At 66.7% G+C, this 57,308-nt stretch carries 53 protein-coding genes and 2 pseudogenes (2 of these 55 running past the window's edge); 37 read left to right on the top strand and 18 right to left on the bottom strand.

Going from position 1 to position 57,308, the window contains the following annotated elements:
- Together P9A17_RS24310 and P9A17_RS24305 are read left to right on the top strand one after the other, a co-directional pair.
- Positions 1-379, top strand: the 3' portion of a protein-coding gene (locus tag P9A17_RS24310; protein WP_278041305.1) for an SRPBCC family protein. Its footprint begins 95 nt before the window's first position; only the last 379 of its 474 coding nucleotides appear in the window; its start codon lies beyond the left edge, outside the window; the stop codon is at positions 377-379.
- A 94-nt stretch (positions 380-473) separates the two neighbouring features.
- A complete protein-coding gene (locus P9A17_RS24305; RefSeq protein ID WP_278041304.1) occupies positions 474-623 on the top strand; it encodes a hypothetical protein in 150 nt (49 codons plus the stop codon).
- Positions 624-633: 10 nt separating this feature from the next.
- Here P9A17_RS24305 and P9A17_RS24300 read toward each other — a convergent pair whose 3' ends face one another.
- From P9A17_RS24300 to P9A17_RS24280, 5 genes are all read right to left on the bottom strand, one after another.
- Positions 634-2,550 (bottom strand): alpha/beta fold hydrolase, encoded by a 1,917-nt coding sequence (locus tag P9A17_RS24300; protein ID WP_278041303.1) that lies wholly within the window; start codon positions 2,548-2,550, stop codon positions 634-636.
- A gap of 118 nt (positions 2,551-2,668) precedes the next feature.
- A complete protein-coding gene (locus P9A17_RS24295; RefSeq protein ID WP_278041302.1) occupies positions 2,669-3,631 on the bottom strand; it encodes a Gfo/Idh/MocA family oxidoreductase in 963 nt (320 codons plus the stop codon).
- Positions 3,628-4,500 carry a sugar phosphate isomerase/epimerase gene (locus tag P9A17_RS24290; protein WP_278041301.1) on the bottom strand — a complete coding sequence of 291 codons (873 nt, stop codon included), beginning with the start codon at positions 4,498-4,500 and terminating at the stop codon, positions 3,628-3,630. Before P9A17_RS24290 ends, P9A17_RS24295 begins: the two co-directional genes overlap by 4 nt.
- Positions 4,500-5,513, bottom strand: coding sequence for a Gfo/Idh/MocA family oxidoreductase (locus tag P9A17_RS24285; protein ID WP_278041300.1), 1,014 nt, complete (start codon positions 5,511-5,513; stop codon positions 4,500-4,502). The genes P9A17_RS24290 and P9A17_RS24285 overlap by 1 nt, the downstream gene beginning before the upstream one ends.
- A complete protein-coding gene (locus P9A17_RS24280) occupies positions 5,510-6,676 on the bottom strand; it encodes a phytanoyl-CoA dioxygenase family protein (RefSeq protein WP_278041299.1) in 1,167 nt (388 codons plus the stop codon). The genes P9A17_RS24285 and P9A17_RS24280 overlap by 4 nt, the downstream gene beginning before the upstream one ends.
- 94 nt (positions 6,677-6,770) lie before the next feature.
- Here P9A17_RS24280 and P9A17_RS24275 point away from each other — a divergent pair, with 94 nt between their 5' ends.
- The 6 genes and pseudogenes from P9A17_RS24275 (at position 6,771) to P9A17_RS24250 (ending at position 13,900) form a co-directional block, all read left to right on the top strand.
- Positions 6,771-7,781 (top strand): LacI family DNA-binding transcriptional regulator, encoded by a 1,011-nt coding sequence (locus tag P9A17_RS24275; RefSeq protein WP_278041298.1) that lies wholly within the window; start codon positions 6,771-6,773, stop codon positions 7,779-7,781.
- Between the two features lie 334 nt (positions 7,782-8,115).
- Positions 8,116-10,077 (top strand): 2-oxoacid:acceptor oxidoreductase subunit alpha, encoded by a 1,962-nt coding sequence (locus tag P9A17_RS24270; RefSeq protein WP_278041454.1) that lies wholly within the window; start codon positions 8,116-8,118, stop codon positions 10,075-10,077.
- Positions 10,074-11,156 (top strand): 2-oxoacid:ferredoxin oxidoreductase subunit beta, encoded by a 1,083-nt coding sequence (locus tag P9A17_RS24265; protein WP_278041297.1) that lies wholly within the window; start codon positions 10,074-10,076, stop codon positions 11,154-11,156. The genes P9A17_RS24270 and P9A17_RS24265 overlap by 4 nt, the downstream gene beginning before the upstream one ends.
- 34 nt (positions 11,157-11,190) lie before the next feature.
- The gene (gene mobA, locus P9A17_RS24260) at positions 11,191-11,793 is read left to right on the top strand and encodes a molybdenum cofactor guanylyltransferase (RefSeq protein ID WP_278041296.1); all 603 of its coding nucleotides are present in this window, start codon (positions 11,191-11,193) and stop codon (positions 11,791-11,793) included.
- A gap of 1,129 nt (positions 11,794-12,922) precedes the next feature.
- Positions 12,923-13,147, top strand: a pseudogene (locus P9A17_RS24255) (transglycosylase family protein); the annotation flags it as partial.
- 243 nt (positions 13,148-13,390) lie between these two features.
- Complete coding sequence (locus tag P9A17_RS24250) at positions 13,391-13,900, top strand: transglycosylase family protein (protein WP_278041295.1); 510 nt, start codon at positions 13,391-13,393, stop codon at positions 13,898-13,900.
- A gap of 30 nt (positions 13,901-13,930) precedes the next feature.
- Here the strand turns inward: P9A17_RS24250 and P9A17_RS24245 are convergent, their stop codons facing one another.
- Entirely contained in the window at positions 13,931-15,097 is a 1,167-nt protein-coding gene (locus tag P9A17_RS24245) for an FAD-dependent oxidoreductase (RefSeq protein ID WP_278041294.1), read from the bottom strand.
- A 146-nt stretch (positions 15,098-15,243) separates the two neighbouring features.
- Between P9A17_RS24245 and P9A17_RS24240 the strand changes: the two genes are divergently transcribed.
- From P9A17_RS24240 to P9A17_RS24230, 3 genes are read left to right on the top strand one after another with little or no spacing between them, the layout of a single operon-like run.
- Complete coding sequence (locus P9A17_RS24240) at positions 15,244-15,786, top strand: dimethylamine monooxygenase subunit DmmA family protein (RefSeq protein WP_278041293.1); 543 nt, start codon at positions 15,244-15,246, stop codon at positions 15,784-15,786.
- Positions 15,783-16,742, top strand: a complete 960-nt coding sequence (locus P9A17_RS24235) for a PDR/VanB family oxidoreductase (RefSeq protein WP_278041292.1) — start codon at positions 15,783-15,785, stop codon at positions 16,740-16,742. Before P9A17_RS24240 ends, P9A17_RS24235 begins: the two co-directional genes overlap by 4 nt.
- Positions 16,739-17,716, top strand: coding sequence for a DUF3445 domain-containing protein (locus P9A17_RS24230; RefSeq protein WP_278041291.1), 978 nt, complete (start codon positions 16,739-16,741; stop codon positions 17,714-17,716). Before P9A17_RS24235 ends, P9A17_RS24230 begins: the two co-directional genes overlap by 4 nt.
- An 87-nt stretch (positions 17,717-17,803) precedes the next feature.
- Here P9A17_RS24230 and P9A17_RS24225 read toward each other — a convergent pair whose 3' ends face one another.
- Together P9A17_RS24225 and P9A17_RS24220 are read right to left on the bottom strand one after the other, a co-directional pair.
- Positions 17,804-18,022, bottom strand: a complete 219-nt coding sequence (locus tag P9A17_RS24225; RefSeq protein ID WP_278041290.1) for a hypothetical protein — start codon at positions 18,020-18,022, stop codon at positions 17,804-17,806.
- Positions 18,023-19,360: an ammonium transporter gene (locus P9A17_RS24220; RefSeq protein ID WP_278041289.1), complete on the bottom strand. Its 1,338-nt coding sequence runs from the start codon at positions 19,358-19,360 to the stop codon at positions 18,023-18,025.
- Positions 19,361-19,535: 175 nt separating this feature from the next.
- On the opposite strand from P9A17_RS24220, the gene P9A17_RS24215 reads away from it, so the two are divergent.
- The 11 genes from P9A17_RS24215 to proB all read left to right on the top strand — a co-directional run bounded on the left by P9A17_RS24215 (position 19,536) and on the right by proB (position 34,530).
- On the top strand, positions 19,536-21,536 hold the full coding sequence (locus P9A17_RS24215; RefSeq protein ID WP_278041288.1) for a prolyl oligopeptidase family serine peptidase: 2,001 nt from the start codon (positions 19,536-19,538) through the stop codon (positions 21,534-21,536).
- Positions 21,537-21,547: 11 nt separating this feature from the next.
- Positions 21,548-22,828 (top strand): saccharopine dehydrogenase NADP-binding domain-containing protein, encoded by a 1,281-nt coding sequence (locus tag P9A17_RS24210; protein ID WP_278041287.1) that lies wholly within the window; start codon positions 21,548-21,550, stop codon positions 22,826-22,828.
- An 82-nt stretch (positions 22,829-22,910) separates the two neighbouring features.
- On the top strand, positions 22,911-25,586 hold the full coding sequence (locus P9A17_RS24205; protein ID WP_278041286.1) for a valine--tRNA ligase: 2,676 nt from the start codon (positions 22,911-22,913) through the stop codon (positions 25,584-25,586).
- The gene (locus P9A17_RS24200; RefSeq protein ID WP_278041285.1) at positions 25,583-26,992 is read left to right on the top strand and encodes a folylpolyglutamate synthase/dihydrofolate synthase family protein; all 1,410 of its coding nucleotides are present in this window, start codon (positions 25,583-25,585) and stop codon (positions 26,990-26,992) included. The genes P9A17_RS24205 and P9A17_RS24200 overlap by 4 nt, the downstream gene beginning before the upstream one ends.
- A complete protein-coding gene (locus P9A17_RS24195; RefSeq protein WP_278041284.1) occupies positions 26,989-27,402 on the top strand; it encodes a DUF4233 domain-containing protein in 414 nt (137 codons plus the stop codon). Before P9A17_RS24200 ends, P9A17_RS24195 begins: the two co-directional genes overlap by 4 nt.
- A gap of 50 nt (positions 27,403-27,452) precedes the next feature.
- Positions 27,453-27,863, top strand: coding sequence for a nucleoside-diphosphate kinase (gene ndk / locus P9A17_RS24190; RefSeq protein WP_278041283.1), 411 nt, complete (start codon positions 27,453-27,455; stop codon positions 27,861-27,863).
- Between the two features lie 369 nt (positions 27,864-28,232).
- Positions 28,233-31,121: an Rne/Rng family ribonuclease gene (locus P9A17_RS24185; protein ID WP_278041453.1), complete on the top strand. Its 2,889-nt coding sequence runs from the start codon at positions 28,233-28,235 to the stop codon at positions 31,119-31,121.
- A gap of 155 nt (positions 31,122-31,276) precedes the next feature.
- The gene (gene rplU, locus P9A17_RS24180) at positions 31,277-31,600 is read left to right on the top strand and encodes a 50S ribosomal protein L21 (RefSeq protein WP_278041282.1); all 324 of its coding nucleotides are present in this window, start codon (positions 31,277-31,279) and stop codon (positions 31,598-31,600) included.
- Positions 31,601-31,617: 17 nt separating this feature from the next.
- On the top strand, positions 31,618-31,887 hold the full coding sequence (gene rpmA, locus P9A17_RS24175; RefSeq protein WP_278041281.1) for a 50S ribosomal protein L27: 270 nt from the start codon (positions 31,618-31,620) through the stop codon (positions 31,885-31,887).
- 88 nt (positions 31,888-31,975) lie between these two features.
- Positions 31,976-33,433 carry a GTPase ObgE gene (obgE, locus tag P9A17_RS24170; RefSeq protein ID WP_278041280.1) on the top strand — a complete coding sequence of 486 codons (1,458 nt, stop codon included), beginning with the start codon at positions 31,976-31,978 and terminating at the stop codon, positions 33,431-33,433.
- Positions 33,430-34,530: a glutamate 5-kinase gene (gene proB, locus P9A17_RS24165; protein WP_278041279.1), complete on the top strand. Its 1,101-nt coding sequence runs from the start codon at positions 33,430-33,432 to the stop codon at positions 34,528-34,530. The genes obgE and proB overlap by 4 nt, the downstream gene beginning before the upstream one ends.
- Positions 34,531-34,554: 24 nt before the next feature.
- On the opposite strand, the gene P9A17_RS24160 is transcribed toward proB, so the two are convergent.
- Together P9A17_RS24160 and P9A17_RS24155 are read right to left on the bottom strand one after the other, a co-directional pair.
- Positions 34,555-35,391, bottom strand: coding sequence for an NAD-dependent protein deacetylase (locus tag P9A17_RS24160; protein WP_278041278.1), 837 nt, complete (start codon positions 35,389-35,391; stop codon positions 34,555-34,557).
- 138 nt (positions 35,392-35,529) lie between these two features.
- Positions 35,530-35,946: pseudogene (locus P9A17_RS24155) on the bottom strand (Hsp20/alpha crystallin family protein); the annotation flags it as partial.
- 120 nt (positions 35,947-36,066) lie between these two features.
- Between P9A17_RS24155 and P9A17_RS24150 the strand changes: the two are divergent.
- On the top strand, positions 36,067-38,109 hold the full coding sequence (locus P9A17_RS24150) for an NAD(+) synthase (protein ID WP_278041276.1): 2,043 nt from the start codon (positions 36,067-36,069) through the stop codon (positions 38,107-38,109).
- Positions 38,110-38,130: 21 nt separating this feature from the next.
- On the opposite strand, the gene P9A17_RS24145 is transcribed toward P9A17_RS24150, so the two are convergent.
- Together P9A17_RS24145 and P9A17_RS24140 are read right to left on the bottom strand one after the other, a co-directional pair.
- Positions 38,131-38,964 (bottom strand): enoyl-CoA hydratase/isomerase family protein, encoded by an 834-nt coding sequence (locus tag P9A17_RS24145; protein WP_278041275.1) that lies wholly within the window; start codon positions 38,962-38,964, stop codon positions 38,131-38,133.
- Positions 38,965-38,984: 20 nt separating this feature from the next.
- Positions 38,985-39,836 (bottom strand): ribokinase, encoded by an 852-nt coding sequence (locus P9A17_RS24140; RefSeq protein ID WP_278041274.1) that lies wholly within the window; start codon positions 39,834-39,836, stop codon positions 38,985-38,987.
- Positions 39,837-39,918: 82 nt separating this feature from the next.
- Here P9A17_RS24140 and P9A17_RS24135 point away from each other — a divergent pair, with 82 nt between their 5' ends.
- From P9A17_RS24135 to P9A17_RS24105, 7 genes are all read left to right on the top strand, one after another.
- Positions 39,919-41,166: a glutamate-5-semialdehyde dehydrogenase gene (locus tag P9A17_RS24135; protein ID WP_278041273.1), complete on the top strand. Its 1,248-nt coding sequence runs from the start codon at positions 39,919-39,921 to the stop codon at positions 41,164-41,166.
- Positions 41,167-41,183: 17 nt separating this feature from the next.
- Entirely contained in the window at positions 41,184-42,059 is an 876-nt protein-coding gene (locus P9A17_RS24130; protein ID WP_278041272.1) for a MoxR family ATPase, read from the top strand.
- Positions 42,059-43,492 carry a VWA domain-containing protein gene (locus P9A17_RS24125; RefSeq protein WP_278041271.1) on the top strand — a complete coding sequence of 478 codons (1,434 nt, stop codon included), beginning with the start codon at positions 42,059-42,061 and terminating at the stop codon, positions 43,490-43,492. The genes P9A17_RS24130 and P9A17_RS24125 overlap by 1 nt, the downstream gene beginning before the upstream one ends.
- An 82-nt stretch (positions 43,493-43,574) precedes the next feature.
- A complete protein-coding gene (locus P9A17_RS24120) occupies positions 43,575-43,763 on the top strand; it encodes a hypothetical protein (protein ID WP_278041270.1) in 189 nt (62 codons plus the stop codon).
- A 7-nt stretch (positions 43,764-43,770) separates the two neighbouring features.
- The gene (locus tag P9A17_RS24115; protein WP_278041452.1) at positions 43,771-44,994 is read left to right on the top strand and encodes a cupin domain-containing protein; all 1,224 of its coding nucleotides are present in this window, start codon (positions 43,771-43,773) and stop codon (positions 44,992-44,994) included.
- Positions 44,991-45,875, top strand: a complete 885-nt coding sequence (locus P9A17_RS24110; protein WP_278041269.1) for a sucrase ferredoxin — start codon at positions 44,991-44,993, stop codon at positions 45,873-45,875. Before P9A17_RS24115 ends, P9A17_RS24110 begins: the two co-directional genes overlap by 4 nt.
- A 13-nt stretch (positions 45,876-45,888) precedes the next feature.
- Positions 45,889-46,413, top strand: coding sequence for a hemerythrin domain-containing protein (locus P9A17_RS24105; protein ID WP_278041268.1), 525 nt, complete (start codon positions 45,889-45,891; stop codon positions 46,411-46,413).
- An 8-nt stretch (positions 46,414-46,421) separates the two neighbouring features.
- Here the strand turns inward: P9A17_RS24105 and P9A17_RS24100 are convergent, their stop codons facing one another.
- Positions 46,422-46,637, bottom strand: coding sequence for a hypothetical protein (locus P9A17_RS24100; protein ID WP_278041267.1), 216 nt, complete (start codon positions 46,635-46,637; stop codon positions 46,422-46,424).
- 365 nt (positions 46,638-47,002) lie between these two features.
- On the opposite strand from P9A17_RS24100, the gene P9A17_RS24095 reads away from it, so the two are divergent.
- Entirely contained in the window at positions 47,003-47,368 is a 366-nt protein-coding gene (locus P9A17_RS24095) for a hypothetical protein (RefSeq protein ID WP_278041266.1), read from the top strand.
- 73 nt (positions 47,369-47,441) lie between these two features.
- Here the strand turns inward: P9A17_RS24095 and P9A17_RS24090 are convergent, their stop codons facing one another.
- The 4 genes from P9A17_RS24090 to P9A17_RS24075 are packed head-to-tail and all read right to left on the bottom strand — an operon-like array spanning position 47,442 to position 53,006.
- Complete coding sequence (locus P9A17_RS24090; RefSeq protein WP_278041265.1) at positions 47,442-48,692, bottom strand: FAD-dependent oxidoreductase; 1,251 nt, start codon at positions 48,690-48,692, stop codon at positions 47,442-47,444.
- Entirely contained in the window at positions 48,689-50,071 is a 1,383-nt protein-coding gene (locus P9A17_RS24085) for an FAD-dependent oxidoreductase (RefSeq protein WP_278041264.1), read from the bottom strand. The genes P9A17_RS24090 and P9A17_RS24085 overlap by 4 nt, the downstream gene beginning before the upstream one ends.
- A complete protein-coding gene (locus P9A17_RS24080) occupies positions 50,068-51,501 on the bottom strand; it encodes an FGGY family carbohydrate kinase (protein ID WP_278041451.1) in 1,434 nt (477 codons plus the stop codon). The genes P9A17_RS24085 and P9A17_RS24080 overlap by 4 nt, the downstream gene beginning before the upstream one ends.
- An 11-nt stretch (positions 51,502-51,512) precedes the next feature.
- Positions 51,513-53,006, bottom strand: a complete 1,494-nt coding sequence (locus P9A17_RS24075; protein WP_278041263.1) for an amino acid permease — start codon at positions 53,004-53,006, stop codon at positions 51,513-51,515.
- Between the two features lie 144 nt (positions 53,007-53,150).
- Here P9A17_RS24075 and P9A17_RS24070 point away from each other — a divergent pair, with 144 nt between their 5' ends.
- The 6 genes from P9A17_RS24070 to P9A17_RS24045 all read left to right on the top strand — a co-directional run bounded on the left by P9A17_RS24070 (position 53,151) and on the right by P9A17_RS24045 (position 57,222).
- Positions 53,151-53,879, top strand: coding sequence for a GntR family transcriptional regulator (locus P9A17_RS24070; RefSeq protein ID WP_278041262.1), 729 nt, complete (start codon positions 53,151-53,153; stop codon positions 53,877-53,879).
- 65 nt (positions 53,880-53,944) lie between these two features.
- Positions 53,945-54,583 carry a nicotinate-nucleotide adenylyltransferase gene (nadD, locus tag P9A17_RS24065; protein WP_278041261.1) on the top strand — a complete coding sequence of 213 codons (639 nt, stop codon included), beginning with the start codon at positions 53,945-53,947 and terminating at the stop codon, positions 54,581-54,583.
- Positions 54,580-54,966: a ribosome silencing factor gene (rsfS, locus tag P9A17_RS24060; protein WP_278041450.1), complete on the top strand. Its 387-nt coding sequence runs from the start codon at positions 54,580-54,582 to the stop codon at positions 54,964-54,966. Before nadD ends, rsfS begins: the two co-directional genes overlap by 4 nt.
- Positions 54,963-55,640, top strand: coding sequence for a glucosyl-3-phosphoglycerate phosphatase (gene gpgP, locus P9A17_RS24055; protein ID WP_278041260.1), 678 nt, complete (start codon positions 54,963-54,965; stop codon positions 55,638-55,640). The genes rsfS and gpgP overlap by 4 nt, the downstream gene beginning before the upstream one ends.
- Complete coding sequence (gene octT / locus P9A17_RS24050) at positions 55,630-56,376, top strand: diglucosylglycerate octanoyltransferase (RefSeq protein ID WP_278041259.1); 747 nt, start codon at positions 55,630-55,632, stop codon at positions 56,374-56,376. Before gpgP ends, octT begins: the two co-directional genes overlap by 11 nt.
- A gap of 9 nt (positions 56,377-56,385) precedes the next feature.
- Positions 56,386-57,222 carry a DegV family protein gene (locus P9A17_RS24045; RefSeq protein WP_278041258.1) on the top strand — a complete coding sequence of 279 codons (837 nt, stop codon included), beginning with the start codon at positions 56,386-56,388 and terminating at the stop codon, positions 57,220-57,222.
- Positions 57,223-57,235: 13 nt separating this feature from the next.
- On the opposite strand, the gene P9A17_RS24040 is transcribed toward P9A17_RS24045, so the two are convergent.
- Positions 57,236-57,308 carry the 3' portion of a dihydrodipicolinate reductase gene (locus tag P9A17_RS24040; RefSeq protein WP_278041257.1) on the bottom strand. It continues 983 nt past the right edge of the window, so the window shows 73 of its 1,056 coding nt (coding positions 984-1,056); its start codon lies off the right edge, out of view; the stop codon is at positions 57,236-57,238.

The raw sequence follows: 57,308 nt of genomic DNA, 5'->3' as shown, positions 1-57,308 counted from the left end.
GATCGCCGACCCCCACCGCCACCCCGAGATCGACGGATCGGGCACGGTTCGCGACATCGACGTGAAGGGTCCGCACCGGCTCAGCGCGGGAGACAAGTTCACCGTGGGGATGACGCAGTACGGCCTGCCCTACAAGATCACGTCGAAGGCCGTCACGGTGGAGGAGAACCGGGTCGTCGAGTGGGAACATCCGCTCGGCCACCGGTGGCGCTGGGAACTCGCCGAGGTCGGCCCCGGAGCGACGAAGGTGACCGAGACGTTCGACTACTCGACCGCGAAGGTCCCGTTCGTCATCGAACTCCTGGGCATGGACAAGAAGAACGCCGAAGGCATCGAATCGACCCTGACGGCCCTGGCCAATAAATACGACATGCATTAGTTCTGCGCCCGCTCACGAGACGTTCATGGTCTCGACATGGTGTCGGTAGCGCCGTCGACGGGCCTGTCAGGTGACCTCGCGGCACAATGGGGGCATGGACAGTGATCGCGAACCCCGGGTGCACGCGCCGGTCTGGCGTGACCCGCTGTCGGCGGGATGGCGGGCCCACCGCGGCCTGTTGCTGTTGCGCCTTCGTTGGCACGAGCGGCGCACCGAGGCCGCGGAACCGACGAGTCAGGGCTAGAGGGGCAGGATCAGACGGGCGCAGGTTCGGGCTGGTGTAGCACTCGGTCGATGTCGGCCCGCAGTTTCTCGTCGGGCCAGTATTCGCTGTGGCCCAGCAGATCGTCCGTCTCGCGTTCCGTGACGTTGCGATTCTCGGCCGACGGCAGCGCGGTCGCGATCGGATCGGTGACCCGCCAATAGTTGAACCACAAGTTGCCGGCGGAACGGGCAGCCACCGTCTCGAAGAACTCCTGGCCGAAATAGGTGGGGAAGAAAGCTGCGTAGAGCGACGACAGTGGTGATCCGCAGGTGTACAACGTGATACAGGACTGCGGCCCTTCGAGTTTGGACATGTACCACGAGCAGATCACCGATCCTTGGCTGTGCCCGACGAGTGCAACCTGTTGATCGCCGGCCTCTTTGAGCGCCTTCTCGATACCTTCGATGAGGATGTCCCGGTACGAAGCCCCTGCCAGCGGGACCGATTGCCGGGGCCAGAACCCGGCGATGTCGGCGATCATCTCAAAAATGCGTTTGATCCACTCACCCGCGCGCTCCGGTCGCCTGATGATGAGGAATCCGATGGCGATGACTCCGACGACCAGAACGACGTTGCGTGACAGGGAGATTCCGAAAACGGACATGTCGTCCAGATGCAGAGCCATTGCCGTCCAGGCCGCGGCCGTCATCGTCGTGGTGCCCACAACGACAAAGCTCAGGCACCCGGGCGCGTGACGCAGAATGCTGTGCCACCGCGACATCGATTTCAGTCCTGCGCCGGCAGGCGTTCTCGGCCTGCGCTTGTTCAGCAGGACGTTCACAGCCGTTGCGGCAATCAGGTTCACACCCAGGATCAGTAGAAGCACGGCGAAGAAGCCCAGCAACAGGTCGATGCGCAACGCCGAAGTGATGCCCTCAGGGTGAGGCAGCAGCGTGTGGGGGATCGGGCCTTCGACGCCGGTCACCCGGTCCCGAATGTCTTCGATGACGCCCATCATCTCTTCGGCGACGAGGCGTACCAGGGAACCGCCGGTGTGGAGCACGCCCGTTGCAACCATGAGCAACAACGCCGCGGCCGCCAAGGCGGACCCGTCTCTCGCTTCCCAGACGCTGCGCGAGGTAACCCGGATGTACACCGCGGCTACGGCAAGTGTCACCGCCAAGAGCGTGACGATGGTCGTGCTCACGCCGACGACGTATGCCATCGGATCGACCGTGTTCGCCGTGGCGGAGCTGCGTACTCCGCTGCCCGTCGCTTCGGTGTCGTACACCCACTGCGCAGGCCGTGCGCAGCAGACGGCGGCGACTGCTGCGAGCACAGCGAGATGTGCCGCCAAGCAGATCCCGCCACACTGCTCGACGAGGTTGTTGCCACATATGCGGTAGACGATCACGGCTCCCACCGCGACGGGCCCGCAGAGCGACAGCAACAGTCTGAAGACGATGAGATCTGCCGGACCTGCGATCGCGAGCCACACCGTCTCGACGATGACGGTGACCCACGCGGCGAGCGTTGCGGTCAGAATGATGCTGACGACCGAGATGCTCACGCGTAGCAGCAGCGCCGTCGGCTTGCGCCTCGGCGTCATGTATCCCGCGACGTTGACCAGAGTGAACGGAAACAGCAGATACCACCAGAAGGTGCGTGTCAGCTCGCGATTCGCACGGCTCCACGCAATCAGGAGAAGGTGATGAGAGGGCATCGGCGGGGGTTCGCAGATGACGACCTGACTCGTGCACCGGCTCTCGTAGCTCGGTCTGCCCAACGCGCTGTAGGTGGCGTGGTCGCCGACGCCGTGCATCCGAATCTCCGCGCCGGCCTGCGTGATCGCCTTTCGGTGGCGCTCGTTCGGAATGAACTTGATCGACGGCGACGATGCGGTAGCCGACGAATCGGACTTTGCGACGGCAGCGGTCCCGCTGGCCGACAATCCGAGCTTGCCCATGACGATGTCCCCCCGTCAGGGTGCGGTGACCCGCCGCACCGTTGAAGGGACCGTAGGACTGCCGAAGTGGTCACACCCGCGTAGTCGACTACCTGAATCTTCGCGAATGCCGCCAGGACTAGCGGGGAGCCATCCCCGCCGCCCGGTACACCTCGTCGATCAACGCCATGTTCGCCACCGCATCGGCTGTGCCCAGCGGAAGCGGTGTCCCGTCCTGGACGTGCGCGGCGAACGCCTCCAGCTGAAAGGTGTACGACGCACGGGTCCCGAAGTGTTCGACGGTCGTGCCGTCCGCGGTGCGTAGCGTCAGCCTGTCGTCGTCGGGCGGCTTGATGAAGTTGTGCACGAACACTTCTCCACGGGTGCCCAAAAGACGCAGGGTGAACGAGTACTCGTCGTCGACCATGGAGTTGGTGGTCAAGCCCGTCACCCCGGATGGGTAGACCAGTTCGGCGTCGAACCGCTCGTCCACCCCGGCGCTGCGTTCCACCGCCGTCGCCGTCACCACAACCGGGTCACCGAACTGGCGCATCACATGCAGCGCGTAGCAGCCGAGGTCCATCAAGGCGCCGCCTGCGAGTTCCAGCGACCATCGCGGATCGTCGGAATGCGGTTCGGGCATACCCATCCGGACCTCGATGCGGGTGAGATCACCGATCGTGCCGTCACCGGCCACTGCCAGCGCCCGGTGGTTGATCGGATGGAACAGGTAGTGGAATCCCTCCATCACCGTCACGCCCCCGGCGTCGGCTGCTGCGGCGACGCGCGCGGCCTCATCCCGGTTGCGGGCGAACGGCTTTTCCGTCAGCACCGGTTTCCCCGCCGCGACAGCGGCGAGATTCCACGGTGCATGCAACGAATTGGCCAACGGGTTGTAGACGACGTCCACTTCCGGGTCGGTCACCAGATCCTGATAGGACGCGACGACCCGTTCCACTCCGTACTTGTCCGCGAAGGACTGGGCGCGCAACGGATCACGGGCGGCGACGGCCACAAGGCGGTGCCCGAGTTCCTGGGCGGGTCCCACGATCGCCGACTCGGCGATGCGGGACGCACCCAGTACCCCGATGCGCAAGGTCATGAAGAGACGCTTGTTGCCGCGCCCTGTAGGAACGAGACACTGGCGAGCACATCGGCGAGCGGGCCGGCACCGTCGGGTTCCCCGTCGAGGATGTTATCTTGCTCCATCACGTACCAGCCGTCGAAACCGTTGTCCTCCAACGCCTTGACGATTCCCGCAATGTCGACATCGCCGGCGCCGAGCGGCACGTACATGCCCGCGGCGACCGCCTGGGTGTAGGTCAGCTCGCCGGACTGCACCTTGGCGGCGAGCCCCGCGTCGACGTCCTTGAGGTGGGCGTGCTTGATCCGCTCGGGCACCTCGCGCGTCAGCGCCAGCGGGTCCGTCCCGCCGATGAGCAGGTGACCGGTGTCGAGGCACAACGGGATTCGCGAGCCCGCCAGCACGCGGTCCACCTCGGCACGGTTCTCGACCATCGTGCCGACGTGCGGATGCAGCACGGCCGTCAACCCGCGCGCCGCGACGATATCGGCCAGCCGGTCGAGGTTGGAAAGGAGTGTGGCCCATTGGTTCTCGTCGAGCACGGGACGTTCGTCGTAGCCGTCGAGCCCGGTCGCGGCTGCCAACACCACGACACCCGCTCCTGCGGCGGCGAGCGACTCGAGCGGCCCGGCCAGATCGTCGGCCGGGTCGTAGTCGGCCTTGAACAGCACCAGCGGAACAAACCCGCCGACGCACTTGAGCCCGTAGCCGTCGAGCAGCTGCACCAACTCGACGGAGTCGGTGGGCAGGAAGCCCTGCGGACCCAGTTCTGTTGCGGTCAAACCCGCCTGGACCATCTCGGTCAGCACGCGCTCGGAGCTGAGCTGGTAACCCCAGCCGGGAACTTCACATACGCCCCACGAGATCGGAGCACCTGCGATCTTCATCAGTTGGCCTCTTTCTTGACGGACTCGATCGATACCGGGACACCGCGGCGCAGTGACTCGGTGGCGGCTTCGGCGATCCAGGCGACCTCGACCGCGTCGGCGACGGTAGCGCCCTGATTCGGGCCGCCCTCAACGACTTTGACGAACCCGGCGAGCTCGGCGCGGAATGCCTCGGTGAACCGGTCCATGAAGAAGTGGTGAGGCTGGCCGGTGGGGAAGTCATTTTCGGGGTCGGCGTTGTGCACGGGGGCGCCCTGATCCCAGCCGGCGACGACGGTGTCGTCGAATCCATGAACCTCCAAACGGCAGTCGTATCCGCGCCCGTTGTAGCGGGCCGCGGAGACCACGCCGAGCGCGCCGCCGTCGAAGCGCACGACGATCGCGGCGGTGTCGACGTCGCCGTACTCGGTGAACAGCGGATCGCCCTGCACGCTGCCCGTCGCGTACACGTCGACGACCTCTTGGCCTGTCACCCAGCGGATCACGTCGAAATCGTGCACCGCGCAGTCGCGGAAGATGCCACCCGAACCCTTGATGTAGTCCATCGGCGGGGGAGCGGGATCCATCGTCGTGCTCCGCACCGTGTGCAGCGCGCCCAGCGAGCCGCTGTCGACGGCCTGCTTGACCGCGGCGAAGGCCACATCGAAGCGGCGCTGGTAACCCACCTGCACCGGAACGCCTGAGCGGGCGATGATCTCGGCGACTCGCGCGCTTTCGGCAGCGGTCGACGCGATCGGCTTTTCGCAGAACGTGGGTAACCCCTTCTCAACCGCGAGCAGCGTCAGTTCCGCGTGCGCCGGTGTCGCCGCGGCGACAACCACGCCGTCGACACCGGAGGAGAGCAGCTTCTCGACCGATTCCACCGGGGTGGCGCCATATTTGGCGGCAACCTCCTTGACGACGTCGGGCCGTTCATCGGTGATCACGAGGTTGGAGACCTCTGCCAGGTTGGTCAAGGTGTCGGCGTGGAACGCGCCGATACGGCCGAGTCCGATCAGGCCGAGCGTGGTCATGGGTTTCTCCGTTCGTTCTGGTCGCGCAAGGCGATCTCGAGGTCTTCCTGGGTGAGGTTGGTAGCGAGCGCGTCGAGCACCGTGTCGACCTGGCTCGGTGGGGCCAGGCTGCCGAGCGGTTGGTCGCTGTCCAGGTTGGTGGGGAACGCGTAACCCTCGGCGGTAGCGACGACGGCGTTCTCGATGTCGCGCTGCGACCGGCCTGCGGCCTTCATGGCGCGCAGCGACGGGTAGACGGCGCGGACCATTGCGGTGCGATCCATGGCCTCCATGGCCCGGCCGAACGGCGAGCTGATCTGCATCAGGTTCGCGATCCGGCGGATGTCATCGGAAAAGTTCGTTCCCGCACCGTGATACAGCGCCGGGCTGAAGAACACCGCGTCGCCCTTATGCAACGGCAGCTGGACGTGCCGGGCCGCGAAGTAGTCGATGAACTCAGGGCGGTTGAACGCGATGTAACCGCCCGCGAAGCGCTGCGAGTGCGGCAGCAGCATCGTCGGGCCGCTCTCGACCGGCATGTCGCAGTGGGCGACGGCGCCCTGGAGCGTCAATGTCGGCGACGTGAGGTGGATGTGCGCGGGGTACTGCGCGAGGTGTTCCTCGGGTACGAAGCCGAGATGGTAGTCGCGGTGCGGGACCTGAGCCTTCCCGCCGGGGTTGACGACGTTGACCTGAGAGGTGACCTGGTAGCGCGGCCCGAGCCACGCCTGGCACACGATCGCGAGCGCGTCGTTGGCGTAGTAGTCGGCGAACACCTGCGGGTCGTGCAGCGCCAGCTTCTGTGCGGCATTCCAGATCCGGTCGTTCGCTCCGGGCTTGCCGAAGTGATCGCCGGCCGCGAGGCCTCCGGCGCGCTGGCTCTCGATGATCTCGAAGAACGCGTCGCTGGCGCGGTCCACGACCTCGTCGTCGAACGCCTCGGTGAACACCACGACGCCGGGGCCGTCCGCGAGAGCGCGGACCAGCTCGGCCTGGACGGCGCGCCTGTCGTCTGCGCGTGCCATGGCCGGTGCCGAGTACACGAGAACGTTGCTGCGGACATCGTCGGCGTAGGGGTAGTCGGCGAGGTCGGTGTCCCGCTCGACCTGGGAGCGGAAGTTGTCCAAGTCGAAGTCGGACTCACTGAGCCACGCCGATTGCGCGGTGTTGAGTGGTGCTGCCATGCGGTTTAGTCTTGCTGTGATCAGCGCCGCAATCAACGGCAGAAATCCATCAAAAACACCTCAGGATATGTGTGGACGACAGGGGGCTGTGCACGTGCCGCACCGGTACAAGGTCCGTGAGATCGCCCAGCAGTCGGGGCTCAGTGAAGCCACTGTCGACCGCGTCCTCAACAACCGGCCGGGGGTGCGGGAGAACACCATCGCCGAGGTCAACCAGGCGATCGCCGACCTGGACAAGCAGCGTGCACAGTTGCGGCTGAACGGCCGGCGCTACCTCGTCGATGTCGTCATGCAGACCCCGCAGCGATTCTCGGATGCGTTCCGCGCCGCCGTCGAAGCCGAGTTGCCCGCCTTCGCTCCTGCAATGGTGCGTGCTCGGTTCCACCTGTGGGAGTCGGGCTCCGTCGAGCAGATGGTGGAAGCCCTGGCACGCATCAAAGGCAGCCATGGTGTCGTTCTCAAGGCGCACGACGACCCCGCGGTGGCCGAGGCGATCGACCGTCTCGTCGAGTCCGGCGTCCCGGTCGTCACGTACGCGACGGACGTGCCGGCCAGTTCCCGCTGCGGGTACGTCGGCATCGACAACCACGGGGCGGGAGTCACTGCCGCGTATCTCGTCGAGCAGTGGCTGGCCGGCTCGCAGTCCTCCGTCCTCATCACGTTGAGTCGGACGGTGTTCCGCGGCGAAGGTGAGCGGGAGGTCGGATTCCGGACGGCGCTGCGAAACTCGGGACGGCCTGTCGTCGAGGTCAGCGGCAGTGACGGCATCGACGCGAGCAACGAGCGCCTCGTTCTCGAGGCACTCGTTGCCAACCCCGGCGTGGAGGCCGTGTACTCGGTGGGCGGCGGCAACGTCGCGACTGTTGCGGCCTTCGAGAAACTGGGACGCGCCTGCAAGGTCTTTATCGCCCACGACCTCGATGCCGACAACCGGAAACTGCTACGCGAAGGCAAGATCTCAGCGGTACTGCACAACGATCTGCGCGCGGATGCGCGATTGGCGCTGCGTTTGATTCTGCAGGAGCGGGGCGCTTTGCCTGGGGAGCCGGCCCGGCCGGTGCCGATCCAGGTCATCACGCCGTACAACGTGCCCGTGCACTACTGAAGAGGGCTGAAAGCCAATCATCAGTGCTAGCTGACTGCTACTGATTGGTAACTAATTCTAAGAATTGGCGTCTCCCGCGACATGTCTCGCTGACGTGACGAGAAACACACTTTTGTCTCACCCCGTATGTCGCCGACGCGCTGAACAGTGCGTTCTGTCGGCGTCCACCTTTACGCAACCTCGGCGCCGGGTATAGGACTACCTAAGAGGAATGCAATAATCGGTACTGACAGTGACACCAAACTTTGGTGAGCGACCACTGGCGGCGCGTCACCGTGACTGCGACTCGGTGGAAATTCGCCAGATGCAGGCCCCGACAGCACCCGGGGACAACATGGAAGGCAGGCGAGTGGGAGAGAACGGCAGTGTGGCCAGCCCAGTCTCAGGAGCGCCGCGGCAGAAGCTCGAGAAGGTCGTCATCCGATTCGCCGGTGACTCCGGCGACGGTATGCAGCTGACAGGCGACCGGTTCACCTCCGAAGCTGCGCTCTTCGGCAACGACCTTGCCACGCAACCGAATTACCCGGCCGAGATCCGCGCACCTCAGGGCACGCTGCCCGGTGTGTCGTCGTTCCAGATCCAGATCGCGGACTACGACATTCTCACCGCGGGCGACCGCCCCGACGTCCTCGTGGCGATGAACCCGGCCGCGCTCAAGGCCAACGTCTCCGACCTGCCGCGCGGCGGTCTGATCATCGCCAACTCCGATGAGTTCACGAAGCGCAACCTGGCCAAGGTCGGCTACGACGCCAACCCGCTGGAGAACGAGGAGCTGTCCGACTACGTCGTGCAGGCCGTCCCGATGACCACGCTGACTCTGGGCGCGGTCGAGGCGATCGGCGCGACGAAGAAAGACGGCCAGCGTGCGAAGAACATGTTCGCGCTCGGCCTGCTGTCCTGGATGTACGGCCGCGAGCTCGAGCACAGCGAGTCATTCATCCGCGAGAAGTTCGCGCGCAAGCCCGAAATTGCCGAAGCCAACGTGCTGGCGCTGAAGGCCGGCTGGAATTTCGGTGAGACCACCGAGGCGTTCGCGACCACCTACGAGGTGTCACCCGCGAAACTCAAGACCGGCGAGTACCGCCAGATCTCAGGCAACACCGCGCTGTCCTACGGCCTTGTGGCCGCGGGGCATCTTGGTGACCTCCAGATCGTGCTCGGTACGTACCCGATCACCCCGGCGTCCGACATCCTTCACGAGCTGTCGAAGTACAAGCACTTCAACGTCATGACATTCCAGGCCGAGGACGAAATCGCGGGCATCGGCGCCGCGATCGGCGCGTCCTACGGTGGCTCGCTGGGGATCACCAGCACGTCGGGGCCCGGCATCTCGCTGAAGTCGGAGGCCATCGGCCTGGCCGTGATGACCGAGCTGCCACTGATCATCGTCGATGTGCAGCGCGGCGGGCCGTCGACCGGCCTGCCCACCAAGACCGAGCAGGCGGACCTGCTGCAGGTGTTGTTCGGACGCAACGGCGAGTCTCCGGTGGCGGTGATTGCCCCGCGGTCGCCCTCCGACTGCTTCGACATCGCGGTGGAGGCTGCGCGCATCGCGATCAAGTACCACACGCCGGTCGTGATCCTGTCTGACGGCGCTATCGCCAACGGCTCCGAGCCGTGGGCGATCCCGGACATCTCTGACAGGTCCGCGTATCCGCCGATCGAGCACACCTTCGCCAAGGAAGGTGAGCCGTTCCAGCCCTACGCCCGCGATCCCGAGACGCTGGCCCGCCAGTTCGCGGTGCCGGGAACTCCGGGCCTCGCGCACCGCATCGGCGGTCTCGAGTCGGCCAACGGGTCGGGCAACATCTCCTACGAGCCGAAGAACCACGACCTGATGGTGCGGCTGCGGCAGGAGAAGATCGGCGGCATCTCGGTGCCCGATCTCGACGTCGACGACCCGACCGGTGACGCCGAGCTGCTCATGCTCGGCTGGGGCAGCAGCTACGGCCCGATCGGTGAGGCCTGCCGGCGCGCCCGACGCAACGGCATCAAGGTCGCGCACGCTCAGCTGCGCCACCTCAACCCGTTCCCGGCCAACCTCGGCGACGTGCTGAACAAGTACGCCAAGGTTGTCGTGCCCGAGATGAACCTCGGTCAGCTGGCGCTGCTACTGCGCGGCAAGTACCTGGTCGATGTGCAGTCGGTGACCAAGGTTGAGGGAATGGCGTTCCTCGCCGACGAGGTAGAGGGCATCATCGACTCGGCACTGGACGGCACCCTGGCCGAGAAGGAAATCGAGAAGGCCAAGTTCGCCCGGTTGGCGGCAGCGACGGTTGAGGGAGTGAGCGCATGACCGACCTGATTGGCAGTGACCTCGGTTTGACGGACGCCGGGCTGACGAAGACAAGCCTGGTTCCCAAGACCGACGAACCGCAGAAGGGCAAGGACTTCACCAGCGACCAGGAGGTCCGCTGGTGCCCAGGCTGCGGTGACTACGTCATCCTCAACACGATCCGCAACTTCCTGCCCGAGCTCGGTCTGCGCCGCGAGAACATCGCGTTCGTCAGCGGCATCGGCTGCTCCAGCCGGTTCCCGTACTACCTGGAGACCTACGGCTTCCACTCGATCCACGGTCGTGCTCCGACCATCGCGACCGGCCTGGCGCTGGCCCGCGAAGACCTGTCGGTCTGGGTGGTGACCGGTGACGGCGACGCATTGTCGATCGGTGGTAACCACCTGATCCACGCGCTGCGACGCAACATCAACATCACGATCCTGCTGTTCAACAACCGGATCTACGGCCTGACCAAGGGGCAGTACTCGCCGACGTCGGAGACCGGCAAGGTCACCAAGTCGACCCCGATGGGCTCGCTGGACTACCCGTTCAACCCGGTGTCACTGGCGCTGGGCGCTGAGGCGACGTTCGTGGGTCGCGCTCTGGACTCCGACCGCAAGGGCCTGTCCGAGGTGCTACGCGGCGCCGCCGCGCACCGGGGCGCCGCGTTGGTCGAGATCATGCAGGACTGCCCGATCTTCAACGACGGCTCGTTCGACGCGCTGCGCAAGGAAGGCGCCGAGGAACGGCTCATCAACGTCACCCACGGTGAGCCGATCACGTTCGGTGCCGACGGCGAGTACTGCGTCATCAAGTCGGGCTTCGGCCTCGAAGCCGCCAAGACCGCCGACGTGTCGAGCGACCAGATCGTGGTTCACGACGCGACGATCGACGATCCGGCATACGCCTTCGCGTTGTCCCGGTTGTCGGAGCAGAACCTCGACCACATGGTCATGGGCATCTTCCGGCAGGTCAGCAAGCCCACCTACGACGATGCGGCGCGCCAGCAGATCGCGGCCGCGCGTGACGCGCGGGCGCATGACACCGCGGCCCTGCAGTCCCTGCTGCGCGGTAAGGACACCTGGACGGTCGACTGAGTGACCTGCGGCACACTGCGCTAACGTCCATGAGGTGACGTCATCGCTGCCGTTGGCCGCTGTTGTCCTCGCCGGTGGGGCATCGAGGCGGATGGGCCGGGACAAGGCCACGCTGCCCGTCGATGGACCTGCCGGTTCCGTCACGATGGTCGAACGCGTCGTGTCCGTGGTCAGCGCTCGATGCTCGCCCGTGTTCGTCATCGCGGCTCCCGGTCAGGCGCTTCCCGATCTCGACGGCGTCGTGCTGCGCGATGAGGTCAGGGGAGTCGGGCCTCTGCTCGCCACCGGGAGAGGCCTGCGCGCCGCGGCCGAAGCGGGTCTTGAGAGAGCCTTCGTGTGCGCGGTCGACATGCCGGCGCTGACCACCGATGTCATCGACATTCTCGCCGAGCGCGCCGAGCCGCTCAGCGTGGATGTCGTGTTGCCCTGGGACGGTCGTGACCACTACCTGGCGGGCATCTACCGAACAGCACTGCACACCACGATCGACGCCCTGCTGGGTGCCGGCGAGCGGAGCATGCGCGCCCTGGTCGATGCCGTCGACACTCAGCGCATCGTGCTTCCTGAGCAGCCTGCGCTTGCCAACGTCAACACCGCCGCCGACCTCGAGGCCGTAACTCCGCCGAGATTGGCCTAGCAAATATTAGTTCGCTTATCACACTATTAGCGACCCCGGTGCTCGGATAACCATTCCCGAACCCCGGCGCGTTTGACCGTGATCGAGCGCGGGCAGCCGACCAATGGCTGGGTTCGTACCTATGCGGTTGGCAAACAGGATGCTTTTGAAAAGTACTGGCGGAAAACGGTTTTGGGGCTGGGGCGAGTTGAAAGCCACTGAGGTTGGCCTACTTTGGCCGCCGTTTGTCGCGGAGATTTCCGTGTGCGCGAAAGGGTTGCGCGACATGGGGTTGACCAGGAGCGGCAACGACGGTCCGATTTCACGGTCGGCTGCCAAATTCCTGACGTGCGGGATCGAAAGCATTATCTTCCAACGTATTTCCCCTGATCGAGAGGTGTAGCCGGTCATCTCGTCGACGTGATAGAAAGGCACCGCTTGGTGCCCGGTAGGTCGAAAAGCGTTGTGCTGAGCTCTCTTCCGGCTGATGATTGCCTCTTCGCGGCGGAGTCCCGCTCAGCGAACGAATGACACGAAAGCGACCACCTTGCGTGCGTTATCGCTCCTCGCAGGCGTTTTCGATCGAGATCTGCCTCCTTTGCGCCTGCTCCGGGGTGTTCCACTTCACAAAACGCCGGTGATTTGGCTCACTTTCACGGCGTTAACCTGCCGCGTCGTCGTTGCCGTCAAACTCTCCGGTGACCTGCGTGGACGCCAGAAAATGCGGTCCGTGATCATTCCGTTATCTGTTCGCGACACGCTTCCGACCGAGATGACTTTGCGCCGCCAGGTTTGTACGGTCCATTCAGCTTCAAACGGAGCAAATAATTCAAAAACACCACGAACCAGCGTGTGAGTGGAGTCCGGGCGACGATGAGACGCCCGCGGCTGCCGGGGGTCGCCCCCCGGTGAGGTCCTACGCAGACCTCCCTTGTTGTGCCTGACCGAGACGGCACGACCCAACCACCCTGCCTGCTTGCAGGCACCACGCCCGGAGCGACACCGACGTGTCGTTGCGGGTGTCGATGGCGCGCGCTCGGCGAAAGGATCGAAGTTGAAGAACATCCGCAAGACGTTCGGGCTGGCCACCATCGCCGGCGCATTGGCTGTCGCGCCCATCGCCGCAGCCGGCACCGCGAGTGCGGACGGCGTCAACTGGGACGCTGTGGCCGCCTGTGAATCGGGCGGAAACTGGGCCATCAACACCGGCAACGGTTACTACGGCGGCCTGCAGTTCACCATGGGCACCTGGCAGTCCAACGGCGGCGCCGGCTCGCCCCACAACGCCAGCCGCGAGGAGCAGATCCGCGTGGCGAACAACGTCCTGCAGTCGCAGGGAATCGGCGCGTGGCCCGTCTGCGGCTCGCACGGCTGATCTTCGAGAACTCGCGTCAAAAGGCGGTATCGGCAATGGCCGATACCGCCTTTTGCGTCTCCGCGCGCCCCGAACCTCTGTTTTCTCAGAAGCCCCTTACATCAGATAAGTAACGATTAAAACTTTGGTCTCTTCGGTAACAGGTGACTTTCATCACCCGACAGTCCGGGTAGCCGCATCGTGAAAGCGCACCGCCACTTCACTTTCGGATCTGGGTCATAACGGTCGGGGAAGGACCGCAAGATGAACGTTCGTAAGGTTGTCAGCAAGGGCCTCATGGCCGCCGCGATCTCCGGAGCTCTCGCCGCCGTGCCGATGGCGATGGAGGGCACGGTGGGAGACACGCTAGCCACCGCACACGCCGATTCAGTCAATTGGGACGCCATCGCGCAGTGCGAATCGGGCGGCAACTGGGGCATCAACTCCGGAAACGGTCACTTCGGTGGCCTGCAGTTCAAGCAGGCCACGTGGTCGGCCAACGGTGGCGTCGGGAACCCGGCCGCCGCTCCTCGTCATGAGCAGATCCGCGTCGCCGAGAACGTGCTGCGCACTCAGGGCCTCAAGGCTTGGCCGAAGTGCGGCGCCAAGGGTGCGGCGGCGCAGGTGTGGAGCCCCGTCTCGCAGGCGCCTTTTGCGGCCCCCGCCGCGGCGCCGACCAACGGCTGCGCGACGATGCCCACGAATGTCTTCGGCGGCATCATCGACCTCCGCAAGATGTGCACGGCCCTCTTCGTTCCGCGCTCGGCGCGCTGAGGCTCAGCCGGCTGGAGTTGGATTGCCGGCTCAGCCGGCGAGATCGCGGTCGGTCGGCAGGACGAACGCCGAACCTGCCGCGATCCAGGCCAGGTGTGACGTCACGACGCGTTCCGGGATCAACCCCGTCGCCCGGCTTGCGATGCCGCTCAGCACTGCCGGTCTCAGGTTGACGATCCGCCCGATGGTCGCCGACTCGCGCACCAGCGCGCGGACCCGCGACCTCCGGAATCTCCCGAACCGGTCGAACGCGGCCGGAAGATCGGGGGCCAACTCGATGAAGCGGCCGAGAATCGCGGCATCTTCGATGCCCTGGCAGCCGCCCTGGCCGAGGTGCGGACGCATCGGATGTGCCGCGTCCCCGACGATCACGATGCGGCCTTCCGACCAGCGCTTCGGTTGGGCGCGGTCGTAGAGGTCGTTGCGGAGCAGGTCGTCGGGATCGGTGCGCGCGATCAGTTGCGGGATCGGGTCGGCCCAGCCGGCCAGCTTGGCCGCGAGGTAAGCATGCTCACCGTGGGGTGCGCGGGCGCCCTCCGGCGCGCGCTCCGTCGCGAACCAGTAGGTGTGGTCGGGTCCCAGCGGCACGTGCCCCACTTCGGCGCCGGGCGCCATCGTCTCGCCGGCCAACTCGGGGTCCAGCGCGTACGACGCCACTCCCCGCCAGGCGGTGTATCCGGCGTAGCGGGTTCGTAGCGGACCGTTGAGCGCGCGGGCCACCATCGAATGGACACCGTCGGCGCCGACGACCGCGTCGGTCTCGCGGACGGCACCGTCCGACAACGTGATTCGCGCGGAGGAATCCGCGAGGTCGACGTTGACTGCGGACAACCCGGTGAGCAGAGCGCCGGCAGGCAGCGCGGACCGCAGGATGTCGGTCAGTGCCGACCGCCGGACGACGACGAGCGGTTCGCCCAGCGCGTCGACGATGCGCTGTGGCGACGGCTGCCGTAACCAGGCGCCGTCGCGCCAGCGGATTGCGCCCGCGGTCACGCGTCCGCCGGTCAGTCGCACAGTGTCGCCGAGGCCGATCTCGTCCAGTGCCGCCAACGCATTGGGCCAGATGCTGATCCCGGCGCCCGAGGTGATGTCGGTGCGCTGTTCGATCACCGTCACGTCATGACCGCTGCGGTGCAGCGCGACGGCCGTCGCGAGCCCCGCGATTCCTGCACCGATGACGGTGATGTGCGCGGGCATGCAGCGACATTAGCGGGGCACACGTCAAGTGGACGAGACAGATAAGTCACATCGCCGAAACGCGAGGCTGGTTTCCTGAAGGGCAACACAGTCAACCGTTGGTGTACCCCGAAAGGCTTCTCCGTCTCGATGAAACCCGTCGATCGATGAAACCCGCCCTTGAGCTGACGAGCGTGCCCCCGTGGGCGACTGCCGCGTGCCGCCCCTCCGCCGACACCTCCGGCCGGTACTGGACGATCGTCGCGCTTGGCGGCGACGGAGCGGCGATCGCCCGGGCATGGTGCGACGAGATCGTCGCGAGCGGACGGGAATCCGGTCTCTCCGTTCACGAGTTCGCTGACGGCGATGATGACGCGGCGCGCGCGGCGCTGCTGGCAGATGTCGCCGTCGCCCGGGTCGGGTGGCGCCTCATGATGGCTGGTCCAGCAGCATCCTGTCTCAGGCTGCGGGCCGCTGCCACGGCTGCGGACGTCGCCGACGACGAGATCACGGTGGCCTCCACCGACGTGGAGTTGCGGGCCGTGCAGTGCGTGCACTGCCGCGCCGTGACGACCGCGGCGGTGCAGCTCGAAGGTGTCCTACCATGCGGCGGCTGCGACCGCAGTCTCTTTGTCTACTACCACATTTCCCGCAGGCAGGGCGCCCACCTCGGATTCATGGTCGACGCGGAAAACCCGGTGGCGTCGTGACGACATTGAAGCTGACCGTCGCAGCGATCGACGATTCGATCGACGGTGTGCGCACGCTGACGCTGACTCACGTCGACGACACCCCGCTGCCGTCGTTCACCCCGGGCAGCCACATCGTCGTCGAGTGCGGCGGTCCGGGAAAACCGGCCAATGCCTATTCGCTCACCGGCGAAGCGGTCGCCCCCGAGGCGTACGTCATCTCGGTGCTCCGGCGCGCCGACGACACGGATGCTTCTCCCAGTGGATCACGCTGGATCCACGACGATCTCGCGGTCGGTGACACTCTCGTCGCCCGTCCGCCGCGCAGTGCTTTCGCACCGGTGCTCCGGGCTCGCAGACATCTGTTGGTGGCCGCCGGAATCGGGATCACACCCATGATCTCGCACCTGCGCAGCGCCCGACTATGGGGCCGTGACGCGCGGCTGCTCTACATCCACCGGCAGGGGCGCCCAGCCTACGCTGACACGATTCGCGAACTCAGCGACCATGTGTCGATCCACACGCGCCGTGACGAATTCGCCTCGGAGTTGACCGCCACATTGGCAGACCAGCCGTTCGGCACACATCTCTATATCTGCGGCCCTGCGCCCTTCATCGAGTTCGTCACCGCGACCGCCGCAGTCCTCGGCTGGCCTGCAAGCCGAATTCATGCCGAGCATTTCGGATCCGATGCACTCGACCCGGGGGAGCCCTTCGCCGTGCACATCCGTTCCACCGGTGAGGAGTTCACGGTGGACGCCGGGGTCTCGCTGTTGGAAGCGCTTGAGGGCCGCGGTTTCACCGTGCCCAACCTGTGCCGCCGCGGCGTATGCGGCGAATGCCGCATCCCGGTTGCAAGCAATGCGGTCATCACACACCGCGATCTGTATCTCTCCGAGGACGAGAAACGGGCGGGAGATTCGATGATGGCCTGCGTTTCGCGGGGCAACGGCCAAACCTTGGAGGTGGCATTGTGATTTCGGCGCCAGACCTGATCGAAACCTTTCCTTTTCCGTTCGCCGCGGACACCTACCGCTACAGCACCAATGTCGAACCCGCCGGGTCGTCGGTGCACACTCCTGCCGGGCGCTGGGGGGAACGGGTGGTCGACGTCGACAGCGAGTACGAAAGTGAAGTCGCCGAGCGCGCGGAGATCCTGGCCGCCGACCCGAGCAGATACGCGGTGCTGCCCCACATGCGGCCGGCGTGCTGGGACGTGATGCTCACTCTGATGCGCCAGTTGGCGTCGTCCTATCCCGAGACGATGTCCCTGGAGCGTGCCGGCACCGGGTGGCGCTGGCGCAACGACCGTCTCGGCATCACCCAGGATTTCGTCCTCGGGGACGACGCATCGCTGCCTGCCGAGCCGCTGGCCTATATCGCGAGCCAGGTTCAGGAGGACATCGTGTTGCTCGATCAACGCGACGGTGACCTGTTCGGGGACGCGGGTGTGGTGACATTCGCCGCGGACTGGTCGTTCGGTTTCGACGTGGGCATGACGTTCCTGGAGATCCACGGACCGGTGCCGCGGCTGCGTGAATCGGGAGTCATCACCCGCGCCCGTGAGTTCCTGATGCGCCTCCAGCCGGGGGAGACCTACCGTCGGACCAACTGGAGCATGACCATCGGTCGGCGCCTTGATGTTTCGACCGAGCTGTATCACGAGTGGGGTCCCGATCGGACGACGATCCAGACGGTGTCCGATGAGGAATTCGGCCGTCTGGTGCATCTGCGCGTCGAGGTGCAGCACCTGATCCGGCTGCCTGAATCCGGCTCGATCTGTTTTCTGATCCGCACCTACATGCTGCCGCTGGCCGACCTGGCGACGTTCGAGCCGTGGCGTGATCGTGCGGTCGCGGTGCTCGCCGAACTGCCCGACGACATGGCGGATTACAAGGGCATCATCGCCTACCGGGACCGCGCGGTGGAGTGGCTGCGCAACGCAGGCTGACAGTCGGTCTCCCGCCGCGAGCAGACACAAAATCCCCCGAAATCGCCAGGATTTCGGGGGATTTTGCGTCTGCTCGGCACAGTGTGATCAGTAGGTGGTGGGTTCTCCTTCGGCCGCGGGGCCGGGCTCGATCGGTGTGTGGTCGATGATCGCCTTGTAGGCGTGGTTCTCGTGCTGGATCATCCGGACGAAGAACCCGACGAACACGACGACCGCGAGGATGAAGACGAGCCACACCCCCAGCGAAAATCCACCGAAAGTGAAGACCACACCCGCATCGTCATAGCTGTCGATCGGACTGAACATTTACTTGACCTCCTCGCCGACTGCCAGAACCGCGGTACCGCTGCTCGATCGCATCACCGTGACCGGGATGCCCTCCGGGTACGGCGTCGCCGGCACCTCGCTCAGATCGAGACCCTGCTCTTCGACCGCCTTCGGAATGCGCAGCAGCCCAACCTTCTTCAGCCCCAGCGACACAACGTAGGCGGGGATGAAACCGAGCGCGGCAAAGACGGCGGCGCCGACTGCCTGGCCCCACAGCGAGACCGAAGGGTTGCCGTCGGTGTTCGGGTAACCGGACAGGAAGACACCCGTCATCAGCACCGAGTAGAGACCGATTCCACCGTGCACCGAGACCGCGCCCACCACGTCGTCGATCTTGAACTTCTCCAACAGCTTTCCGAGGAACGGCGCGATGCAACCCGCGCCGAACGCGATCAGGAAGCCCAGCGCCGGATGGTAGAGATCCATGCCCGAGGCTACGCCGATGACGCCACACAGACCGCCGGAAATGGTCCAGAACGGTTCACCTCGTGATGTCAGGTAGGCGCCGATGATGCCTCCGGCCAGACCCATCAGCGTGTTGAAGGCAAAGGCGCTCAACGTTGTCGGGCTCGCGTAGATCGTGGCGTAGCCGTCGCCGGCGTAGATGACGCAACCCATCAGGAAGCCGAAGAACCCGGTGAAGATCAGCATCAGGCCGAGCATGGTCAGCGGCAGGTTGTGCGGTCGGATCGTCACGGGCCTGCCGTCAGGCAGGAAACGTCCGATGCGCGGCCCGAGGTTGATCAGGATGCCCAACGTCGCGAAGCCGGCGATCATGTGCACGCAGCCGGCGGCACCGACGTCGTGGAAGCCGAGCTTGGTGAGCATCCAGCCGGCACCGTGCCAGCCCCACGCCGCACCGATGATCCACGTGACGGAGCCGACCATCACGGTCAGGACGAGGAAACCGCTGGTCCGAATGCGTTCCAGCACAGCGCCGGACATGATCGAGCCGGTGGTCGCGGCGAACAGCGCGAAGGCGCCCCAGAAGATGCCGCTGGCGGGATCTTGGACGTTCGGGCCCATGTTGTCGCTCCACGGCAGAGCTGCCTTGGCTGCATCGTTGAACTCGATGAAACCGCTCGGCATTGCGTTGTAGAGGAACCATCCCACGAAGTAGAACGACGCCACGATGGTGGCAAACGCGAGCAGGTTCTTCATCGCCGTCGCCAGAACGTTCTTCGAGCGCGACGCACCCACCTCGTAGGCCAGGAATCCCGCGTGGATGAGCATCATCAACGCGATGGACATCCAATAGAAGAACTCGTTGTTGACAGACGCCATCGTTGAGAGGGCGTCCTCCACTTCTGGTGTCAAAGGGACCTCCGCCGGGTCGATTGCTTGGCTTCCCGCGAACACCAGGTTTATTCGTAGTGTTCTCGAGGTACTGATGGTGTACGAGGCTTGACGCTAACTGTGAGAATGTGTCCCACCTGTCAAGGCGCGTTAATTCCGCGTGAAGTCATGTTGGGCAGTGTGTTACGAAATCCGTATGACTCCAGAACCGGAACCGCGCACGCCGTTTCACGATCTCGACGCCTTCCTGGCTTTACCCAGGGTTTCCGGCGTGGCGGTGTCCCGCGACGGATCGCGCATCGTGACGACGGTCGCGAACCTCGACGACAAGCGCACCGAATTCGTCTCCGCGCTGTGGGAACTCGACCCAGCCGGACACGAACCTGCGCGCCGCATCACCCACGGCGTGACGGGGGAGTCGTCACCCGTATTCACCGATGACGGCGATCTGCTCTTCCTGGCTGCGCGGCCGACCGCGCAGGACGACAAGCCGCCGAAGTCGCTCTGGTGCCTCCCTTCCGCCGGAGGCGAGGCTTATGAGGTCTGCGCCCTACCCGGCGGCGTCGACGGTGCGCGGTCAGCCAGCGGGACGACAGTGGTGGCATCGTCGATGCTGCCGTCGGCTTCCGACGTCGCCGCGGACGACAAGCTGCGCACGGCCCGCAAGGACAACAAGGTGTCGGCTGTGCTGCACACCGGCTACCCGGTCCGGTCCTGGGACCACGACATCGGCCCCGCGCAGACCCATCTGCTCGTCACTGGCACCGACGGTCACCGCGACATCACCCCGGCGCCCGCGGATGCGCTCCGGGATGCTCAATTCGATGTCAGCAGAGACGGCGCGTTCCTCGTCACGTCATGGACCGTCCCGGCACCAGGCGCCGCCCTGCGCACCACGCTCGTCCGCATCGACCTGGCGACCACAGAGCGTTCGACCATCGTCGACGATCCCGCCGCCGATGTCGGCTCTCCGGCGATCGCACCCGACGGCCACGCGGTGGCCTACCTGCGGGAGACCATCTCATCGCCAGCCCGGGCGCCTCGAATCACGCTGTGGATCAAACACTTCGGCGGTGAGGCGTGCGAGCTGACAGGCGATTGGGACCGGTGGCCGACGTCGGTCGCGTGGACGGCCGACGGCTCAACCCTGATCGTGACCGCCGACGACGACGGCCGCGGACCCATCTTCGGCGTCGACCCCGACTCGGGGTCGGTGCACCCCATCGTCACCGACGATTTCACCTACACCGATGTGCGCGTGGCGCCCGGCGGCGTGCTCTACGCGGTGCGGAGTTCGTATGCGGCGCCTGCCCACCCGGTCCGCATCGACCCCGACGGTTCGGTGAAGGTCCTCAATTGCGTTGCGATGCCGGAACTTCCCGGCATCCTGACCGAAGTCGTCGCAAATGCCGGTGATGGCACCCGAATCCGATCGTGGATGGTCGTCCCGCACGGTGAGGATCCGGCGCCGCTGCTGCTGTGGATTCACGGCGGACCGCTGGCCAGCTGGAATGCCTGGCACTGGCGCTGGAACCCCTGGCTGATGGTCGCGCAGGGCTACGCAGTGCTGTTGCCTGACCCGGCGCTGTCCACCGGATACGGTCAGGACTTCATTCAGCGGGGCTGGGGTGCATGGGGTTTCGCGCCCTACACGGACCTGATGGCGGCCACCGATGCGGCGTGTGCCCATCCCCGCGTCGACGAGACGCGCACCGCCGCGATGGGTGGCTCGTTCGGTGGATACATGGCCAATTGGATCGCCGGCCACACCGACCGCTTCTCGGCGATCGTCACTCACGCCAGCCTGTGGGCGCTGGACCAGTTCGGCGCGACCACCGACGGCGGATACTGGTGGGCCAGGGAGATGACCCCGGAGATGACGAGCGCCAACTCGCCGCACCTGTTCGTCTCGCAGATCAGCACGCCGATGCTGGTCATCCACGGGGACAAGGACTATCGCGTGCCGATCGGCGAAGCGTTGCGGCTCTGGTATGAGCTGCTGAGCCGCTCGGCGCTGCCCGCCGCCGGCTCCGGTCCTGAGGCAGGCACCACTGTCCATCGCTTCCTTTATTTCCCGTCGGAAAATCATTGGGTGCTCAGCCCGCAGCACTCCAAGATCTGGTATCAGGTCGTACTCGGTTTCCTGGGAACGCACGTGCTCGGCCAGGACGCCGAGATGCCGGAGATGCTCGGGTAGCGTCCACTCTCATGAGCGCAAGCAACGGAGCAAGCGACCAGGCCCACGACCGCGAGTACGACATCGTGCTCTACGGCGCCACCGGGTTCGTCGGGAAACTGACCGCGGAATATCTTGCGTCGGCGGGAGCGGGAGCCCGGATCGCCCTCGCAGGGCGCTCCACCGACCGCCTCCTCGCGGTGCGGGACTCACTCGGCGACGGGGCGAAGGACTGGCAGCTGATCTCTGCTGACGCGTCGCAGCCGTCGACACTCAACGCCATGGCGGCGAGCACGCGAGTCGTCATCACCACGGTGGGGCCGTACCTCAAATACGGTCTGCCACTGGTCGCGGCGTGTGCGGCCGCGGGTACCGACTACGCCGACCTCACCGGGGAGACGTTGTTCGTCCGCAAGGCCATCGACCTCTACCACAAGCAGGCTGTCGACACCGGCGCGCGCATCGTGCACGCGTGCGGATTCGATTCCATCCCTTCCGATCTCACGGTATTCGCGCTGTATCGGCAAGCCGAGCGGGACGAGGCCGGGCAGCTCGGCGACACCAACTTCGTCGTGCGGACGTTCGCCGGCGGCGCGTCTGGCGGCACCATTGCCTCGATGGTCGAGTTCGCCAGGGAGGCGTCCGGAGATCCGGAAGGGCGGCAGCTCGTCAACGATCCGTACACGCTGAGCCCGGATCGCGGCGCCGAACCCGAACTCGGTGCCCAGCCCGACGCACGGTGGAGGCGAGGTCGCGATATCGCGCCCGAACTCAACGGCTACTGGGTCGGAGCGTTCCCGATGGCGATCCCCAACTCGAGGATCGTGCGCCGCAGCAACGCGCTGCTCGACTACGCCTACGGCAGGCGCTTCGAATACGGCGAGCAGATGAGCCTCGGCCGGTCAGTGGGGGCGCCCGTCATCGCGGCCATGGCGACCGCAGGCAACGTCGCGACGATGGAGCTGGGAACCCGCTACATCAACCGGGTGCCCCGTGGCGCTCTGGAGAAGGTGCTGCCCAAGCCGGGAACCGGCCCCGACGCCCGCACGCGTGAGCGCGGCCACTACACCGTGGAGACCTACACCACGACGTCCACGGGTGCGCGGTACGTCGCGAGGATGTCCCAACAGGGCGACCCCGGATACAAGGCGACCTCCGTGCTGCTCGGCGAGAGCGGACTGGCCCTCGCGTTGGACCGAGACAAGCTGTCCGACCTGCGGGGGATTCTCACCCCGGCGGCCGCACTCGGCGACGCGCTGCTCGCCAGATTCCCGGCCGCCAACGTGTCTCTTGAGGTGTCCCGGCTGAAGTAGACGGATGCGTCCGCTCGGCGACATTCCGGGTGGCCTCTTGGGCGACACGAACTAGTTCGCGGCGGCTTCCTAGAATGGCTCGGTGACCTCCCAGCCCAATGCCAGCGGAGACGCCCGCGGCGTCCCAGAGCTCGACGCCCTGCCCAAGTCCTGGGACCCGGGGGCGGTAGAGAGCGATCTGTATGAGGGCTGGGTCAAGGCGGGCTACTTCGGCGCTGACCCCAGCAGCGACAAGCCGCCCTACTCGATCGTGCTGCCGCCGCCCAATGTGACGGGCAGCCTGCACATGGGGCACGCGCTCGACCACACGCTGATGGACGCGCTGACCCGGCGCAAACGCATGCAGGGCTTCGAGGTGCTGTGGCTGCCGGGCATGGACCACGCGGGCATCGCCACCCAGAGCGTGGTGGAAAAGCAGCTCGCCGCCGACGGGAAGACCAAAGAGGACTTCGGTCGCGACATGTTCATCGACAAGGTGTGGGACTGGAAGCGCGAGTCCGGCGGCACCATCGGTGCACAGATGCGGCGTATCGGTGACGGTGTCGACTGGAGCCGGGACCGCTTCACGATGGACGAGGGTCTGTCGCGCGCGGTGCGCACGATCTTCAAGCGTCTCTTCGACGCGGGGCTGATCTACCGTGCCGAGCGCCTGGTCAACTGGTCACCGGTGCTGGAGACCGCGATATCCGACCTCGAGGTCAAGTACGAGGACGTCGAAGGCGAGCTGGTGTCGTTCCGGTACGGATCGATGGACGACGGCGAACCGCACATCGTCGTGGCCACCACCCGGCTGGAGACGATGCTTGGCGACACGGCGATCGCGGTGCACCCCGACGACGACCGCTACCGCGACCTCGTCGGCAAGACACTGCCGCATCCCTTTCTCGACCACGACATCATCGTGGTCGCCGACTCTCACGTCGATCCCGCATTCGGTACCGGCGCAGTCAAAGTCACGCCCGCACACGACCCCAACGACTTCGAGATCGGTCTGCGTCACCAGCTGCCGATGCCCACGATGCTCGACACCAAGGGCCGCATCGCCGACACCGGAACCCGGTTCGACGGGATGGACCGGTTCGAAGCACGGGTCGCGGTGCGCGAGTCGCTGGCGGCCGAGGGCCGCATCGTCGCCGAGAAGCGGCCCTATCTGCACAGCGTCGGGCATTCCGAGCGCAGCGGCGAGCCGATCGAACCGCGGCTGAGCCTGCAATGGTGGGTCAAGGTCGAATCGCTGGCCAAAGCCGCTGGCGACGCTGTTCGCAACGGCGACATCGCCATTCACCCGAAGAGCCTCGAGCCGCGGTGGTTCGGCTGGGTCGACGACATGCACGACTGGACCATCTCGCGGCAACTGTGGTGGGGTCACCGCATCCCGATCTGGCACGGCCCCAATGGCGAGCAGGTGTGCGTCGGGCCGGACGAGACGCCGCCGGAGGGCTGGGAACAGGACCCCGACGTGTTGGACACGTGGTTCTCCTCAGCCCTGTGGCCGTTCTCCACCATGGGTTGGCCCGACCGTACGCCTGAGTTGGAGAAGTTCTATCCGACAAGCGTTTTGGTGACCGGATACGACATCCTGTTCTTCTGGGTGGCCCGCATGGTGATGTTCGGCACGTTCGTCTCGGGCGACGAGACGATCACGCTGGACGGGGCGCGCGGGCCGCAGGTGCCGTTCGAGAACGTCTTCCTGCACGGGCTGATCCGCGACGAGCACGGCCGCAAGATGAGCAAGTCGAAGGGCAACGGCATCGACCCGCTCGACTGGGTGGAGATGTTCGGTGCCGACGCGCTGCGGTTCACGCTGGCCCGCGGCGCGAGCCCCGGCGGTGACCTCGCGATCGGTGAGGACCACGCGCGCGCGTCCAGGAACTTCGCCACCAAACTGTTCAACGCGACCCGTTTCGCATTGCTCAACGGAGCCAGCCCGGCACCGCTGCCTGCGCTCGGAGAGCTCACCGACGCCGATCGCTGGATCTTGGGAAGGCTCGAAGAGGTTCGCGCCGAGGTGGATTCGACGCTCGACGCTTACGAATTCAGCCGGGCATGCGAAGCGCTGTATCACTTCGCCTGGGACGAGTTCTGTGACTGGTATCTGGAACTTGCCAAAGTGCAGCTCGGCGAAGGGGTTTCGCATACGACGGCAGTGCTCGCGGCGGTCTTGGACACGCTGCTGAAGCTGCTGCACCCGGTCATGCCGTTCGTCACCGAGGTGCTGTGGAAGACGCTGACCGGGGGAGAATCGCTGGTCATCGCCGACTGGCCGACGCCGAGCGGATTCGACGTGGATCAGGCTGCGGCGCAACGCGTTGCGGACATGCAGAAGTTGATCACCGAGGTCCGTCGCTTCCGCAGCGACCAGGGTCTGGCCGATCGCCAGAAGGTGCCGGCCCGGTTGTCGGCGATCAGCGGGGCAGGCCTGGACGCCCACGTTCCCGCGGTCACGGCGCTGGCGTGGCTGACGCCGCCCGCCGAAGGCTTCGCGCCGTCGGCCTCGGTGGAGGTTCGCCTGTCCGGCGGCACCGTCACGGTTGAACTCGACACGTCGGGCACCGTGGACGTGGAAGCCGAGCGCCGCAGGCTGGAGAAGGATCTCGCGGCCGCGCAGAAGGAACTGGCCGGAACGTCGGCGAAACTCGGCAATGACGCGTTCCTGGCCAAGGCGCCCGCCGATGTCGTCGACAAGATCCGGGGACGTCAGCAGCTGGCGGGTGAAGAAGTGGACCGGATCACGGCGCGCCTGGCCGCCCTCTCATGACCGAGCCGACACCCGACGAGGTCGCCTCGCTGCTGCAGGTCGAGCATCTGCTCGACCAGCGCTGGCCCGAAACCAAGATCGAGCCGAGCACGGCACGGATCTCGGCGCTGCTGGAGATGCTCGGCTCGCCGCAGCAGGGCTACCCGTCGATCCACATCGGCGGTACCAACGGCAAGACGTCGGTCGCGAGAATGATCGATGCGCTGCTGACTGCGTTCAACCGCAGGACGGGCCGCACCACCAGCCCGCATCTGCAGTCCGCGGTGGAACGAATCTCCATCGACGGCAAGCCGGTCAGCCCCGCGACGTACGTCGAGACCTACCGGGAGATCGAGCCGTTCGTCGAACTCGTCGATCAGCAGTCGCAGGCGGCCGGTGGTCCGAAGATGAGCAAATTCGAAGTCGTCACCGCCATGGCGTTCGCCGCCTTCGCCGACGCGCCCGTCGACGTCGCGGTCGTCGAGGTCGGGCTCGGCGGGCGGTGGGACGCCACGAACGTCGTCAACGCCCCGGTTGCCGTCATCACGCCGATCTCGATCGATCACGTCGACTACCTCGGCGACACTATCGCCCAGATCGCCGGTGAGAAGGCCGGAATCATCACCAGGCAGGCCGACGATCTCGTTCCGACCGACACCGTCGCAGTCCTGGGGCGCCAGGTGCCCGAGGCAATGGAGGTGCTGCTGGCCCAGGCAGTCCGCTCCGATGCCGCTGTCGCGCGGGAGGATTCGGAGTTCGCCGTGCTCGGCCGCCAGGTGGCCATCGGCGGGCAGCTACTGGAGTTGCAGGGACTCGGCGGGCTGTACTCGGAGATCTTCCTGCCGCTGCACGGCGAACATCAGGCCCACAATGCCGTTCTGGCGCTCGCGGCCGTCGAAGCGTTCTTCGGGGCCGGCGCAGACCGTCAGCTCGACATCGACGCCGTCCGGGCCGGGTTCGCGGCCGTCACCTCGCCCGGCCGACTTGAGCGGTTGCGCAGTGCACCAACGGTTTTCATCGATGCTGCGCACAACCCGGCCGGAGCGGCCGCGCTGTCGGAGACTCTGCGCGACGAGTTCGACTTCCGGTTCCTCGTGGGCGTCGTCTCCGTCATGGGCGACAAGGACGTCGACGGCATCCTCGCCGCACTCGAACCGGTGCTCGATCAGATCGTCGTTACCCACAACGGGTCGCCCCGGGCGCTGGAGGTTGCGGCGTTGGCGGTCAAGGCCGAGGAGATCTTCGGCCCTGAGCGGGTCATCACCGCATCGACGCTGCCGGATGCCATCGAGACGGCCACAGCGGTCGTCGAGGACTCCGGAAACGACGGCGACGCCGCGGGAATGAGCGGCGCCGGGATCGTCATCACCGGTTCGGTGGTCACCGCGGGCGCGGCCCGGACGCTGTTCGGAAAGGACCCCGCATGACCGGCACACCCGACCCAGATGTGGCCGGCGGAGTTCCCCCGCTAGATCCGTGGAAGAGCTTCCGCGGTGTCATGGCGGGCACCCTCATCCTGGAAGCCATCGTCGTGCTGCTGGCGCTGCCGGTAGTCGGCGCCGTCGGTCCAGGGCTGACCGGCGTGACGATCGCGTATGTGGTCGGCGTCGCCGTGCTGCTGGTGCTGATGGCGGGTGTGCAAGGGCGCGCCTGGGCCATCTGGGCCAATCTCGGCGTTCAGCTGGTCCTCGTCGCCGGCTGGTTCGTGTATCCCGGCGTCGGCTTCATCGGGCTGTTGTTCCTCATCGTGTGGGCACTGATCGCCTACCTGCGCGCCGAAGTCCTTCGCCGGCAGAAACGCGGCCTGCTGCCCGGGCAGCAGCAGACCAACGACTGAGTTCGCCTCCTCCGTCGGCGCTCGATCGTCGTCCGACTAGAATTCCTGGCGTGACTGAGCGAACTCTCGTCCTGATCAAGCCCGACGGTGTGCAGCGCCGCCTCATCGGAGAGATCATCAGCCGAATCGAAGCCAAAGGTCTCACCGTCGCAGCGCTGGAGCTGAAGAACGTCAGTGACGAGCTGGCCCGTGCCCACTACGCCGAGCACGAGGGCAAGCCGTTCTTCCCGTCGCTGCTCGAATTCATCACTTCGGGGCCTGTCGTCGCGGCGATCCTCGAAGGTCCGCGCGCCGTTGCGGCGTTCCGGCAGTTGGCCGGCGGGACCGATCCCGTCGAGAAGGCCACACCCGGCACCATCCGTGGTGACCTGGGCCTGGAGACCCAGTTCAACCTGGTGCACGGTTCCGATTCGCCGGACTCCGCCGCCCGCGAAATCGACCTCTGGTTCCCCGGTCTCTGACGCTGTCTCGCCCGAGCTAACCCAGCCTTCTCGGTTCACCCGCCGGGATGTGGGATACTGGTCGCGGGTGACCGGCCTTACAACCCGGGTCGGCCATCCGAATGAAGACTTCGACGAGCGCGACCACCGCTACATCGGTGCGGCGCAGACCGTCCGGCCATCATTCAGACAGGCACCGAGACCGTTCCTTCGGGATCACTCGGAGCGAGACCATAAAAAGTCCGGGAGTAGGTAGCCCGGATACAGAATCGGAAGCCCTCGCGTGGCCGCGTCAGCAAACTGACGCGCCCGGGGGCTTGAGGAGAATACGTGGCTGACAATGAGCACTTTCAAGCACCAACTCACGACCTCGGGGAAGAGCCTCAGCACATAGCTGATGCCCCCGAGCAGGCAAAGGGCTCTCCGCCACCCGAAAAGGTTCGCGTCCATTCGCTGGCCAGGGTGCTCGGGACGACCAGCAGGCGGATCATCGACGCCCTGATCGAGCTCGACGGCCGGACGCGCAGCGCCCACTCCACAGTGGGGCGCGAGGAGGCCGACCGCATCCGCGAGGTCCTGGCCGCTCCAGAACCCGAGGCCACCCCCGAGCCGGCGGCTGACATCGCCACCGACGCCGTCGAGGCGCAGGCTCAGCCCGACCCAGAGGCAGCAACGGTCGAAACCGCTGAGCAACCGCCCGCCGAGGAGGAGCCGGAATCCCGCCTGATCCTCGAAACGCCGAGTTCGCCGCCGACCGTGCAGCCGGCGGAATACCTACCGCTGTTCGTCGCGCCTCAGCCGGTCCGTTTTGAAGACCGGGTCGCCGACAGCGACGACGACAGTTCCGACAGCGACGACTCCGACGACGCCGACGACTCGGATTCCGACTCCGACGACGACCAGTCGGGACGGCCCGCGGCCAAACGTCGCAGGCGTGGCCGCCGGGGCCGGGGCCGCGGTCGCGGTGAACAGAACGGCGACGAGTCCGGTGACTCCGACACCGACGGCGACACCGACAACGAGCAGTCTCAGTCCGGCGAGTCCGCGGAGGATCCCGACGACGACGGCGGCGATGACGACGGCTCGGGTGGCGACGCGAACAACCGCAGGCGTCGCCGTCGTAGGCGCCGCAAGTCCGGCTCCGATGAGTCCGGCGACAGCAACGGCTCGCCCGACGACCCGCCCAACACCGTCGTGCACGAGCGCGAACCCCGGAAGTCCGGCAAGGGCGACAAGGGCGACAAGAACGACGAGATCCAGGGCATCAGCGGTTCGACCCGGCTGGAAGCCAAGCGTCAGCGTCGAAGGGACGGCCGCGACGCCGGACGGCGCAGGCCGCCGATCCTGTCCGAGGCCGAGTTCCTGGCCCGTCGCGAAGCCGTCGAGCGGACGATGGTGGTCCGCGACAAGGTCCGCACCGAACCGCCGCATGAGGGTGCGCGCTACACGCAGATCGCGGTTCTTGAAGACGGCGTCGTCGTCGAGCACTTCGTCACATCTGCCGCGTCGGCCAGCCTGGTCGGCAACATCTACATCGGCATCGTCCAGAACGTGCTGCCGTCGATGGAGGCAGCCTTCGTCGACATCGGCCGCGGACGCAACGGCGTGCTGTACGCCGGCGAGGTCAACTGGGAGGCCGCTGGCCTCGGCGGTGCGCAGCGCAAGATCGAGCAGGCGCTCAAGCCCGGCCAGTACGTCATCGTGCAGGTCAGCAAGGATCCCGTCGGCCACAAGGGCGCCCGCCTCACCACGCAGGTGTCGCTGGCCGGCCGTTACCTGGTCTATGTGCCGGGTGCGTCGTCGACCGGCATCAGCCGCAAGCTACCCGACACCGAGCGCCAGCGTCTCAAGGAAATCCTGCGCGAGGTTGTCCCGTCCGATGCGGGCGTGATCATCCGGACCGCATCGGAAGGGGTGAAGGAAGACGACATCCGCACCGATGTGGAGCGGCTGCAGTCCCGCTGGACCGAGATCGAAGCCAAGGCAGCCGACATCATCGCGAAGAAGGCCGGTGCCGCCGTCGCGCTGTACGAAGAGCCCGACGTGCTGGTCAAGGTGATCCGCGACCTGTTCAACGAAGACTTCTCGGGTCTGATCGTGTCGGGCGACGACGCGTGGAAGACGATCCACGACTACGTGACCGCGGTGGCGCCGGAACTGCTTCCGCGCATGAAGCAGTACGAGCCTGCCAGCCCCGACGGTCCCGACGTCTTCGCCGTCCACCGCATCGACGAGCAACTCACCAAGGCGATGGACCGCAAGGTGTACCTGCCGTCGGGCGGCACGCTGGTCATCGACCGCACCGAGGCGATGACGGTCGTCGACGTCAACACCGGCAAGTTCACCGGTTCGGGCGGCAACCTCGAACAGACGGTCACCCGCAACAATCTCGAAGCTGCCGAGGAGACCGTGCGCCAGCTGCGGCTGCGCGACATCGGCGGCATCATTGTCATCGACTTCATCGATATGGTGCTGGAGTCCAACCGGGACCTGGTGCTGCGCCGGCTGACCGAGGCGCTGGCCCGCGACCGCACCCGACACCAAGTGTCGGAGGTGACGTCGCTCGGGCTGGTCCAGCTGACCAGGAAACGCCTGGGTACAGGCCTGATCGAGGCGTTCTCGACCACCTGCACGCATTGCGCGGGTCGTGGCATCGTGCTGCACGGCGACCCGGTTGACACTGCGGCGGCTCCCAACGGCCGCAAGTCCGAATCCGGGGGCAACAGCGCCGGAAGTGGGCGGCGCGGCAAGCGCGGCAAGCGTGGGGGCCGGACGGAGCAGCCGGAGCAGGACGTGCAGGTCGCCAAGGTGCCGGCGCACTCGCCGGGTGATCACCCGATGTTCAAGGCGATGGCTGCGGCCAACGGCAAGCACGACGATGACGAGGACGGTGACGACACCGCCATCGCCGCGGAGGACGTGGCCGAACTCGACGCCGATGCTGCTGCCATCGCGACCGAAGATGCGGACGACGACTACAGCGACGACGACGCTGATGACGACTCGGACGACTCCGAGGATTCGGACGACGACATCGACCTCGACGATGACGATGACGATGACGATGACGACGACGACATCGACGAGCTTGACGATGATGATGATGATGACGACGACGAGGATTCGGACGAGGACGACGACTCCGACGAGGACGACTCCGACGACGATGGTGACGACGACGACGACGACGAGGAAGAGCACGTAGCCGTCGCCCCACCGGCGGGGAGGCAGCGCAGGCGTGCTGCTGCGCGACCCGCTGGTCCGCCCAGTAACGACTGAGCGGTTTGATTCTCTACCCGCTGGTCACGTACCCTTGACCAGTTGTCTCCAGGCTTGTCGATGGCTGGCCGGAGACGGGACGAGATCCCACCCAGACCCGCACGCACACCCGCAGGTGCTGCGCGCCCGCACGTAGAGCAGAGGAAGACCAAGCGATGGCAGCGAACACAGCCACGTACGCGATCGTCAAGACCGGCGGCAAGCAGTACAAGGTCGCCGCCGGCGATATCGTCAAGGTGGAGAAGCTTGACGTCGAGCCCGGTGCTTCGGTCTCGCTGCCCGTCGCCCTTGTCGTCGACGGCGCGAACGTCACCACGGACGCCAAGGCGCTGGAGAAGGTCGCCGTCACCGGCGAGGTTCTCGAGCACACCAAGGGCCCGAAGATCCGTATCCACAAGTTCAAGAACAAGACCGGCTATCACAAGCGCCAGGGCCACCGTCAGCAGTTGACGGTGCTCAAGGTCACCGGCATCAAGTAACGACGGGAGCGACAGACATGGCACACAAGAAGGGCGCTTCCAGCTCACGCAACGGTCGCGACTCAGCCGCCCAGCGGCTCGGCGTCAAGCGGTTCGGCGGGCAGGTCGTCAAGGCTGGCGAGATCCTCGTCCGTCAGCGCGGCACGCACTTCCACCCCGGCGTCAACGTCGGTCGTGGCGGAGACGACACGCTGTTCGCCACGGCGCCCGGCGCCGTCGAGTTCGGCACCAAGCGTGGCCGCAAGACGGTCAACGTCGTGCGTCCCACCCCAGCCGTCGAGGCGTAGGCCCTTTACGTCGGAATCGACGTTTTGCGCCGACCGCCTCCGCGTTCCGGCCTGCAAAACGTAGATTTCGTCATGGAAAGGTTCTCCGATGCCCCGGTTCATCGACCGCGTCGTCATTCACGCGCGGGCGGGTAACGGCGGCAACGGCTGCGCGTCGGTCCACCGCGAGAAGTTCAAACCCCTCGGCGGGCCCGACGGCGGTAACGGCGGTCGCGGCGGCAGCATTGTTTTCGTCGTCGATCCGCAGGTCCACACGCTGCTGGACTTTCACTTCCACCCACACGTGGTTGCCCCGTCGGGCAAGCAGGGTGCGGGCAGCAACCGCGACGGCGCTGCCGGTGCCGATCTCGAGGTGAAGGTCCCCGACGGGACAGTCGTCCTCGACGAACACGGCCAGATCCTCGCCGACCTCGTCGGTGCGGGCACCCGTTTCGAAGCCGCCGCGGGCGGTCGTGGCGGATTGGGCAACGCCGCGCTGGCGTCCCGCGCCCGTAAAGCTCCGGGCTTCGCGCTCCTCGGCGAGCAGGGCGACACGCGCGATCTGACCCTCGAGCTCAAGACGGTGGCGGACGTCGGTCTGGTCGGGTTCCCGTCGGCGGGTAAATCCTCGCTCGTGTCGACAATCTCGGCAGCCAAGCCGAAGATCGCCGACTACCCGTTCACCACGCTGGCGCCCAACCTCGGCGTTGTCTCGGCGGGGGAGAACACGTTCACCGTCGCCGACGTTCCCGGTCTGATCCCGGGCGCCTCCGAGGGGCGCGGCCTCGGTCTGGACTTCCTGCGGCACATCGAGCGGTGCGCGGTGCTGGTGCACGTCGTCGACTGCGCGACGTTGGAGCCCGGTCGCGATCCGATATCCGACATCGAAGCTCTCGAAGCGGAGATCGCGGCATACGAGCCGACGTTGCAGGGCGATTCGACGCTCGGCGATCTCGCCGAACGTCCCCGCGCGGTGGTGCTCAACAAGATCGACGTGCCGGAGGCGCGCGAACTGGCCGATTTCGTCCGCGACGAGCTTGCCGAGAAGTTCGGCTGGCCGGTGTTCGAGATTTCCACGGTCGCACGAGAAGGACTGCGGCCGTTGACGTTCGCGCTGTGGGACATGGTGGCCGCCTATCGTGCGACCCAGCCCGCCGCGGTGCCGCGCCGCCCGGTGATCCGGCCGATCGCGGTCGACGAGACGGGCTTCACGGTCCAATCCGACGGGCAGGGCGGCTTCATCGTCAAAGGCACCAGGCCGCAGCGGTGGGTGGCACAGACCAACTTCGACAACGACGAGGCGGTCGGGTACCTGGGTGACCGGTTGGCGCGCCTGGGCGTCGAGGACGAACTGCTCAAACTGGGTGCACGGCCCGGCTGTGCGGTGACGATCGGCGACATGACGTTTGACTGGGAGCCGCAGACCCCGGCCGGTGTCGACGTGCACATGTCGGGACGCGGGACCGACATCCGGCTCGAACAGACCGACCGGGTTGGGGCCGACGAACGCAAGGCCGCGCGCAAGGCGCGCCGGCAGAGTGGCGACGAGTCCCCGGATACGGCGTGAGCGCGCACAGGGACGCGATCCGCAGCGCCCGTTCGGTCGTCGTCAAGATCGGCACCACGGCCCTGACCACCCCTTCGGGTGTGTTCGACACGAGCAGACTGCAATCACTGGCCGATGCCATCGAGGCGCGGATGAAGGCCGGCTCCGACGTCGTGATCGTCTCATCGGGCGCCATCGCGGCGGGCATCGAGCCGCTCGGGCTGACCAAACGCCCCACGGACCTCGCCACCAAACAAGCCGCGGCCAGCGTCGGCCAAGTGGCACTGGTCAATTCGTGGAGCGCGGCGTTCGGGCGCTATGACCGCACCGTCGGGCAGGTGCTGCTCACCGCGCACGACATCTCGATGCGGGCGCAGCACACCAACGCCCAGCGCACACTCGACCGGCTGCGAGCCCTGCACGCGGTCGCCATCGTCAACGAGAACGACACGGTCGCCACCAACGAGATTCGGTTCGGCGACAACGACCGGCTCTCGGCGCTGGTGGCACACCTGGTCGGGGCGGACGCGCTGGTGCTGCTGTCCGATATCGACGGACTGTACGACAGCGACCCGCGAAAAGGGAACGCCCGCTTCGTCTCCGAGGTATCCGGGCCGGACGACCTTGAGGGCGTGACGGCGGGCCGTGGAAGTCACCTCGGCACGGGCGGCATGGTGTCGAAGTTGTCATCGGCACTGCTGGCCGCCGATGCCGGTGTACCTGTGCTTCTCGCTGCGGCCGCGGAGGCGGCGGCCGCCCTCGACGACGCCTCGGTGGGCACGGTGTTCGCGGCGCGACCGGAGCGGATGTCGGCGCGACGGTTCTGGGTGCGCTATGCCGCCGAAGCCGCAGGTGCGCTGACCCTCGACGAGGGTGCCGTCAGAGCCGTTGTGCGGCAGCGTCGTTCGCTGCTGCCGGCAGGTATTTCAGCGCTGTCGGGTCGGTTCTACGGCGGCGATGTCGTCGAGTTGCGCAACACCGACGGGGCGATGGTCGCCCGGGGTGTCGTCGCCTACGACGCCGCCGAACTGGGCACGATGCTCGGCCGTTCCACGTCAGATCTTCCCGCCGAGATGCGCAGGCCCGCCGTGCATGCCGACGACCTCGTGGCCGTCTAGAGGCAATGCCCGCGGCCCCGCTGATCACACCGGGCTGGTGAGGGCCGGCAGTTCGTCGGCGAGCAGCGCCAGCATCGGCGAACAGCCATTGTCGATCTTCACCGTCGCCAGGTCATCGCCGCGGGTCGGTCCGCGGTTGACGATCGCGACCGGTATTCCCGCCGCGGCCGCGTGACGCACGAAACGGTATCCGGAGTACACCGTCAGCGACGATCCTGCGACGAGCAGCACTTCAGCGTCGTCGACGAGTGAATAAGCCTGTTCGACACGAACTTTGGGCACACTCTCGCCGAAGTAGACGATATCCGGTTTGAGCATCCCGCCGCATCGCGGACAGTCGACGATCCGGAACGATGCGGTGTCGGCGACGACGGCATCGGCGTCGGGCGCCACCGCGATCCCGCCCGGCGAGGCCACGCTCTCGGCGAAGCCCGGGTTGGCCTCCTCAAGAAGATCGGCAAGGACTGCACGCGACATCGTGTGCCCGCAGTCCAGGCAGATCACCCGCGCATAGGTGCCGTGCAGGTCGATGACGGTCTGACTGCCCGCCTTCGAGTGCAGCAGGTCGACATTCTGGGTGATCAACCCGACGACAGCGCCGGCGCGCTCGAGTGCCGCCAGGGCGCGGTGCCCGGCGTTGGGCTGCGTCTGGTCCATGTGTCGCCACCCGAGGTGGTTGCGGGCCCAGTAGCGCTGCCGGAACTCCGCGTCGGAGGTGAACTGGCGGATCGTCATGGGATTGCTCGGCGGTGAGTCGGGACCCCGATAGTCGGGGATCCCCGAATCCGTGGAGATCCCCGCGCCGGTCAGCACCGCGACGCGTCGGTCCCTCAGCAGGGCGACGAGTTCGGGTGCTTCCACACAATCGAATGTAGGTGATCAGCTCTGGTGGCTGTGTTCCTGCTGGTCAGAGTGGTCAACACTGCTGTTTGTGCGAGCCTGGGCGTCGTCGTCATCCTCGATGTCGTCGTCTTCGGTCTCGAACCCGACGATCTCGACGACCTCGATGTGCCTTTCGATCCGGTTCTCGTCCGACAGCGGTACCGAAACGGTCAGGATCCCGCGGTCGTAGATGGCGTTGACGTCGTCTTCGTCGGCGCCGTCGGGCAGCGGGAGGCTGCGGCTGAAAGAGCCGTAACTGAACTCGGAGCGGCCGACCGTGTCCCCGGGGCGGGAGCGCTCGGCGGTGATGATGACCCGCCCGTCACGAACTGTGACCTCGATGTCTTCCTCGGGATCCACTCCGGGAAGTTCGGCCCGGATTTCGTACATGTCGTCGTGCAACTCGTCCTCGACGCGGATGGCGCGGTTGTCGAAGAGCGGGCGCAGCGCCGGGAAGGACGGCAGGTTGTCGAACAGCTCGACGAGCTCGGAGAGCAGCGGCAATGACTGGCGTTGGGTGGCAACCTTGTTCATGCGATCACCATGCGCGCCACAGGAGAAATCTTCGGATCGGCAGCGGTGCGGCCGGGGAAACGACAAGCCAACACGGGCCCCACTACCAGTGGTCCGCCGAAACCGGCCACAATGGGGGCGATGGACTTCTATTCGGCTTACCACCAGGGGTTTGTGCGCGTCGCCGCCTGCACGCAGCAGGTTTCGATCGCTGATCCCGCCTCGAATGCCGTCGCCGTTCTCGAGGTCGCGCGCGAGTGCGACGCCGACAGCGTGGCCGTCGCCGTCTTCCCGGAGCTGACGCTGTCGGGGTACTCGATCGAGGACATCCTGTTGCAGGACGCTCTGCTGGAGGCCGTCAACGAGGCACTGCTCGAGGTCGTGGCGGGGTCGAGCTCGTTGATGACGGTGCTGGTCGTCGGCGCCCCGCTGCGGTTCGGACACCGGATCTACAACACCGCCGTCGTCATCCATCGGGGCAGCGTTCTCGGAGTCGTCCCCAAGTCCTACCTGCCCACCTATCGCGAGTTCTATGAGCGTCGCCAGATGGCGGCGGGCGACGACGTGCGCGGCGTGATCCACATCGGTGACGTGGACGTTCCCTTCGGTTCTGACCTGTTGTTCGCCGCCACCGACATCCCGGGATTCGTCCTGCACGTCGAGATCTGCGAGGACATGTTCGTCCCGATCCCGCCGAGTGCCGAAGCGGCGCTGGCCGGTGCGACGGTGCTGGCCAACCTGTCGGGCAGCCCCATCACCATAGGCAGGGCCGAGGACCGCACGTTGCTGGCCCGCTCCGCGTCGTCGCGGTGTTTGGCCGCTTACGTCTACGCCGCGGCGGGCGAGGGAGAGTCGACCACCGACCTCGCGTGGGACGGCCAGACGATGGTGTGGGAGAACGGGGTGTGCCTGGCTCAGTCAGAGCGTTTCCCTTCGGGTGTACGCCGTTCCGTCGCCGACGTCGACCTGGAGCTACTGCGTGCCGAGCGGTTGCGGATGGGCACGTTCGACGACAATGCGGTCCACCACGGCATCACCGCCGACGACTACCGGCGCGTCGAGTTCCTGCTCGACCCTCCGCCTGGTGACATCGGATTGCGCCGCGAGGTCGAACGTTTCCCGTTTGTGCCGTCGGATTACTCTCGGCTGCAACAGGATTGCTACGAGGCCTACAACATCCAGGTGTCCGGTCTGGAGCAGAGGTTGCGGGCGATCGGCTCGCCGAAGGTGGTCATCGGCGTCTCGGGCGGTCTGGACTCCACACATGCGCTCATTGTCGCCGCCCGCGCGATGGACCGGCTGAGCCGGCCGCGCAGCGACATCCTTGCGTTCACCCTCCCCGGTTTCGCCACGGGAGACCGCACCAAGGGCAATGCCGTTCGCCTCGGCCAGACGCTCGGTGTCACCTTCTCCGAGATCGACATTCGGCCGACCGCCGAGCTGATGCTCTCCGAGATCGACCACCCCTTCGGGCGTGGCGAGAAGGTCTACGACATCACCTTCGAGAACGTGCAGGCCGGGCTTCGTACCGACTACCTCTTCCGGCTGGCCAATCAGCGCGGCGGCATCGTGCTCGGCACCGGTGACTTGTCCGAACTGGCGCTGGGCTGGTCCACATACGGTGTCGGCGACCAGATGTCGCATTACAACGTCAACGGGGGCGTACCCAAGACACTCATTCAGCACCTCATCCGCTGGGTGATCTCGTCGGACCAATTCGACGCCGCGGTGAACGACGTCCTGGCGTCGGTGCTCGACACCGAGATCAGCCCCGAGCTTGTGCCCGCGGGGGAGGATGAGGAGATCCAGAGCAGCCAGGACAAGGTGGGTCCGTATGTGCTGCAAGACTTCTCGCTATTCCAGGTGTTGCGGTTCGGGTTCCGTCCGTCGAAGGTTGCCTTCCTCGCGTGGCATGCGTGGCACGATGCCGCCAAGGGGGACTGGCCGCCGGGCATTCCCGAGGACAAGCGTCCGGCCTACTCGCTCAAGGAGATTCGGCACTGGTTGCAGGTGTTCGCGCAGCGGTTCTACTCGTTCTCGCAGTTCAAACGCTCGGCACTGCCCAACGGGCCCAAGGTTTCACACGGCGGGTCACTGTCGCCGCGCGGGGATTGGCGTGCACCGTCGGACATGTCGGCGCGCACCTGGCTCGACGAGATCGAGAAGTCGATCCCGGAGGCTTAGCGGCTGTCGGCAAGCCGCCGGTTAGAGCCTGCCGTCGATCCGCAGGTCTGGGTGCACCCAGTCGGGGGACCGGCGCTCCTTGAACGACATGAACCCCTCGATGGATTCGGGGGCCCCGAGACTGGCCTGCATGCCGATGCGGTCGTAGAGCCCGATGTAGTCGTCAAGGCTCGACTTGATGACGGCCCTGGCTTTCGGCGCGGTCCGGCAGCACGCCGCCAACACTTCCCGCGCGGCATCCTGCAGTTCGTCATGGGGGACCAGGCGCGCGACCATGCCCCAGTCGAGGGCTTCCTCGGCGCTCAGGGTTCTGCCGGTGAGCATCAGGTCGCGCGTGCGGACCGGGCCGATGAGCCGGGCCAGCATGTGGCTGTAATACGTGTCGGCGATGCCGCGGTAGAGCTCGGGCACACGGAAGGTGGCGCGGTCGCTGACGACGGCCATGTCGGAGCACAGCGCGATCTGCAGGCCGCCGCCCTGGCACAACCCGTTGACCGCCGCCACAACGGGTTTGGCCGACTGCCGCAGCGTGTCGAACGGCAGAGCGTCCATGCCCAGTGCGGGGCCGAACGTCATCCAGTTGTCGGCGCCGCCGCCGCCCATGTCACCGCCGGGCGCGAACACATCGCCGGTACCGGTGATGAGCAGGCCCGCGAGGTCGGGGTCGGCCTCGACGTGTTTGACCGCGTATTTGATGCCGAAGTACATCGCCGGGGTCATCGCGTTGCGGGCTTCGGGGCGGTCCAGCCGGCACACCCCGAAGGCGCCTTCGCGGGTGAAGTGGAGGTAGGGGGTGCCGAGCCAGTCGCCTTCTGGGGGGCGGGCGGGAGACGGCACTGGGGGCCTTGGCGTCATCTGTGCAGTCCTCCTGTCGCTCAGGACGCTTCGATGACGTCCTCGATAGCCTCACTGTAAGGGGCACAGTCACCGGCACCGGCGACCAGTGTCGCCAGCGCCCCCGCCGCACAGGCGCGGGTCAGCGCGTACTCGGGTCCGTGCAGCCAGTTCGCCGCGAGCACCCCGGCGAACACGTCGCCCGCGCCGGTGGTGTCGACGGCTTCGACGGCGGGTGCCGCAACGTCGAAGCGCATCTCCCCGAGGTGCGTGACGCCGAGCGCGCCACGGGTGATGACCAGGTGCCGTACCTCGAGATCGGTCCAGGGCGGCGCCTCGTCCTCGTTGACGACGACGACGTCGAACAAACCGGCGAGCGCGGACGGATCGGCGGGGGTGGGGGACGCGTTGAGGATCACGACGGCACCTGCGGACCGTCCGGTGCGCGCGGCCGCGACGGCGGTGTCGATCGGGATCTCCAGCGAGACGAGGACGACGTCGCTGTCGGCGACGACAGCCTGCGCCGCCGGCGAGCTGAGCGACAGGTGCGCGTTGGCGCCGGGTGCGACGACGATGCAGTTCTCGGCCGCCGCGTCGACGAGGATCGCCGCCGACCCGCTGGGGCCGGGTACGCCGGCGATTCCCCGCAGGCCCACGCCGTTGGTCTCCAGATGGGTGTGCAGTTGTTCGGCAGCGCCGTCGGTGCCCAGTGCGGCGACGAGTTGGACGTCGGCGCCGGCGCGCGCCGCGGCCACGGCCTGATTGCCGCCCTTGCCTCCAGGGGAGGTCATCAACGAGGACGCCAGAACCGTCTCGCCCGGCTTCGGAAGGGCATCCACGGTGAAGGTGAGATCGGCGTTGACACTTCCCACCACGCAGAGCCGCGTCGCCATAGCGGTCAACGCTAGCGCGTCAGCAGACAACTACCGCTAGACACGTGTCGAACGGATCAGACACATTCGATACGCTGGCCCGATGAGTGTTCAGGCCCCGTCCGTCCCTGATCTGCGCCAGCAGGTTCACGACGCTGCGCGGCGCGCCCGTGCCGCAGCGCGTGGGTTGGCGACGCTGAGCACCGAGACCAAGAATCAGGCGTTGCGCACCGCCGCCGACCACGTCCTGATGAACACGCGAGTGATTCTGGAAGCCAACGAGGGTGACCTCGCCGCGGCCCGCGCCGCCGGCACCCCCGAGGCGATGCTGGACCGCCTTGCGCTGAACCCGGCCCGTGTGGAGGGCATCGCCGACGGTTTGCGACAGGTGGCCGGCCTGCCCGACCCGATCGGCGAGGTGCTGCGCGGCCGTACGCTGCCCAACGGGCTGCAGTTGCGTCAGCAGCGCGTTCCGCTCGGGGTGGTCGGAATCGTGTACGAGGGTCGCCCGAACGTCACCGTCGACGCCTTCGGTCTGACGTTGAAATCCGGCAATGCGGTTCTGCTGCGGGGAAGTTCGTCGGCGGCACGATCCAATGCCGCGTTGGTGGACGCGTTGCGCGCTGCGCTGGCCACCGAGGGCCTCGACGTCGACGCGGTGCAACTGCTCCCGAGCGAGGACCGCGCCAGCGTCACCCACCTGATTCAGGCGCGTGGTCTGGTCGACGTCGTCATCCCGCGTGGCGGAGCCGGTCTGATCGACGCCGTGGTCCGAGACGCGCAGGTACCCACGATCGAGACCGGCGTCGGCAATTGCCATGTCTACGTTCACGAATCGGCTGATCTCGACATGGCCGAGAGCATTCTGCTGAACGCCAAGACGCGACGCCCGAGCGTATGCAACGCGGCCGAGTCGCTGCTGGTCGATGCAGCGATCGCCGATATCGCGGTGCCGCGGCTGATCGACGCCCTGCAGGCGGCGGGTGTGACAGTGCACGTCGACCCGTCGGAGGACGAACTGCGCGCCGAGTTCCTGTCGATGGACATCGCCTTGGCGGTGGTCGACGGGCTCGACGCTGCGATCAGCCACATCAACGAGTACGGCACCGGCCACACCGAGGCCATCGTGACGACGAATTTCGCTGCCGCGCAACGTTTCACCGAGCGCGTCGATGCTGCGGCGGTGATGGTCAACGCGTCCACTGCGTTCACCGACGGAGAGCAGTTCGGTTTCGGCGCCGAGATCGGCATCTCCACCCAGAAACTGCACGCCCGAGGCCCGATGGGCCTGCCCGAACTGACGTCGACCAAATGGATCGTGTGGGGCGACGGCCACACCCGTCCGGCCTGAACTTTGAGGAGCAATACGTGAGCGTCCCTGCAGGCATCGAGCCGCTGTTCGCCGACATCGACGATGTCGCGCGCCGGTTCGCCGAAACCGGCTACCTGCCGGACACCGCCACCGCCACCGCGGTGTTTCTCGCCGACCGGCTGGGCAAGCCGCTGCTGGTGGAAGGCCCGGCCGGTGTCGGTAAGACCGAACTTGCCCGCGCCATCGCGCAATCCACCGGTTCGGGCCTGGTGCGCCTGCAGTGCTACGAGGGCGTCGACGAGTCCCGCGCGCTCTACGAGTGGAACCACGCCAAGCAGATCCTGCGGATTCAAGCGGGCCACGGCGACTGGGACCAGACCCGCGATGACGTCTTCTCCGAGGAATTCCTGCTGACCCGTCCGCTGCTGACCGCGATCCGGCGCACCGATCCGACCGTGCTGCTGATCGACGAGACGGACAAGGCCGACATCGAGATCGAAGGTCTGCTGCTGGAGGTGCTCAGCGATTTCGCGGTGACGGTGCCCGAACTCGGCACCATCACTGCCCAGCGCAGACCGCTGGTGGTGCTGACGTCAAACGCGACGCGGGAGTTGTCCGAGGCGCTCAAACGTCGATGCCTGTTCCTGCACATCGATTTCCCCGACGCCGACCTCGAGCGACGGATCCTGCTCTCCCGTGTGCCCGAGCTGCCCGAGCGTCTCGCCGAGGAACTGGTGCGCATCATCGGTGTCATGCGGGGCATGGCGCTCAAGAAATTGCCGTCGGTCGCCGAGACCATCGACTGGGGCCGCACTCTGCTGGCCCTGGGGATGGACACCATCGACGACGAAGTCATCGCCGCGACGCTGGGCGTGGTGCTCAAGCACCAGTCCGACCAGATCAAGGCTGCCGGGGAGCTGAGGCTCAACTGATGCCGCCGCGCCGCGTTCGCCCGCCACAGCCGTTGGCGCCCCACGGAATCCCTGGCCACCTGGTCGAGTTCGTGGAGGCGCTGCGCGGCCAGGGCATTGCGGTGGGGCCGTCGGAGACCGTGGATGCCGGCCAGGTGATGGCCACACTGGGCTTGGCCGATCGTGCGGTGCTGCGGGAAGGACTGGCGTGCGCGGTGTTGCGCCGCTCCGATCACCGTGAGACCTACGACGCGCTGTTCGACCTCTACTTCCCGGTCGCTCTCGGTGCGAAGACCGTGCTCGACGACGAGAACGATGACGACGGTCTGCCGCCCGAGGACATCGATGCGCTCCGTCAGGCGTTGGTCGACATGCTCACCGACAATGAGGAACTCGCCAATCTCGACGAGCGCCTGGCGGCGATGATCGCGCAGATTGTCGAAGCCTACGGCCGGTACAACTCCAGCCGCGGGCCGTCGTACTCGTCGTATCAGGCGCTCAAGGCGATGAGTCTGGACGACCTGGAGGGCCGGCTGCTCGCGGGTCTGTTGGCGCCGTACGGCGACGAGCCCACCCCCACCCAGGAGCAGATCGCCAAAGCTCTTGCCGCACAGCGCATCGCGCAGCTTCGCAAGATGGTCGAGGGCGAGACCAAACGCCGTACCGCCGAGCAGCTCGGCCGCGATCACGTGCAGATGTACGGGGTGCCCCAGCTGGCCGAGAACGTCGAGTTCCTGCGCGCGTCCGGCGAGCAGCTGCGCCAGATGCGCCGCGTGGTCGGTCCGCTGGCCCGGACATTGGCCACCCGGCTGGCTGCACGGCGCCGGCGATCGCGGGCCGGGGAGATCGATCTTCGCAAGACGCTGCGCAAGTCGATGTCCACCGGTGGTGTGCCGATCGACGTGGTGCTCAAGAAGCCGCATCCGGCCCGTCCGGAGCTGGTTGTGCTGTGCGACGTGTCCGGATCGGTCGCGGGTTTCAGCCATTTCACGCTGCTACTGGTGCATGCGCTGCGCCAGCAGTTCAGCAGGGTGAGGGTCTTCGCGTTCATCGACACCACCGACGAGGTCACCGAGTTGTTCGGCCCCGACGCGGATCTCGCCGTCGCCGTACAGCGGATCACCCGCGAAGCTGCGGTCTACACCCGCGACGGGCACTCCGACTACGGCCACGCGTTCGTGTCGTTCCTCGACAAGTTCCCGAATGTGCTGTCGCCGCGCAGCTCGCTGCTGGTGTTGGGTGACGGGCGAAACAACTACCGCAATCCGGAAACGGACCTGCTGGCCCACATGGTCAACGCCAGCAGGCACGCGCACTGGCTCAACCCGGAGCCCAAGCACCTGTGGGGCAGCGGTGATTCGGCTGTGCCCCGCTACGAGGACGTCATCACGATGCACGAGTGCCGGTCGGCCAAGCAGCTGGCTGCGGTCATCGACGCGCTGCTTCCCGTCTAGTTTCCGGGTCCGCGCGCGTTTGGGCAGCGCTCGGCGGGTGAACACTCGAAGAGCGCGATCCAGCCCACGAAAGGAAATGATCATGGCACTCGACGATGACGACATGACGACCGCAGGCGGCGGCGGGGAAGGTACTGCCGACGGTGGCTCGAATCCGGAAGGCCACGACGGCGGAGCAGACGGAACTGCGAGCGGCGAGTCCGGCGAAGGAACGGCAGACGGCGGCTCGAACCCCGAGGGACACGACGGCGGTGCCGACGGAACCGCCTGAGGCCAGAATGCTCGGCCGCTGTGTGGCGAGTGATCCCGGTGCGTTCGCCACCGAATACTGGGGCCGCAAACCTCTCCTCAGTCGCCACACCGCGCTGCCCCGCGACTTCAGCGATCTCCTCTCATCATCTGCTGTTGACGAGTTGATCGCTGAGCGCGGGGTGCGCGCGCCGTTCATCCGGATGGCCAAGACGGGGAACGTCCTGGCCCGCAGCTGCTACACCGGACCTGCGGGGTTCGGCGCCGAGATGCCCGATCAGGTCGACTCGGCCAAGGTGCTGTCTGAATTCGCCGCCGGTGCGTCGATCGTCCTCCAGGGGCTGCACCGATTGTGGCCGCCCGTGATCGACTTCGTTCGGGGCCTGACCGACGAGTTGGGTCATCCCGTCCAGGCGAACGCCTACATCACTCCGCCGGATGCCCAGGGTTTCGAGGCCCACTACGACGTTCACGACGTGTTCGTCCTGCAGGTCGCCGGCGAGAAGCGATGGACGGTGCACCAACCCGTCTACCATCACCCGCTGGCGTCCCAGCCGTGGACCGACCATCGCGACGCCATCGCCGCGCGGATCGACGACGACCCGGTCATCGACACCGTCCTGACCCCAGGCGACGCGTTGTATCTGCCGCGCGGCTGGGTGCATTCCGCTCGATCACTGGACACCACATCCATTCACCTGACCATCGGGGTTTCGGCGGTGACGTACCTCGACGTGGTACGCACGGTCGTCGACACACTCGCCGCGGACGAAGACTTCAGGAAATCGCTGCCCATGGGCATCGACGCCACCGATCGCGGTGAGATGGCTTCGACGGCAAGCAAAGTGATGGCGCAACTGGCTGACGTCGTGCGGGATCGGACCGCCGACCTCAGCGACAAGGCGGCCGCGCACTTGTCGGATCGTCACGTCGATCGGACCCGGCCCGTCGGGGTGCGGCCCCTGGCCACACTGGACGCCATCGAAGCCGCGGGCGCGCTGCGGGTCCAATGGCGTCACGGGCTGGTCGGAACGGTGGAGCATCTCGGTGGTCAGGTCCGCCTGAGGCTGCCGGATCGGACCATCACGTTCCCCGACTCGTGCGCCGCCGCGGTCGCGGAGTTGCAGCGCGGAGTCGTCGCTGACGCGCAAACACTGCCTGGCCTCGACCATGCCGACTCGACCGTGCTCATCCGCCGCCTGTTACGCGAAGCCGTGGTGGTTGCGGTTGAGGGCGGGACGGCACAGGGGTGAACCCCAAACCCGCGCCGTGCAGCGACCAGTCGCTGACGCGCAACGACCCCATCTACGGCACAGCCGGCGCAGGACGGTCGTGGGCGATGCTCGAATTGTCCGGTGGTTGGGGGCAGTCGGCATTCCTGGATTCTCCCTCGCTCATCGACCGCGAACTCGGACGCAGTATTTGCCGCCGCATCGAAAAGGAGGGCCTGCGGGTCACCGCGATACGCCGTCCGGGACGCAGGCCCGAGACGCCACGCTGGCGCTGGTTCATCGCGCACTGCGAGGAGGGCAGCGAGGCACTCTTCAGCGGAGAGGTCGACGACGCCCGCGGGTACCTGGACCTGGCCCTGGACGGCTCGGACGGCGAGCGGGTCGACGGCCCGCTGGTCGCGGTGTGCGCGCACGGCAAGCACGACCAGTGTTGCGCCGTGCGCGGACGGAGCGCGGCATCGGCCATCGCCGCCGAATACCCCGAATTTACCTGGGAATGTTCGCATTTGGGCGGTGACCGGTTTGCCGCGACGATGCTGATTCTTCCTGAAGGGCTCTGCTATGGGCGGGTGGACTCGACCGACTCCGCCGGTCTGGTCGCCAAATACCTGGAGGGCCGGCTGGACCACAGATTTCTTCGCGGCCGCACCTGCCTACCCCACCCGGTGCAGGCCGCGCAGTATTTCGCCCGCGAATCCCTGGGTGAAGACCGCATCGACGCGCTGTCGCCGCTGACGGTCGACCACTCAGAGCATCAGATCCGCGTCGAGCTGCGCACGGATTCGGGCTCCGTGAATGTCCTTCTCGCGGAAAAGATGTCGGAGCCGCTGCTGTCTATGTGTCGCGCTACGGTTCCGGGTGCGGTACGCACATTCGAACTGGTGTCACTCTCGTCGGATTGAGGAGGCTGTTCCCATGGCAGACATCATCGATTTGGTATACGCCGACCACGACTGGATTCGGCGGCAATTCTTCCGGCTGGATGACGCGAAGTCCGACGCCGAGCTCGCCGCGATCTGGGAGGCCCTCGGCGACCGCTTGGATGTCCACGCCGAAGCCGAGGAGGCCGTTTTCTACCCAGCGCTGCTCAAGCATGGCGGCAGCGAGGACCGCGGCAATCCCGAAGGGGACCCGGAAGACGAAACCGAGGATGCCATCACCGACCACAACGCGATCCGCGACGCGATTCGTCGCTCACGCCAACACAAACCGGGCACCGCGGAGTGGTTCGACGCCGTATTCGAGGCGCGTAAGCAGAACGGCGAGCACCTCGACGAGGAAGAGCGCGAGGCGATGCCGGACTTCATCAAGAGTGCTTCTCTGGAGCTGCGCCACGATTTGGCGATGCAGTGGCTACGGTTCTATGCCGACCGCGCGACGACCATCAACGTCGACAACCGGGACAAGGACGCGGACGACTACATCGCTGAGAACTCGTGAGAGGTTGATCAGCCGTCGTCGTCCATCGCGGCGCGCAGGAACGGCAGTATCCAACCCGAAAGAGGCCACACTGCCGCAAGCGCGAACGCGCACGCCCCGCCGACGATTCCGGCGATCGCGCGGTGCTTGCGACGACTTTCGTCTGTGAATGCGCCGCTCCGCAGCAAGAGGAACGTGGTTACCAACCAGCCCGTCAGGTAGAGAGCACCGAGTGCGTATCTCATATGTCACCGTTGTACCCCTCTGCGGGGACTGAGGTCGACGCGCGTGGATGTGCCGGCCTCGAAGTACTTGACGTCGATCCTGGGAATTTCCTGTCAGCAAACCTGTTAATTGCCTGTGCGAAACTTTGCTTGCAGGTAGTTGCCAGGAAGTGTGAAGCCATTTGACAAGTTGTCACTCAGCGGCATATCCGTCGAAATCAGCAGTGAGACAACTTATTTCAAAACGCGTAAGTAATGTGCGCCTGCGTTCTTCGGCAATCTGTGAATTGCCTGTTCAGCACGCGCTTATCGGCTCACGCTGCTAATCTAGCAATGCCTGAAAAACCGAATAGGACTCGTGTGTCCTTCTGATCAAGGGGAGAAGCATGGCCAAGCACGCCAAAGCGCCCGCTCGTAGTGCCAAGACGCTGGGTGCCGTGGGTCTGGGCTCGTTCGTCGTGGCGGCAGCCTTCTCCGGACTGAGTGCCGGCACCGCCGGTGCCGACGTCGAGGAGATCGCCCCCGGCCCGCAGGTGACCAGCCGTCAGGCCTCCGAGAACGCGGTGATCCGTATCAACGACTTCGGTGTGGCCCGCGGCATCTCCGAGGCCCGCCTCGGCGACGCGGGCGAGGTGTCTGCCACCGGCAGCAGCTCGACCGAAGTTCGCGACAACACCAAGGCGGTCGTCGGTACTACGGCGTCGGCCTTCGAGGGTGAGTACCCGACGGGCCCGCCCATCGGGGATTGGTGATCGATCGGCGGTAACGCCCTGTTCAACCCACTTCGCAGCCTGCGAGGTGGGTTGAATTGTGTTCAGGAGCAGGTCAGGCCAGCGACAGCGTGATCGCGCCGCCCTTCGGGTCGGCATCGGCGATCAACGACCACGGCGCGCGGTAGATCCGCCCGGGCGCGGCCGGCCAGGCGGTGCGCTTGGTGGCGATCACCTTGCCGTCCTGAACAGCCCTCAGCTTGGGGAAGCGGTGGTACTCGTCGGCCCACAACAGCAGATCGCCGCGGGCGGGAATCTCACCTTTGGCTGAGATCACCTGCGGAGCGACCCACCGGAACGGTGGTTCGACTCGGATCGACGCGCCCGCCGACCCCGGCAGTGATTCGTCGCCGCCGTGCAACCACGCCCGCACTGCCGAGGCCACATGCCGGCCGTCGAGGGCCGCGCCGTCGGCGGTGTCGACCGGATGGAGCAAGTTTCCGACCGCAAACACCCCGGGGCGGCTCGTCCTCAACGCGGTGTCGACGACGGGTCCGCGTGTGGCGGGATCCATCTGCAGCCCCGCCGTGCGCGCCAGCTCGTGGTCGGGGATCCACTCACCGGTGAAGACGACGGTGTCGCAGGAGATGTCGTGGCGTCGCCCCGAACCGATCTCCTCGACGGTGACGGACCGTACGCGGTCCTTTCCGTAGATCCCGACGAGGCGGCTGCCCGTCAGCACCGGACCGTCGAGCAGCACCCGTCCCGCCGCGCGGAAGGCCCCGTAGGCTTCGGCCTTCGGATAGGCACTGACCATCGCCGCGGTGGCGCAGCCGGATTCACGAAGGGTCAGCGCCGCCGACCAGCTGACCAGTTCGGCGCCGACGATCACCGCACGCGTGCCGACCTTCGCATGATGCAGGTGCACGAGGTTCTGCAGCTGGCCGGTCGTGTACACGCCGTCGGGCCGGTCACCGGGAATCAGGCGGGCAGGTCGGGGCCGTTCCCGGGCGCCGGTGGCGAGGATCACGGCGTCGGCGGTGACGGTTCGGACCCCGCGCGGCGAGGTGACCTGCATCGAGCGCTCTGCGGACCAGCCCGTCACCATCGCCTCGGTCTCGAGGGTGGCGCCGGCGTCGATCGCGGATGCCGTGAGCCGCCGGGCGTATGCCGGCCCGGAGAGGAAGCGGTGCAGGTCCCGCATCCCGTAGCCGGGGTGGTCGCTGTGGCGGGGGATTCCGCCGGTCTGGGCTTCGCGCTCCAGTACGAGCACTTCACCGTCGACATGTGGTGCCAGCGCGGTGGCCGCGGTCAGCCCCGACGGCCCGCCACCGATGATGGCCACTGCGACGTGGTTCGCGGTCATTTCCCGCCGCCCGATGTCCCGGCCTGCAGCAGGTCCTGCGTGTGTGCGCCGCAGTAGAAACCCTGGCACCGGCCGTTCATCACACGGGTGCGACGACGAAGCCCGTCGAGGTCGGCGGGCGGGATGGGGGAGTCGAACGCGTCGCGGATCTCGCCCGCGCTGACCCGCTCGCAGAAGCACACGATGCGGCCGTACTCCGGATCTGCCGCAACACGGTCACCGTCCTGATAGGGGCGAAGCCCCGCCTCTCCGAGGTTGGGCATGCTCGGTGGCGGCGGGAGGTCGTCGCGTTCGGTCACGTCGACGCCCGCGGCGGCGAGCAGGCCGGTCACGTGTTCGGCGATCGCCATGCCCGATGTCAGTCCGGTGGAGCGGATTCCGCCGACGAGGACGTATCGCTGGTCGGGGTCGAGGTCGATGAGGTAGTCGTCGCGCTCGGTCGAGGCACGCAGTCCCGCGTAGGTGGCGGTGATCTCCTCGTCGAACAGCGCGGGCATCAGCGCGCGGCCCTTCGACACCAGGAATTCGAAGCCGTCCTCGGATGTGCCTGTCGCCGTGCGATCGTCGAGGTTCTCTGATGTCGGGCCGACCATGACATTGCCGTAGATCGTCGGGCTGACCAGAACACCCTTTCCGCGCGACGATGGCACGGCCAGCACGATCAGCGGCGCCATGGGCCCGGCGAGTTTGTCGAACACCAGAAGCTCGCCGCGGCGGGGAATCACAGTGAAGCGGCGATAACCGAACTCGGTGTCGAGGTGGTCGGCGCCCAGCCCCGCGGCGTTGACGATCCAGCGTCCGCGCACCTCGCCCGCGGTGGTGTGCAGCGTTGTGACATCGGAGCCTGGGAGCACCTGCGTCACGCGGGCCCCGCGCAGCAATCGGGCGCCCCGTGCGACCGCATCGGTGGCCAGTGCGAGGTTCGTCGTCCAGGTGCAGATGATCGATTCCCCCGGCACCGTCAGGCCGGCCAACGCTCCGGGCCCTAGGTCGGGCACGCGGCGATACACCTCGTCGGACGCGACGATGTCGCACGCGTGGTAACCGTTGGCCTCGGCTTTGGCCTTGAGCTTCGGCAGGGTGCTGACCTCTTCGTCGGTCCACGCGACGAGCATGGCGCCGGTGGGTTCGACGGGGATGCCGGTCTGCTCGGCGTATTCTCCGAGCAGTTCGTAGCCGCGCGCCACCAGCCGGGACTCCAGGGTGCCCGGGGTCGCGTCAAAGCCGGTGTGCAGCAACGCGGTATTGGCCTTGCTCGTGCCGTCGCCGACATCGTTGCGGGCTTCGACGAGTGTGACCGACAGTCCGGTGCCCGCCAGAGCGCGCGCGATCGCGCATCCGACGATTCCGGCGCCGACGACGACCACGTCGGATATCACGGCGAAACCTTCCGGCTGAGAGCATCTTTGGCGGCGCGATTCCACCTGTCGAGGAACTCGGTGGCGCGATCGGCCGACCACTGCGGCTCGTAGGTGTGTTGCGGGAACCACGTTGCGACCGCGTCGGAGACGTCCGTTCCGGGTTCCATCGCCAGCCGCGCGCAGGCCGCGGCGCCCAGCGCGGTGGCGTGAAGCGACGGGTACACGTCGACGGGCATCCGCGCGAGATCGGCCTGGGCCTGCATGAGTGCGGCCGACTGGGTCAGGCCGCCGTCCACCCGCAGGCGTGTCAGCGGCTTGCCCAGGTCGGTGGCGACCAGATCGGTCAGCGCGGTCACCTGGGCGGCGATCCCTTCGACGAGCGCGCGGACCAGGTTGCCGCGGCCGCTGGACAGGGTCATCCCGGTGAATGACGCGGTCGCGGCAGAATCCCACCACGGCGCGGCTAGGCCGGCGAGGGCGGGGATGCACAGCACGCCGTCACTGGAATGTGCTGCGGCGGAGTCAATCTCATCAGCTGCCGAGATCAGACCCAGATCGACGGCCCACCGCACGGCCGACGCGGCGGTATAGACCTGGCCGTCGATGCAGTACGAGCTCTCGTCACGTAACCGCCACGCGACCGACGTCGTCAGACCCGAGGTCGACCGCACCGCGTCGGATCCCACCTGCGCCAGCAGGAATGCGCCGGTGCCGTAGGTGCATTTCGCCGAGCCGGCCTCCAGGCAGCTCTCGGCGAGCAACGCCGCCTGCTGGTCGACGATCAACCCTGCGACGGGCAGGGTGGGGCCGAAAAGATCTGTGGTGCCGATGATCTCGTCGCTTCCGACGATCTCGGGCAGTGCCTCGCCGTCAAGGCCGAACAGGTTCAGCAGCCCGCCGTCCCACGCCACGTCGTCCAGGGAGATCAGCAGGGACCTGCTGGCGGTCGACGCGTCGGTGACGAACGCTCCGCACAAGCGGTGCACCAACCAGGTGTCGGTGGTGGTCACCACGCCGTCGCGGGTCAGGTTGGCGCGGATCCACGCCATCTTCGGTGCCGAGAAGTACGGGTCGAGCACCAGTCCCGTGCGCCCTGCGACATTCTCGGCGTGCTCGGACAGTGCGGCACACAGTGATTCGGCACGGCGGTCCTGCCACACGATCGCCGGGGTGAGGGGATTCCCGGTGCTCCGGTCCCATGCCAGGACCGTCTCGCCCTGGTTGGCCAGCGCGACCGCGGCGACGGGAACGCCCGCCTGTTCCAGCGCGCGCCGTCCCGCGGTCACCACGGAGGCGAACAGTGCTTCGGGGTCCTGCTCGACGCCGCCCCCGGCCAGGTATTCGGGGCGCAGAGCGACCTCGGCTGTCGCGGCGACCCGCCCTGCGGGGTCGACGACGACGGCTTTGGTCCCCGAGGTCCCTTGGTCGATGGCCAGGATGTGGTGCATCGGTTGTCCCGTCACTCCCTGAGTTCGGCGTCGATCGAGTGCATGTCCGGCATCGACAGGCCCTGCTTGCCGCGCCGGATGAGCAGGTACGCCAGATACGCCGCCCCGATGGCGACCATCACGATGACGTACAGCCACGCCTCCTTGAACGCGGCATCGCGGAAGAGGGCCAACTCGAAGGCGAGCCACACGATGGACACGACCAGGATCGGGATCTCCCAGGCTCCGAGATCGAACTTGGCTGGGCCATTTTGCGTTGTGGCGAGTCCTTTGCGCTTGACCAAGTACAACACCACGGTCGAGGCGTACATCACGGCAGGCAGCAGAGTCGCCGCGCCGAACAGCGTGAACAGGGCCGTCTCGGAGTGCGCGAACACCGCGAGAATCAATTGGGCCAGGCCGAAGTACAGCAGTGCCGCCTTGAGCGGAGTGTGGAACTTCGGCGAGATCTGGTTCCACTGCTGCCACCCCGGGAAGCGCTGATCTCGCGACATGGCCCATGTCAGCCGCACACCCGTGATCATGATGACCAGCCCGCACGCGAAGATCGCGAGCACCACCATCAGCAGGAGCAGGGTCGCGACTGCGGAGCCGAGCGTCTTGTCGATGACGTCGGCGATCGGTGTACCGGACTCGGCGAGCGCGACGGGATCGCCCGCGGCGAGGGTGACGGCGATGATGAATACGAAGCCGAGGACGCCTGAGGCGAGGACGGCCTGCCACATCGCGCGCGGGACCACGCGCTCTGGGTCGTGGGTCTCCTCGGCGAGGTTGGCCGCCGATTCGAAGCCGACGATCGTGAACGCGCCGAGCAGGAAGCCGAGCATCCACGGGCCCGCCGAGGTGAGGTCGCCGAAGCTCCAATACCCCTCGGCGGGGATTGCGCCGGTGCTGAACAGGTTCGAGACATCCATGTCGCCGCGGATCGCGGCGACCACGAGCAGCAGCACCGTCAGCGTGGCCATGCCGATGAGCTCGAGGGTGACCAGGCTGTTGTTGACCCGCTCAGCCCACGGTGTCGACAGCGCAACGAGCAGGACCTGGGCGGTGAGGACGGCCGCGGTCATGATCCACGCGATGGTCGCGGTGCTCTCGTAGTTGAGGAGCACGGGAAGGATCGTCGAGGCGATCGTGTAGTCGACGGCGACGACGACGATGGCCAGGAACGTGAACGAGATCCAGCCGATGATCCAGCCCAGGATCGGATTGGCCAGCCGGGACATCCATTGGTAGTGGTAGCCGGTCACCGGGATCCGGGAGGCGAGCGCGCCGAGGACGAACGCGACGGCGAGCTGGCCGATGACGGCGATGGGCCACGTCCAGATGCCGGCGGGCCCGGAGCTGTTGAGCACCGCGCCGTAGGTGGTGAAGATTCCCGTCGCGATCGAGACGAAGGCGAACGCGACCGCGAACGACGCGAATTTCCCGGTCCGCCTCTCGAGCGACTGCGTGTAGCCGAACTGGGCGAGGTCCGCGGAATCGTTCCGCGACGACGTATCGGACATGTCAACTCTCCGTCTCGCTGATGGTATAGACCATGTGGTTGAACCAAAGTATCGAGCAGAGGTGCTTTCCCGTCAACGAAATCACAAAGTGTTTACACAGCACATGTGGCGACCGAAGTTCACTTACGTCGCTACGCTGCAGGGATGCCCTCTGGCACGCCCCTCTACATGACGATCGCCGCCGACGTCCGCGACCGGATCGACACCGAACAGATGGGGCCCCACACGCTGCTGCCGTCCGAACGGGAGCTCGCCGAACTCCACGGCGTCAGCCGGATGACGGCCCGGCAGGCATTATCGCTACTGGAGAGCGAGGGCGTCGTCTACCGCAGGCCGCCGAGGGGCACCTTCGTCGCCGAACCCCGGGTTCGCTTCCACGTCGGGAGCTTCTCCGAAGAGGTAGCCCGCATGGGGCGTAAGCCGGCCGCCCAGCTGCTGTGGGCCGAGCATCGGGCCGCCACCCCCGCGGTGCGCCGCGCGCTCGGCCTCGACGACGGCGCATCGGTGCACGTGTTCCATCGGCTGCGCAGCGTCGACGACGTGCCATTCGCGCTGGAGACGACGTTCCTACCCGCCGAGCTGACTCCGGGCATTCTCGACGGCGCAGACAACGGGTCGCTGTGGGCTGTCCTGCGATCCCGCTACGGGATCGAGCTGGCGCGATCGACAGCTGTTCTCGAATCGATCGTGCTCGACGACGCGTCCAGCGTGCAATTGGGGGTGCGAGCCGGGTCGGCGGGCACCCTGCTCACCCGCAACACAGAGGACAGCGCCGGGCGGTGTGTCGAGTACGCGCGCGACATCTACCGAGCCGACCGCGCCTCCTTCGAGGTCTCCGAGGAACTCCAGGCGCATCGGTTGTCGTCGGTCTGAGTGATCGGTCTGAGTGATATCGGACGGTCCGTGCAGGCCGGCTCACTCCCGTAAGCTGGCTATTCGTGCAAACTCGACGGCGGTTGGGCGTGATGGGCGGGACGTTCGATCCCATCCACAACGGCCACCTTGTCGCAGCCAGTGAGGTCGCCGCCCTCTTCGACCTCGACGAGGTGGTGTTCGTCCCCACCGGCCAGCCGTGGCAGAAGCGGAGCCGTGCCGTCACCGCCGCCGAGGACCGCTACCTGATGACGGTCATCGCGACGGCGTCGAACCCCCAGTTCTCGGTCAGCCGGGTCGACATCGACCGGGGCGGGGCGACCTACACCAAGGACACGCTGCGCGACCTCCGGGCGCAGAATCCCGATGCGGACCTGTACTTCATCACCGGAGCTGATGCGCTGGCGTCGATCCTGTCGTGGCAGAACTGGGAGGAGATGTTCTCGATCGCCCGGTTCATCGGCGTCAGCAGGCCCGGGTACGAACTCGACGGCAAGCACATCTCGGCCGCGCGGGCCGAGCTGCCCGCTGACTCGCTGCACCTGGTCGAGGTGCCCGCGCTGGCCATCTCGTCGACCGACTGCCGCCAACGGGCCGAAGAGTCCCGACCGATCTGGTACCTGGTGCCCGACGGCGTCGTGCAGTACGTCGCCAAGAGGAACCTCTACAGCAAGCCCACCGCAGGTGAAGGAGACAGTCCCTGACCGCCACAGCCGAAGCCATCGACATGGCCACCGTCGCCGCACGCGCAGCGGCGGCCAAACTCGCCGAAGACATCGTCGTCATCGACGTGTCCGGCCAACTCGTCATCACCGACTGCTTTGTCATCGCCTCGGGAAACAACGACAGGCAGGTCAACGCCATCGTCGACGAGGTCGAAGACAAGATGCGGGCCGCGGGCTACAAGCCCGCCCGGCGCGAGGGCACTCGCGAGGGCCGCTGGACGCTGCTCGATTACGTCGACATCGTGGTGCACATCCAGCATCAGGACGAGCGCAATTTTTATGCGCTGGACCGGTTATGGCGTGACTGTCCGACGGTGCCGGTGGATCTCTCAGACGCTGACGATGCCGAGGGCGCAGAGTGACGATCCGGCGGCTGGTGATGTTGCGGCACGGGCAGACCGAGTACAACGCGGGAAGCCGGATGCAGGGCCAACTCGACACCGACCTCAGCGATCTGGGGCGCGAACAGGCGGTGGCCGCCGCCGAGGTGCTCGCCAAACGCCAACCCCTGCTGATCATCTCGTCGGATCTGCGTCGCGCCCTCGATACCGCCGTTGCGCTCGCGGACCGCTGCGGGCAGCCGGTCAGCATCGATACGCGCCTGCGCGAAACGCATCTCGGTGACTGGCAGGGTATGACGCACCTCGAGGTCGACGCTGTGGCGCCGGGTGCGAGGCTGGCGTGGCGCGACGATGCCCGGTGGGCTCCGCACGGTGGTGAAAGCCGCGTCGACGTCGCCGACCGCAGCTTGCCGCTGGTGCGGGAACTCGTTGCGCAGCAGAGCGAGTGGGGTTTCGTGGATACCGACCGGCCGGTGGTGCTCGTGGCGCACGGCGGCCTGATCGCCGCACTGACCGCGGCTCTACTGGGATTGCCCGTCGACAATTGGCCGGTGCTGGGTGGCATGGGCAACGCGAGCTGGGTGCAGTTGGCCGGGCACACCCGCGCCGACGGTGACGCAGCGTCGTTCGAGGACATCCGGTGGCGTTTGGACGTGTGGAACGCCTCGGCGCAGGTCGCCAACGATGTCCTCTGAGGCGGAGTCCGGCCGCAGAACCCTGCTGGTCTTCTGCGACTCGCTGACCTATTACGGACCGACCGGTGGTCTGCCGTCCGACGATCCCCGGATCTGGCCCAATCTCGTTGCCGGGCAACTCGGTTGGGATGTCGAATTGATCGGCCGGATCGGTTGGACGAGCCGCGACGTGTGGTGGGCGGCCACGCAGGATCCGCGGTCATGGGCGGCGCTGCCCAGGGCGGGCGCGGTGATCTTCGCGACATCGGGCATGGATTCGCTGCCCTCACCGCTGCCGACCGCGCTACGCGAACTGATCCGCTACGTCCGCCCACCGATGCTGCGGCGCTGGGCGCGCGACGGTTACGGCTGGTTGCAGCCGCGGCTCTCGCCGATCGCACGACCGGCGCTGCCGCCGCACCTCACCGCCGAATACCTCGAAATGACCAGGGCGGCCATCGACTTCAACCGTCCGGGGATCCCCGTCGTGGCATCGTTACCGTCGGTGCACATCGCCCCGACGTACGGGATGGCGCACCATGGCAGGGCACCGACTGTCGCGGCGATCACCAGGTGGGCCGGTGAGCACGACGTACCACTGGTCGACCTGAAGGCCGCCGTCGGCGAAGAAGTGATGAGCGGACGCGGGAACCCCGACGGCATCCACTGGAACTTCGAAGCGCACCAGGCCGTCGCCGACCTGATGATCAAGGGACTGGCCGAGGCGGGCGTGCAAGTGTCCGCCTCGGGCGGTTAGCGGCGGGCCATGGCGGTCGTGGTCGTCAGCGACTCGTCGTCGCGTCTGCAACCCGATGAACTCAAGCGCTGGGACATCCGCGAAGTGCCGCTGCATGTGCTGGTCGACGGGGTGGATTTGCGCGACGGGATCGACGAGATTCCCTTCGACATTCACGACCGTCCCAAGGTGACGACGGCGGGTGCCTCGCCCGCCGAACTCGTCGATGCCTACCGTCAGGCACTCGCCGACAGCGGTGGTGACGGCGTTGTCGCGGTTCACCTTTCGGCCGCGCTGTCGAGTACCTACAGCGCGGCAGCGACGGCGGCGCGCGAGTTCGGCGCGTCGGTGCGGGTCGTCAACTCACGGTCGGCGGCCATGGGAGTCGGATTCGTGTCACAGTCGGCCGCCGAATGTGCGCGCGCAGGCGGCGACATCGACGCGGTCGAGGCCGCGGCGCGTTCGGCGCTCACCAGATCGCACGTGTTCCTGGTCGTGCACCGCCTCGACAATCTGCGCCGCAGCGGCCGGATCCGCACCACGGCGTCGTGGCTCGGCACGGCATTGGCGCTGAAGCCGCTGCTGTGCCTCGACGTCGACGGCCGCCTGGTGCTCGACCAACGGATCCGCACGGTCGGCAAGGCGCACGCGGCGATGGTGGAGAGGGTGGCCGACGTGGTCGGCGAGCGTGCCGCCGACGTCGTCGTCCACCACGTCGACAATCACGACGCCGCCGATCAACTGGGCGCCGCACTGACACAACGACTTCCGCAGATCTCGTCGCTGACTGTCGCCGACATGGGGCCGGTGCTGTCGGTGCACGTCGGCGGCGGGGCGGTCGGGGTCGCGGTACGGGTCGCCGCCTGAGCGGCGGGGTCGTTCACACAGAAGACCGCCCAGTGATCGGCGGGAGGTCGGCGAGTGTCACGATTCCCGGCCGGGCGGCAACGACT

The organism is Mycobacterium sp. 236(2023), assembly GCF_029623955.1.
GTDB lineage: Bacteria > Actinomycetota > Actinomycetes > Mycobacteriales > Mycobacteriaceae > Mycobacterium.
This window is presented reverse-complemented; position numbering and strand designations above follow the sequence as displayed.

What these genes read in the sequence shown, in the direction of transcription:
- P9A17_RS24305 (WP_278041304.1), top strand. Translation starts at nt 474, where the DNA reads ATGGACAGTGATCGCGAACCCCGGGTGCACGCGCCGGTCTGGCGTGAC.
- P9A17_RS24300 (WP_278041303.1), bottom strand. Translation starts at nt 2,550, where the DNA reads ATGGGCAAGCTCGGATTGTCGGCCAGCGGGACCGCTGCCGTCGCAAAG.
- P9A17_RS24295 (WP_278041302.1), bottom strand. Translation starts at nt 3,631, where the DNA reads ATGACCTTGCGCATCGGGGTACTGGGTGCGTCCCGCATCGCCGAGTCG.
- P9A17_RS24290 (WP_278041301.1), bottom strand. Translation starts at nt 4,500, where the DNA reads ATGAAGATCGCAGGTGCTCCGATCTCGTGGGGCGTATGTGAAGTTCCC.
- P9A17_RS24285 (WP_278041300.1), bottom strand. Translation starts at nt 5,513, where the DNA reads ATGACCACGCTCGGCCTGATCGGACTCGGCCGTATCGGCGCGTTCCAC.
- P9A17_RS24280 (WP_278041299.1), bottom strand. Translation starts at nt 6,676, where the DNA reads ATGGCAGCACCACTCAACACCGCGCAATCGGCGTGGCTCAGTGAGTCC.
- P9A17_RS24270 (WP_278041454.1), top strand. Translation starts at nt 8,116, where the DNA reads ATGGAAGGCAGGCGAGTGGGAGAGAACGGCAGTGTGGCCAGCCCAGTC.
- P9A17_RS24265 (WP_278041297.1), top strand. Translation starts at nt 10,074, where the DNA reads ATGACCGACCTGATTGGCAGTGACCTCGGTTTGACGGACGCCGGGCTG.
- P9A17_RS24250 (WP_278041295.1), top strand. Translation starts at nt 13,391, where the DNA reads ATGAACGTTCGTAAGGTTGTCAGCAAGGGCCTCATGGCCGCCGCGATC.
- P9A17_RS24245 (WP_278041294.1), bottom strand. Translation starts at nt 15,097, where the DNA reads ATGCCCGCGCACATCACCGTCATCGGTGCAGGAATCGCGGGGCTCGCG.
- P9A17_RS24240 (WP_278041293.1), top strand. Translation starts at nt 15,244, where the DNA reads ATGAAACCCGCCCTTGAGCTGACGAGCGTGCCCCCGTGGGCGACTGCC.
- P9A17_RS24225 (WP_278041290.1), bottom strand. Translation starts at nt 18,022, where the DNA reads ATGTTCAGTCCGATCGACAGCTATGACGATGCGGGTGTGGTCTTCACT.
- P9A17_RS24215 (WP_278041288.1), top strand. Translation starts at nt 19,536, where the DNA reads ATGACTCCAGAACCGGAACCGCGCACGCCGTTTCACGATCTCGACGCC.
- P9A17_RS24210 (WP_278041287.1), top strand. Translation starts at nt 21,548, where the DNA reads ATGAGCGCAAGCAACGGAGCAAGCGACCAGGCCCACGACCGCGAGTAC.
- P9A17_RS24200 (WP_278041285.1), top strand. Translation starts at nt 25,583, where the DNA reads ATGACCGAGCCGACACCCGACGAGGTCGCCTCGCTGCTGCAGGTCGAG.
- P9A17_RS24195 (WP_278041284.1), top strand. Translation starts at nt 26,989, where the DNA reads ATGACCGGCACACCCGACCCAGATGTGGCCGGCGGAGTTCCCCCGCTA.
- rplU (WP_278041282.1), top strand. Translation starts at nt 31,277, where the DNA reads ATGGCAGCGAACACAGCCACGTACGCGATCGTCAAGACCGGCGGCAAG.
- rpmA (WP_278041281.1), top strand. Translation starts at nt 31,618, where the DNA reads ATGGCACACAAGAAGGGCGCTTCCAGCTCACGCAACGGTCGCGACTCA.
- obgE (WP_278041280.1), top strand. Translation starts at nt 31,976, where the DNA reads ATGCCCCGGTTCATCGACCGCGTCGTCATTCACGCGCGGGCGGGTAAC.
- P9A17_RS24150 (WP_278041276.1), top strand. Translation starts at nt 36,067, where the DNA reads ATGGACTTCTATTCGGCTTACCACCAGGGGTTTGTGCGCGTCGCCGCC.
- P9A17_RS24145 (WP_278041275.1), bottom strand. Translation starts at nt 38,964, where the DNA reads ATGACGCCAAGGCCCCCAGTGCCGTCTCCCGCCCGCCCCCCAGAAGGC.
- P9A17_RS24140 (WP_278041274.1), bottom strand. Translation starts at nt 39,836, where the DNA reads ATGGCGACGCGGCTCTGCGTGGTGGGAAGTGTCAACGCCGATCTCACC.
- P9A17_RS24135 (WP_278041273.1), top strand. Translation starts at nt 39,919, where the DNA reads ATGAGTGTTCAGGCCCCGTCCGTCCCTGATCTGCGCCAGCAGGTTCAC.
- P9A17_RS24125 (WP_278041271.1), top strand. Translation starts at nt 42,059, where the DNA reads ATGCCGCCGCGCCGCGTTCGCCCGCCACAGCCGTTGGCGCCCCACGGA.
- P9A17_RS24120 (WP_278041270.1), top strand. Translation starts at nt 43,575, where the DNA reads ATGGCACTCGACGATGACGACATGACGACCGCAGGCGGCGGCGGGGAA.
- P9A17_RS24115 (WP_278041452.1), top strand. Translation starts at nt 43,771, where the DNA reads ATGCTCGGCCGCTGTGTGGCGAGTGATCCCGGTGCGTTCGCCACCGAA.
- P9A17_RS24105 (WP_278041268.1), top strand. Translation starts at nt 45,889, where the DNA reads ATGGCAGACATCATCGATTTGGTATACGCCGACCACGACTGGATTCGG.
- P9A17_RS24100 (WP_278041267.1), bottom strand. Translation starts at nt 46,637, where the DNA reads ATGAGATACGCACTCGGTGCTCTCTACCTGACGGGCTGGTTGGTAACC.
- P9A17_RS24095 (WP_278041266.1), top strand. Translation starts at nt 47,003, where the DNA reads ATGGCCAAGCACGCCAAAGCGCCCGCTCGTAGTGCCAAGACGCTGGGT.
- P9A17_RS24090 (WP_278041265.1), bottom strand. Translation starts at nt 48,692, where the DNA reads ATGACCGCGAACCACGTCGCAGTGGCCATCATCGGTGGCGGGCCGTCG.
- P9A17_RS24080 (WP_278041451.1), bottom strand. Translation starts at nt 51,501, where the DNA reads ATGCACCACATCCTGGCCATCGACCAAGGGACCTCGGGGACCAAAGCC.
- P9A17_RS24075 (WP_278041263.1), bottom strand. Translation starts at nt 53,006, where the DNA reads ATGTCCGATACGTCGTCGCGGAACGATTCCGCGGACCTCGCCCAGTTC.
- P9A17_RS24070 (WP_278041262.1), top strand. Translation starts at nt 53,151, where the DNA reads ATGCCCTCTGGCACGCCCCTCTACATGACGATCGCCGCCGACGTCCGC.
- octT (WP_278041259.1), top strand. Translation starts at nt 55,630, where the DNA reads ATGTCCTCTGAGGCGGAGTCCGGCCGCAGAACCCTGCTGGTCTTCTGC.
- P9A17_RS24045 (WP_278041258.1), top strand. Translation starts at nt 56,386, where the DNA reads ATGGCGGTCGTGGTCGTCAGCGACTCGTCGTCGCGTCTGCAACCCGAT.